This is a genomic window from Steroidobacter cummioxidans (assembly GCF_003104955.1).
The window spans coordinates 1-52,572 of sequence record NZ_LSRW01000014.1; the positions used below are offsets into that span (position 1 = coordinate 1).

General features: G+C 62.3%; 55 protein-coding genes, 4 tRNA genes and 2 pseudogenes. 9 read left to right on the forward strand and 52 right to left on the reverse strand.

Annotated elements, in window-relative coordinates; genetic code table 11:
- On the forward strand, positions 1-793 hold a 793-nt coding region (locus D0550_RS09385), incomplete at its 5' end, for a TonB-dependent receptor domain-containing protein (protein ID WP_116808869.1).
- Positions 794-871: 78 nt separating this feature from the next.
- On the forward strand, positions 872-1,858 hold the full coding sequence (locus D0550_RS09390) for an FAD:protein FMN transferase (RefSeq protein ID WP_116808931.1): 987 nt from the start codon (positions 872-874) through the stop codon (positions 1,856-1,858).
- 300 nt (positions 1,859-2,158) lie between these two features.
- Here the strand turns inward: D0550_RS09390 and rplQ are convergent.
- From rplQ to D0550_RS09615, 45 genes and pseudogenes are all read right to left on the reverse strand, one after another.
- A pseudogene (gene rplQ / locus D0550_RS35890) lies at positions 2,159-2,560 on the reverse strand (50S ribosomal protein L17); the annotation flags it as partial.
- A 56-nt stretch (positions 2,561-2,616) separates the two neighbouring features.
- Positions 2,617-3,621, reverse strand: a complete 1,005-nt coding sequence (locus tag D0550_RS09400) for a DNA-directed RNA polymerase subunit alpha (RefSeq protein ID WP_116808871.1) — start codon at positions 3,619-3,621, stop codon at positions 2,617-2,619.
- 99 nt (positions 3,622-3,720) lie between these two features.
- Positions 3,721-4,344, reverse strand: coding sequence for a 30S ribosomal protein S4 (rpsD, locus tag D0550_RS09405; protein ID WP_116808872.1), 624 nt, complete (start codon positions 4,342-4,344; stop codon positions 3,721-3,723).
- A 20-nt stretch (positions 4,345-4,364) separates the two neighbouring features.
- Complete coding sequence (rpsK, locus tag D0550_RS09410) at positions 4,365-4,769, reverse strand: 30S ribosomal protein S11 (RefSeq protein ID WP_116808873.1); 405 nt, start codon at positions 4,767-4,769, stop codon at positions 4,365-4,367.
- Positions 4,770-4,788: 19 nt separating this feature from the next.
- The gene (gene rpsM / locus D0550_RS09415; RefSeq protein ID WP_116808874.1) at positions 4,789-5,166 is read right to left on the reverse strand and encodes a 30S ribosomal protein S13; all 378 of its coding nucleotides are present in this window, start codon (positions 5,164-5,166) and stop codon (positions 4,789-4,791) included.
- Between the two features lie 90 nt (positions 5,167-5,256).
- Positions 5,257-5,370: a 50S ribosomal protein L36 gene (gene rpmJ / locus D0550_RS09420; RefSeq protein ID WP_116808875.1), complete on the reverse strand. Its 114-nt coding sequence runs from the start codon at positions 5,368-5,370 to the stop codon at positions 5,257-5,259.
- 56 nt (positions 5,371-5,426) lie between these two features.
- On the reverse strand, positions 5,427-6,725 hold the full coding sequence (gene secY, locus D0550_RS09425; RefSeq protein ID WP_116808933.1) for a preprotein translocase subunit SecY: 1,299 nt from the start codon (positions 6,723-6,725) through the stop codon (positions 5,427-5,429).
- A gap of 93 nt (positions 6,726-6,818) precedes the next feature.
- A complete protein-coding gene (gene rplO / locus D0550_RS09430; protein WP_116808876.1) occupies positions 6,819-7,268 on the reverse strand; it encodes a 50S ribosomal protein L15 in 450 nt (149 codons plus the stop codon).
- Positions 7,269-7,271: 3 nt separating this feature from the next.
- Positions 7,272-7,466 (reverse strand): 50S ribosomal protein L30, encoded by a 195-nt coding sequence (rpmD, locus tag D0550_RS09435; protein ID WP_116808877.1) that lies wholly within the window; start codon positions 7,464-7,466, stop codon positions 7,272-7,274.
- A gap of 40 nt (positions 7,467-7,506) precedes the next feature.
- Positions 7,507-8,016, reverse strand: a complete 510-nt coding sequence (gene rpsE, locus D0550_RS09440; protein WP_116808878.1) for a 30S ribosomal protein S5 — start codon at positions 8,014-8,016, stop codon at positions 7,507-7,509.
- Positions 8,017-8,028: 12 nt separating this feature from the next.
- Positions 8,029-8,379 carry a 50S ribosomal protein L18 gene (gene rplR, locus D0550_RS09445; protein WP_116808879.1) on the reverse strand — a complete coding sequence of 117 codons (351 nt, stop codon included), beginning with the start codon at positions 8,377-8,379 and terminating at the stop codon, positions 8,029-8,031.
- Between the two features lie 52 nt (positions 8,380-8,431).
- A complete protein-coding gene (gene rplF, locus D0550_RS09450) occupies positions 8,432-8,968 on the reverse strand; it encodes a 50S ribosomal protein L6 (protein WP_116808880.1) in 537 nt (178 codons plus the stop codon).
- A gap of 15 nt (positions 8,969-8,983) precedes the next feature.
- Positions 8,984-9,383, reverse strand: a pseudogene (gene rpsH / locus D0550_RS09455) (30S ribosomal protein S8).
- Between the two features lie 27 nt (positions 9,384-9,410).
- The gene (gene rpsN / locus D0550_RS09460) at positions 9,411-9,716 is read right to left on the reverse strand and encodes a 30S ribosomal protein S14 (RefSeq protein WP_116808881.1); all 306 of its coding nucleotides are present in this window, start codon (positions 9,714-9,716) and stop codon (positions 9,411-9,413) included.
- Between the two features lie 17 nt (positions 9,717-9,733).
- Positions 9,734-10,279 carry a 50S ribosomal protein L5 gene (gene rplE, locus D0550_RS09465; RefSeq protein ID WP_116808882.1) on the reverse strand — a complete coding sequence of 182 codons (546 nt, stop codon included), beginning with the start codon at positions 10,277-10,279 and terminating at the stop codon, positions 9,734-9,736.
- Between the two features lie 30 nt (positions 10,280-10,309).
- Entirely contained in the window at positions 10,310-10,624 is a 315-nt protein-coding gene (gene rplX, locus D0550_RS09470; protein WP_116808883.1) for a 50S ribosomal protein L24, read from the reverse strand.
- A gap of 10 nt (positions 10,625-10,634) precedes the next feature.
- On the reverse strand, positions 10,635-11,003 hold the full coding sequence (rplN, locus tag D0550_RS09475) for a 50S ribosomal protein L14 (RefSeq protein WP_116808884.1): 369 nt from the start codon (positions 11,001-11,003) through the stop codon (positions 10,635-10,637).
- Entirely contained in the window at positions 11,000-11,290 is a 291-nt protein-coding gene (gene rpsQ, locus D0550_RS09480; RefSeq protein ID WP_116808885.1) for a 30S ribosomal protein S17, read from the reverse strand. The genes rplN and rpsQ overlap by 4 nt, the downstream gene beginning before the upstream one ends.
- 2 nt (positions 11,291-11,292) lie before the next feature.
- Positions 11,293-11,508, reverse strand: coding sequence for a 50S ribosomal protein L29 (gene rpmC, locus D0550_RS09485; RefSeq protein WP_116808887.1), 216 nt, complete (start codon positions 11,506-11,508; stop codon positions 11,293-11,295).
- A gap of 10 nt (positions 11,509-11,518) precedes the next feature.
- A complete protein-coding gene (gene rplP, locus D0550_RS09490; RefSeq protein ID WP_116808889.1) occupies positions 11,519-11,938 on the reverse strand; it encodes a 50S ribosomal protein L16 in 420 nt (139 codons plus the stop codon).
- Positions 11,939-11,949: 11 nt separating this feature from the next.
- Entirely contained in the window at positions 11,950-12,648 is a 699-nt protein-coding gene (gene rpsC, locus D0550_RS09495) for a 30S ribosomal protein S3 (RefSeq protein WP_116808891.1), read from the reverse strand.
- Positions 12,649-12,653: 5 nt separating this feature from the next.
- Positions 12,654-12,995: a 50S ribosomal protein L22 gene (gene rplV / locus D0550_RS09500; RefSeq protein WP_116808892.1), complete on the reverse strand. Its 342-nt coding sequence runs from the start codon at positions 12,993-12,995 to the stop codon at positions 12,654-12,656.
- Between the two features lie 2 nt (positions 12,996-12,997).
- On the reverse strand, positions 12,998-13,273 hold the full coding sequence (rpsS, locus tag D0550_RS09505) for a 30S ribosomal protein S19 (protein ID WP_116808894.1): 276 nt from the start codon (positions 13,271-13,273) through the stop codon (positions 12,998-13,000).
- Between the two features lie 18 nt (positions 13,274-13,291).
- Positions 13,292-14,116: a 50S ribosomal protein L2 gene (gene rplB / locus D0550_RS09510; protein WP_116808895.1), complete on the reverse strand. Its 825-nt coding sequence runs from the start codon at positions 14,114-14,116 to the stop codon at positions 13,292-13,294.
- A gap of 31 nt (positions 14,117-14,147) precedes the next feature.
- Positions 14,148-14,447 carry a 50S ribosomal protein L23 gene (rplW, locus tag D0550_RS09515; protein ID WP_116808896.1) on the reverse strand — a complete coding sequence of 100 codons (300 nt, stop codon included), beginning with the start codon at positions 14,445-14,447 and terminating at the stop codon, positions 14,148-14,150.
- Positions 14,444-15,061, reverse strand: a complete 618-nt coding sequence (rplD, locus tag D0550_RS09520; RefSeq protein ID WP_116808898.1) for a 50S ribosomal protein L4 — start codon at positions 15,059-15,061, stop codon at positions 14,444-14,446. Before rplD ends, rplW begins: the two co-directional genes overlap by 4 nt.
- Before the next feature lie 12 nt (positions 15,062-15,073).
- On the reverse strand, positions 15,074-15,766 hold the full coding sequence (gene rplC / locus D0550_RS09525; RefSeq protein ID WP_116808900.1) for a 50S ribosomal protein L3: 693 nt from the start codon (positions 15,764-15,766) through the stop codon (positions 15,074-15,076).
- Between the two features lie 401 nt (positions 15,767-16,167).
- Positions 16,168-16,482, reverse strand: coding sequence for a 30S ribosomal protein S10 (gene rpsJ / locus D0550_RS09530; protein ID WP_066919304.1), 315 nt, complete (start codon positions 16,480-16,482; stop codon positions 16,168-16,170).
- 56 nt (positions 16,483-16,538) lie between these two features.
- Positions 16,539-17,729, reverse strand: coding sequence for an elongation factor Tu (gene tuf, locus D0550_RS09535; RefSeq protein WP_116808901.1), 1,191 nt, complete (start codon positions 17,727-17,729; stop codon positions 16,539-16,541).
- Positions 17,730-17,800: 71 nt separating this feature from the next.
- Complete coding sequence (fusA, locus tag D0550_RS09540; RefSeq protein WP_116808903.1) at positions 17,801-19,891, reverse strand: elongation factor G; 2,091 nt, start codon at positions 19,889-19,891, stop codon at positions 17,801-17,803.
- 63 nt (positions 19,892-19,954) lie between these two features.
- On the reverse strand, positions 19,955-20,434 hold the full coding sequence (gene rpsG, locus D0550_RS09545; RefSeq protein WP_116808904.1) for a 30S ribosomal protein S7: 480 nt from the start codon (positions 20,432-20,434) through the stop codon (positions 19,955-19,957).
- 65 nt (positions 20,435-20,499) lie between these two features.
- Positions 20,500-20,874: a 30S ribosomal protein S12 gene (gene rpsL, locus D0550_RS09550; protein WP_116808905.1), complete on the reverse strand. Its 375-nt coding sequence runs from the start codon at positions 20,872-20,874 to the stop codon at positions 20,500-20,502.
- Positions 20,875-21,095: 221 nt separating this feature from the next.
- On the reverse strand, positions 21,096-25,298 hold the full coding sequence (gene rpoC, locus D0550_RS09555) for a DNA-directed RNA polymerase subunit beta' (RefSeq protein WP_116808906.1): 4,203 nt from the start codon (positions 25,296-25,298) through the stop codon (positions 21,096-21,098).
- Between the two features lie 50 nt (positions 25,299-25,348).
- Positions 25,349-29,512, reverse strand: a complete 4,164-nt coding sequence (rpoB, locus tag D0550_RS09560; RefSeq protein ID WP_116808935.1) for a DNA-directed RNA polymerase subunit beta — start codon at positions 29,510-29,512, stop codon at positions 25,349-25,351.
- A 198-nt stretch (positions 29,513-29,710) separates the two neighbouring features.
- Complete coding sequence (rplL, locus tag D0550_RS09565; RefSeq protein ID WP_116808908.1) at positions 29,711-30,094, reverse strand: 50S ribosomal protein L7/L12; 384 nt, start codon at positions 30,092-30,094, stop codon at positions 29,711-29,713.
- A gap of 60 nt (positions 30,095-30,154) precedes the next feature.
- A complete protein-coding gene (gene rplJ / locus D0550_RS09570) occupies positions 30,155-30,694 on the reverse strand; it encodes a 50S ribosomal protein L10 (RefSeq protein ID WP_116808909.1) in 540 nt (179 codons plus the stop codon).
- A gap of 259 nt (positions 30,695-30,953) precedes the next feature.
- Entirely contained in the window at positions 30,954-31,649 is a 696-nt protein-coding gene (gene rplA, locus D0550_RS09575) for a 50S ribosomal protein L1 (protein ID WP_116808910.1), read from the reverse strand.
- A 1-nt stretch (position 31,650) separates the two neighbouring features.
- Positions 31,651-32,082 (reverse strand): 50S ribosomal protein L11, encoded by a 432-nt coding sequence (gene rplK / locus D0550_RS09580; RefSeq protein WP_116808911.1) that lies wholly within the window; start codon positions 32,080-32,082, stop codon positions 31,651-31,653.
- Positions 32,083-32,182: 100 nt separating this feature from the next.
- Positions 32,183-32,716: a transcription termination/antitermination protein NusG gene (gene nusG / locus D0550_RS09585; protein ID WP_116808912.1), complete on the reverse strand. Its 534-nt coding sequence runs from the start codon at positions 32,714-32,716 to the stop codon at positions 32,183-32,185.
- 2 nt (positions 32,717-32,718) lie between these two features.
- Positions 32,719-33,096: a preprotein translocase subunit SecE gene (secE, locus tag D0550_RS09590; RefSeq protein ID WP_116808914.1), complete on the reverse strand. Its 378-nt coding sequence runs from the start codon at positions 33,094-33,096 to the stop codon at positions 32,719-32,721.
- A 31-nt stretch (positions 33,097-33,127) separates the two neighbouring features.
- Positions 33,128-33,203: transfer RNA gene (locus D0550_RS09595), tRNA-Trp, on the reverse strand.
- A gap of 53 nt (positions 33,204-33,256) precedes the next feature.
- A complete protein-coding gene (gene tuf / locus D0550_RS09600) occupies positions 33,257-34,447 on the reverse strand; it encodes an elongation factor Tu (RefSeq protein ID WP_116808901.1) in 1,191 nt (396 codons plus the stop codon).
- Positions 34,448-34,512: 65 nt separating this feature from the next.
- Positions 34,513-34,588 (reverse strand) — tRNA-Thr (locus tag D0550_RS09605).
- Positions 34,589-34,665: 77 nt separating this feature from the next.
- Positions 34,666-34,739, reverse strand: a tRNA-Gly gene (locus D0550_RS09610).
- 8 nt (positions 34,740-34,747) lie between these two features.
- Positions 34,748-34,833 (reverse strand) — tRNA-Tyr (locus D0550_RS09615).
- Positions 34,834-35,013: 180 nt separating this feature from the next.
- Here D0550_RS09615 and D0550_RS09620 point away from each other — a divergent pair.
- Entirely contained in the window at positions 35,014-36,552 is a 1,539-nt protein-coding gene (locus D0550_RS09620; protein ID WP_116808915.1) for a GGDEF domain-containing protein, read from the forward strand.
- On the opposite strand, the gene murI is transcribed toward D0550_RS09620, so the two are convergent.
- Positions 36,549-37,388, reverse strand: coding sequence for a glutamate racemase (murI, locus tag D0550_RS09625; RefSeq protein ID WP_116808936.1), 840 nt, complete (start codon positions 37,386-37,388; stop codon positions 36,549-36,551). The genes D0550_RS09620 and murI overlap by 4 nt on opposite strands.
- 19 nt (positions 37,389-37,407) lie before the next feature.
- Positions 37,408-38,391, reverse strand: a complete 984-nt coding sequence (locus D0550_RS09630) for a threonine ammonia-lyase (protein WP_116808916.1) — start codon at positions 38,389-38,391, stop codon at positions 37,408-37,410.
- 172 nt (positions 38,392-38,563) lie between these two features.
- Between D0550_RS09630 and D0550_RS09635 the strand changes: the two genes are divergently transcribed.
- Positions 38,564-38,842, forward strand: a complete 279-nt coding sequence (locus tag D0550_RS09635; protein WP_116808918.1) for a PilZ domain-containing protein — start codon at positions 38,564-38,566, stop codon at positions 38,840-38,842.
- Between the two features lie 27 nt (positions 38,843-38,869).
- Here the strand turns inward: D0550_RS09635 and D0550_RS09640 are convergent, their stop codons facing one another.
- Positions 38,870-40,171: a spinster family MFS transporter gene (locus tag D0550_RS09640; RefSeq protein ID WP_206606177.1), complete on the reverse strand. Its 1,302-nt coding sequence runs from the start codon at positions 40,169-40,171 to the stop codon at positions 38,870-38,872.
- Positions 40,172-40,309: 138 nt separating this feature from the next.
- Between D0550_RS09640 and recQ the strand changes: the two genes are divergently transcribed.
- Both recQ and D0550_RS09650 read left to right on the forward strand, forming a co-directional pair.
- Complete coding sequence (recQ, locus tag D0550_RS09645) at positions 40,310-42,190, forward strand: DNA helicase RecQ (RefSeq protein WP_241520773.1); 1,881 nt, start codon at positions 40,310-40,312, stop codon at positions 42,188-42,190.
- A 104-nt stretch (positions 42,191-42,294) separates the two neighbouring features.
- The gene (locus D0550_RS09650) at positions 42,295-43,242 is read left to right on the forward strand and encodes a 3-oxoacyl-ACP synthase III family protein (protein WP_116808921.1); all 948 of its coding nucleotides are present in this window, start codon (positions 42,295-42,297) and stop codon (positions 43,240-43,242) included.
- A 22-nt stretch (positions 43,243-43,264) separates the two neighbouring features.
- On the opposite strand, the gene D0550_RS09655 is transcribed toward D0550_RS09650, so the two are convergent.
- Both D0550_RS09655 and D0550_RS09660 read right to left on the reverse strand, forming a co-directional pair.
- A complete protein-coding gene (locus tag D0550_RS09655; protein ID WP_116808923.1) occupies positions 43,265-44,227 on the reverse strand; it encodes a universal stress protein in 963 nt (320 codons plus the stop codon).
- A gap of 62 nt (positions 44,228-44,289) precedes the next feature.
- Entirely contained in the window at positions 44,290-45,888 is a 1,599-nt protein-coding gene (locus D0550_RS09660; protein WP_161965732.1) for a hybrid sensor histidine kinase/response regulator, read from the reverse strand.
- Positions 45,889-46,070: 182 nt separating this feature from the next.
- Here D0550_RS09660 and D0550_RS09665 point away from each other — a divergent pair, with 182 nt between their 5' ends.
- From D0550_RS09665 to D0550_RS09675, 3 genes are all read left to right on the forward strand, one after another.
- Positions 46,071-46,823 (forward strand): sensor histidine kinase, encoded by a 753-nt coding sequence (locus D0550_RS09665; RefSeq protein ID WP_161965733.1) that lies wholly within the window; start codon positions 46,071-46,073, stop codon positions 46,821-46,823.
- Positions 46,824-46,850: 27 nt separating this feature from the next.
- Complete coding sequence (locus D0550_RS09670) at positions 46,851-47,498, forward strand: response regulator transcription factor (protein WP_116808926.1); 648 nt, start codon at positions 46,851-46,853, stop codon at positions 47,496-47,498.
- Between the two features lie 79 nt (positions 47,499-47,577).
- Positions 47,578-49,971, forward strand: a complete 2,394-nt coding sequence (locus D0550_RS09675; protein ID WP_116808927.1) for a phosphoketolase family protein — start codon at positions 47,578-47,580, stop codon at positions 49,969-49,971.
- 10 nt (positions 49,972-49,981) lie between these two features.
- Here the strand turns inward: D0550_RS09675 and D0550_RS09680 are convergent, their stop codons facing one another.
- Complete coding sequence (locus D0550_RS09680) at positions 49,982-51,106, reverse strand: FAD-dependent monooxygenase (protein ID WP_116808929.1); 1,125 nt, start codon at positions 51,104-51,106, stop codon at positions 49,982-49,984.
- Complete coding sequence (locus tag D0550_RS09685) at positions 51,103-52,377, reverse strand: SAM-dependent methyltransferase (RefSeq protein ID WP_206606178.1); 1,275 nt, start codon at positions 52,375-52,377, stop codon at positions 51,103-51,105. Before D0550_RS09685 ends, D0550_RS09680 begins: the two co-directional genes overlap by 4 nt.
- Between the last annotated feature and the right edge of the window lie 195 nt (positions 52,378-52,572).

Consider the following 52,572-nt stretch of genomic DNA (forward strand, 5'->3'; position numbering starts at 1 on the left):
GCAGCGTCAGATGTGTCGCAACGGCATCTTCTTCCTGCCGGTTGGCGGGGTGACATTGCCGAACAACGTGCACCTGGACGGTCCTTCGGTCGATGCCAACACCAGCTTCAGGCGGGAGATGGTCGACTCCTATGAGCTGGGCGTGAAAACGCAGTGGGCGGGCAACAGCCTGCTGGTGAACGGCGCCGTGTTCTACCAGGACTACACCAACTTCCAGCTCAACACCTTCACCGGCCTGCAGTTCATCGTGACTTCGATGCCGCAAGTGGTGTCGCAGGGCGTGGACGTGGACTTCGTGTGGTACACGCCGCTCCAGCAGCTGAGCTTCCAGGGTGGCGTGACCTATGCCGACACGACCATCGAGGACTTCGGCGGTCCGGCCAACCTGGCGTTCTTCCGGCCCGAGCGCAAGAACGACACGCTGTCGTTCGCGCCGGAATGGTCGGCGAGCTTGTCGACGACTTACCAGCAGCCGATCGGCAACAGCCTGCAGCTACGCGGCAACATCGGTGTTCGCTACACGTCGGAGTTCAACACGGGCTCCAATCTGGATCCTCGCAAGATCCAGGAGGCGATGACGCTCGTGAATGCGCGCCTGGGCTTCGGCGCGGCGGATGAGAAGTGGATGGTCGAGCTGTGGGCGCTGAACGTGACGGATGAGGAGTACTACCAAGTGCTGTTCGACGCCACGCTGCAGGGCTCGTCGACTGCCGCCAATCGATCCGAGAGCACGCTCAACGGCTTCCTGGGCGCGCCCCGGACGTACGGTCTGACGGCTCGATTCAAGTTCTGATCGGACGCTAAGCTCTCGCAGGAGCAAGGGCGGCTTGTGTAATCAAGCCGCCCTTTTCTTTGCGCTACCATGCGCGGCATGAAACCGCTGCTATCGATAGCTCTGGCGCTGCTCGTCCTCGTTCAGCCGGCCCGCGCCGAGTGGATAGAGCGGGTCGAGGACGGAATCATGGGGACGCGCATCGCCGTGGAGCTGTGGGCGACCGACCGGGCGCAAGGCAACGCTGCCGTCGAAGCGGTACTCGCCGAGATGCGGCGGGTCGATGAGGCGATGAGCACCTACAAGCCGACCAGCGAGCTGTCCATCGTCAATGCCCGCGCCGCGCAGGAGCCGATCAAGATCTCCGGCGAACTGTTCGATCTGCTCACCACCGCGCTCGAGTATTCACGCATCACCGACGGCGCATTCGATATCACTTATGCCAGCGTCGGCTACCTGTACGATTTTCGGAAGCACGTGCGGCCGGATGAGAAACAAATCGCCGCCGCTTTGCCGGGCATCAACTACCGCCACGTCGAGCTGGACAAGAAAAACAGCACCGTGCATTTCGCCCGGCCCGGGGTGCGTATCGATTTAGGCGGCATCGGCAAAGGTCACGCCGTCGATCGCGGCATTGCCATTCTGCAAGCACGCGGCATCGACCACGCGCTGGTGACAGCCGGTGGCGACAGTCGAATCATCGGCGATCGCTTTGGCAACCCGTGGGTGGTCGGCATTCGTCATCCAGATCGCAAGGATCAAGTGATTGCGCGGATTCCACTGGAAGATGCCGCGCTGTCAACGTCGGGCGATTACGAGCGTTATTTCGACGAGAACGGCGTGCGTTACCACCACATCCTCGACCCGAAGACGGGCCGCTCGGCGAGCAAGGTGAGAAGCGCGACGATCATCGGCCCGACGGCCACGCGCACCGATGGACTGTCCAAAACAGCGTTCGTGCTGGGCCCAGAGAAAGCGATCGAAATATACAACCGGCTCGATGATATCGATGCCGTGCTGGTAACGCCGCAAGGCAAAGTCCTCTACACCAAGGGACTGATGCCGCCGGAGCCGGCGGGCAAATAAAAAAGGCCCTCTCGATGGAGAGGGCCTTTTGCTATGAATCACGCGCTCCGACGCTGGAGCGCGATTGAATCACTTCTTGGCCGCGGCCTTCTTCTTCGCGCCGCCGGCCTTCTTCTTCGGCGCGGCAGTTTTCTTGGCGCTCTTCTTGGCAGCAGCAGCCTCGACCTTCTTCGCCTTGGCAGCGGCCTTGTTCTCGGCCTTGGCCTTCTTCTCGGCCTTCTCGGCGTCGGTCTTCACGGTCTTCTTGCTGACACGCTTGGAAGCGGCTTTCTTCTTCGCTGCAGCCTTCTTCTTCGGCGCGGCCTCGTCACCTTCGGTGGACGCGGCTTCTTCAGCGACAGCTTCCGGCTGATCCAGCAACTGCATCAGCGCCATCGGCGCCGCGTCGCCCGGACGCGGGTCCATGCGCAGGATGCGGGTGTAGCCGCCCGGACGCGTCTGGAAACGGGGGCCGAGAGTCTCGAACAGCTTCACGACCACTTCGGCGTCGCGCAGCAGGGAGAACGCACGGCGGCGGTTGGCATCGCTGTCGGCCTTGCCGAGCGTGATCAACGGCTCGACCACACGACGCAACTCTTTCGCCTTCGGCACCGTGGTGCGGATGGTCTCGTGACGCAGCAGGGAAGCTGCCATGTTACGCAGCATCGCCTGGCGATGCGGAGCATTGCGGCTGAGCTGACGGCCAGAAAGTTGGTGACGCATTGTTCTTCAGTCCTTACACAGAACCGGGGCTCACGATGTGAGCCCCGGGCTTAATCTCAGATGACGTCGCGATCGTCGTCGCGTTTCAGGCTGACCGGCGGCCAGTTGTCCAGGCGCATGCCGAGCGACAGGCCGTGGCTCTCCAGGACTTCCTTGATCTCGGTGAGCGACTTCTTGCCGAGGTTCGGAGTGCGCAGCAGCTCCACTTCGGTACGCTGCACCAGGTCGCCGATGTAATGGATGTTCTCGGCCTTCAAGCAGTTCGCGCTGCGAACCGTGAGCTCGAGCTCGTCCACCGGACGCAACAGGATCGGATCGAACTGCTGCTCGGCGGCCTTGGAGGCGCCCTCGTCCTGACCCTGCAGATCCACGAACACCGACAACTGGTCCTTCAGGATCGAGCCGGCGCGGCGGATCGCCTCTTCAGCGTCGATCGTGCCGTTGGTCTCGATGTCCAGGATCAGCTTGTCCAGGTTCGTACGCTGCTCGACACGCGCGCTCTCGACCGTGTAGGTCACGCGGCGGATCGGGCTGAACGACGCATCGAGCTGCAGACGGCCGATGGGGCCGCTGGACTCTTCGAACGTGGCGCGCTGGATTGCCGGACGGTAGCCGCGGCCGCGCTCCACCTTGAGCGTCATATTCAGTTCACCGGCCTTCGTCAGATTCGCGATCACGAGGTCGGTGTTCAGCACTTCCACGTCGTGGTCGAGCTGGATGTCGCCCGCGGTCACGGGGCCCGGGCCCTTCTTGTGGAGGCGCAGCTCGGTCTCTTCACGCGCATTGAGGCGGATTGCGACCTGCTTCAGATTCAACAAAATGTCGACTACGTCTTCCTGGACGCCTTCGATGCTGGTGTACTCATGCAGCACACCGTCGATCTCCGCTTCGGTGATCGCGCAGCCAGGCATGGAGGACAACAGGACGCGGCGCAGGGCGTTACCCAGCGTGTGACCGAAGCCGCGCTCAAACGGCTCGATCACGACCTTCGCCTGCTTGGCGGTCGTGGGAGTCACCTTGACGACACGAGGCTTCAGGAATTCGCCAACGGATGCCTGCATGGACCATTCACCTATCAGGTAAGTGTTGGAAACAGATTAGATATCTGCCCCCAGAGATATGGGCTGGGGGCGGATTTGAAATCCGCCCCCAACGCAAACTTATTTCGAATACAACTCGACCACGAGGTTCTCGTTGATCTCGGGCAGAATCTCTTCGCGGTCGGGCAGCTGCTTGAACGTGCCGGTAAATTTCTTCTCGTCGACCTCAACCCACGCCGGGAAACCGACCTGGGACTTGATCTGCAACGCCGTCTGGATGCGCAACTGCTTCTGCGCCTTGTCGCGGACTGCGATCACATCGCCGGCGCTGACCTGGTACGAAGGGATGTTCACCACTTCGCCATTCACCGAGATCGACTTGTGGCTGACCAGCTGGCGGGCTTCGTTGCGGGTGGCAGCGAATCCCATGCGGTAGACCACGTTGTCGAGCCGGCCTTCGAGCAGCTGCAACAGGATCGAACCCGTCGAGCCGGACTTGCCGGTCGCCTTGACGTAGTAATTACGGAACTGCTTTTCAAGGACGCCGTACATGCGGCGCAGCTTCTGCTTCTCGCGCAGCTGCAGGCCGTAGTCGGACAAACGACCACGACGCTCACCCTTGATGCCACCCGGCGGCACTTCCAGCTTGCACTTCGATTCCAGCGACTTGACGCCGCTCTTCAAGAACAAGTCGGTGCCTTCGCGGCGGGACAGCTTGCACTTCGGACCAAGATAACGAGCCATGCGACTTCCTTAGCGAGGCGTTAGACGCGACGCTTTTTGGGCGGACGGCAGCCGTTGTGCGGGATCGGCGTGACGTCAGAAATGTTGGTGATCTTCAGGCCGCAGGCATTGAGCGCACGGACAGCGGACTCGCGGCCCGGGCCGGGGCCCTTGACGCGCACTTCCACCATCTTCACGCCGTGCTCCTGCGCGGCGGTGCCAGCCTTCTCGGCGGCGACCTGCGCGGCAAACGGCGTGCTCTTACGAGAGCCGCGGAAACCGCAACCACCGCTCGTCGCCCACGACAGGGCGTTGCCCTGACGATCGGTGATCGTGACGATGGTGTTGTTGAACGACGCGTGCACGTGGGCAATCGCATCGGTCACATGCTTTTTGACCTTCTTGCGCGCGCCGCCTTTTGCGCCGCCCTGTTTCTGCTCAGCCATAAATCCTCTGGTTCAGCTGTTACTTGCCGGCCGCGACGTTCATCTTCACCGCCGCCTTACGCGGACCCTTACGGGTGCGGGCGTTGGTGCGCGTGCGCTGACCGCGCATCGGCAGACCGCGACGATGACGGATGCCGCGGTAGCAACCGAGGTCCATCAAGCGCTTGATATTCATCGATACTTCACGGCGCAGGTCGCCTTCGACGGTGAGCTTGCCGATCGCCGAGCGCAGCGCAGCAACCTCTGCGTCGGTGAGGTTCTTCACCAGCGTGTTCTGCTTGACACCCGCGGTGTCGCAGGCCTTCTGAGCCTGGGTGCGGCCGATGCCGTAGATATGTGTGAGGCCAACCCACACATGCTTGTTCATCGGAATGTTGACGCCGGCAATACGAGCCATCTGCGGACTACTCCCCGCGACGAAAAGCGCGGAACTGTAAACTAAAAAACCTAGTTACTCAATGCTTTAAAGACTGGCACCCGCGAGGGATCAGCCCTGGCGCTGCTTATGGCGCGCGTCGGAGCAGATTACGTACACCACGCGGCGGCGGCGCACGACCTTGCAGTTCTTGCAGATCTTCTTGACTGATGCACGGACCTTCATGACTTCACTCCAACTCTTGGATGGGAACAGATTTCAGATCTGTCCCCGCCACAGACTTAACTCGTGGATCCTGGGCGGTTGTAACCGCGCAGGTTGGCCTTCTTCATCAGGCCTTCGTACTGGTGCGACATGAGGTGTGCCGCGACCTGCGCCTGGAAGTCCATGATCACCACCACCATGATCAGCAGCGAGGTACCACCGAAGTAGAACGGCACGCTGAAGCGCGAGATCAAGAACTCCGGCAGCAAGCAGACGATGGTCACGTACAGCGCGCCCCACACCGTCAGCCGCGTCAGCACCTTGTCGATGTATTCGCCGGTCTGCTGACCCGGGCGGATGCCCGGAATGAAAGCGCCCGACTTCTTCAGGTTGTCTGCCGTCTCGCGCGAGTTGAACACCAGCGCGGTATAGAAGAAACAGAAGAAAATGATCAGACCGCCGTACAGGATCATGTGCGCCGGCTGACCCGGGGTCAGCGCCACCGACACGTTCTGCAGCCAGCTGAAGCTACCCGAGGTGCCGCCCCAGCTCGCGATCGTCGCCGGGAACAGCAACAAGCTCGAGGCAAAGATCGGCGGGATCACGCCCGACATGTTCAACTTGAACGGCAGGTGCGTGCGCTGACCGGCGTACATGCGACGGCCCTGCTGGCGCTTCGCGTATTCCACCGTGATGCGACGCTGACCGCGCTCCACGAACACCACGAACGCCGTCACGCCGATCACCATGATGAACAGCACCAGTGCCAGCGCCGGATTCACTTCACCGGTGCGCACCAGTTCCAGCGTGCCGCCGATGGCCGCAGGCAAGCCCGCGACGATGCCGGCCAGAATGATCATCGAAATGCCGTTGCCCAGACCGCGCTCGGTGATCTGCTCGCCCAGCCACATCAGGAACATGGTGCCAGCGACCAGCGTGACCGTAGCCACGAACACGAACTGCGGGCCCGGATTCACCACTACGCCCTGATTCTGGAACGCAATGGCCGCCGAAGCGCCCTGCACTGCCGCCAGAATCACCGTGCCGTAGCGGGTGTACTGCGTCAGCTTGCGCCGACCCGACTCGCCTTCCTTCTTGATCGCCGCCAGCGACGGCACGACCACCGCCATCATCTGAATGATGATGGACGCGGAGATGTAAGGCATGACGCCGAGCGCGAAGATCGACAGTCGCTGCAGTGCGCCGCCCGAGAACATGTTGAAGATGTCCAGGATGGTGCCCTGCTGCTCCTGGAAGAAGCGCGCGAGCGCCACCGGGTCGATGCCCGGAGCGGGAATGAACGTGCCGATGCGATACACGATCAACGCACCCAGCAAGAAGAACAACCGCTGTCGCAGCTCTGCGAAGCGGGTCATCTCGCCGAAGGCGGACAGAGACGCAGCGGTGGCGGGTTTGGTGGCCACGGAGTCCTTGTCGTTCAGTGCTTCGTTACAACCGTCGGAGGCTGCTTACTTAGCAGCCTCGACCACTTCGATCTTGCCGCCGGCAGCTTCCACCGCCGCCTTGGCACCCTTGGTCAGATGCACGCCCTTGATGGTCACGGCGCGGCTGATGCCGCCCGAAGACACGATGCGTGCGCGCTCGGCCGTGGCTGGGACGACGTTCGCCGCCTTCAGCGCATCCAGATCAATGACGTCGGCTTTGACCTTTGCAAGCTCCGACAGGCGCACTTCGGCGACGGTCGGCGCGATCTTGGAGCGGAAGCCGAACTTCGGCAGCCGGCGCTGGATGGGCATCTGGCCGCCTTCGAAGCCGACCTTGTGGTAGCCGCCCTTACGAGCGCGCTGACCCTTCACGCCACGGCCGCAGGTCTTACCCTGGCCGGCGGACGCACCACGACCCACGCGAAGACGCGGCTTCTTGCTGCCCGGAGCGGGCGACATTTCATTGAGGCGCATGATTCAGCCCTTCAACTCTTCGACTTTCAGCAGATGACGCGAGGCGGTCAGCATGCCGCGAATTTCCGGCGTGTCCGCTACGGTCACGGTGTCACGAATACGGCGCAGGCCCAGTCCACGCACGGTGGCGCGATGTGCCTTGAGCTGGCCGAAGACGCTCTTCACGAGCGTGACCTTGTAGCCCTTGTTGCTTGCCATGACGACTTCCTAAATTGGTGCGCGTGGGTGATCGCCCGGCTTACTGGCCGAGGATCTCCTCGACGCTCTTGCCACGCTTCGCCGCGATGTCATCGGGCGACTGCGCGCTGTTCAACGCATTCATCGTGGCGCGCACGATGTTGATCGGATTACGCGAGCCGTAGCTCTTGGCGAGCACGTTACGCACACCGGCACACTCGAACACGGCGCGCATACCGCCACCCGCGATCAAGCCCGTACCGTCGGCGGCCGGCTGCATGAACACGCGCGTCGCGCCGTGACGGCCGTGCACCGCGAAGTGCAGCGTCGCGTTCTTCAGCGATACGGTCGACAGGTTCTTGCGAGCCGCCTGCATCGCCTTCTGGATCGCGACCGGCACTTCACGCGCCTTGCCGTAACCGAAGCCGACCTTGCCGCGTCCGTCGCCGACCACCGTGAGCGCGGTGAAGCCGAACTGGCGACCGCCCTTCACGACTTTCGCGACGCGATTCACCGCAACGAGCTTCTCAATGTACTCGTCGCCCGCCTGGTTCTTTTCAACTCTGGCCATGTGGTGTCTCTCTTAGAATTCCAGACCGTTCTCACGCGCCGCATCGGCCAGCGCCTTGATACGACCGTGGAACTTGAAGCCGGAACGATCGAAGGCCACCTTGGTGATGCCCTTCGCCTTGGCGCGCTCGGCGATTGCTTTGCCGACGGCGGCAGCGGCGATCGCATTGCCGGTGCCCTTCAAACCATCGCGCACGTCCTTCTGCAAGGTCGAGGCGACGGCAAGCACCTTCGACTCGGTGTCGAAGATCTGCGCGTAGATGTGCTGTGACGTGCGATGCACCGACAGCCGCAGAACCTTCAGTTCGCGGATCTTGGCGCGCGCGCGAATCGCGCGGCGCAGTCGTTGAGCATTTTTGTTCATAACTAGTTTCCCGAAATGACCGGTACTCTCTGGCACGACGCCTGAGCCGATATCACTTCTTCTTGGCTTCCTTCAGTTCGATCTTCTCGCCGGCATAGCGCACGCCTTTGCCCTTGTAAGGCTCCGGCGGACGGAACGCGCGGATGTCGGCGCAAACCTGGCCGAGCTTCTGCACGTCCGAACCCTTGACCAGAATTTCGGTCTGGCTCGGCGTTTCGATGGTGATGCCCTCGGGCGCCGTGTAGACGACCGGGTGCGAGAAACCCAACGTGAGGTTCAGGTTCTTGCCCTGGGCAGCGGCGCGGTAACCGACGCCGACGAGCTCGAGCTTGCGCTCGTAACCCTTGCTCACGCCCTCGACGATGTTGGCGAGGTGCGCGCGCGTGGAACCGGCGACCATGTCGGCTTCGCGACCGTCGTTGGCCTTCTCCACCTTGAGCTCGGCGGCATCCTGCACCACTTTCACCAGCTTGCTGTTGAGCGCCAGGCTCAACGTGCCCTTGGCGCCCTTGACGCTGATGTTGTCGGGGCTGATCGTGACGGTCACGCCCTGCGGCACTGGGACCGGCTGTTTAGCTACTCGAGACATTGCTGTGCGTTCCTATCAGGAAACGATGCAGATGACTTCGCCGCCGTGCCCAGCGGCACGCGCCTGGCGATCCGTCATCACGCCCTTGGACGTGGAAACGATGGCGACGCCCAGGCCGCCGAGAATCGACGGCAGCTCGTCCTTGCCCTTGTAGACGCGCAGGCCGGGACGGCTGACGCGCTCGAGGCGGTCGATGACCGGGCGGCCCTGGTAATACTTCAACTGCACCGCCAGGGTTGGCTTGCCTTCCACGTCAGACGCGGAAAAGGTTTTTTTCGATATAGCCTTCGTCCTTCAGCACCTTGGCAATCGCCACCTTCACCTTGGAGGTGGGGGCGTTGATTTCGGTTTTGCCAGAAGACTGCCCGTTACGAATACGGGTCAGGAAGTCGGCGATCGGATCCGTCATGCTCATTTATGCGTGCTCCAGAGGTACCAGCCGTTACCAGCTGGCCTTGCCGAGGCCCGGAATTTCGCCGCGCATGGTCGCTTCGCGCAGCTTGGTGCGGCCCAATCCGAACTTGCGGTAGAAACCGCGCGGACGGCCGGTGATTGCGCAGCGATTACGCAGGCGGCTCTTGCTCGAGTCGCGCGGCAGAGCCTGCAACTGAGCCACAGCAGCTTCGCGTTCCGCCGGCGTGGAAGTCGGCTTGCGAATGATCTCTTTCAGCTTCGCGCGCTTGGCGGCGTAGCGCTTTACCAGCTTCGCACGCTTGTCTTCGCGATTGACCATCGATGTCTTGGCCATAAACCTAGCTCCCGCCGTTACTTGCGGAACGGAAAATTGAACGCTTCCAACAACGCGCGGCCGGACTTGTCGTCCTTGGCGGTCGTGGTGATCGTGATGTCCATGCCGCGGAGCGCATCGATCTGGTCGTATGCGATTTCCGGGAAGATGATCTGTTCTTTGACGCCGAAGTTGTAGTTGCCCTGGCCGTCGAAGGAGCGCGCGCTCACACCGCGGAAGTCGCGGATACGAGGCATCGCGATGCTCACCAGACGATCCAGGAACTCATACATACGCGCGCCACGCAGCGTCACCTTGGCGCCGATCGCCAGACCGTCGCGGACCTTGAAGGTCGCAACCGACTTGCGCGCGCGCGTGACCAGCGGCTTCTGACCGGTGATCTTGGTGAGATCGCCGACCGCGTTGTCCATGATCTTCTTGTCCGCGACCGCTTCGCCGACGCCCATGTTGACCGTGATCTTGGTGATCTTCGGCACTTCCATGACGTTCGCGAGCTGCAAGGTTTCCTTGAGCTGCGCGACGATCGTGTCGCGGTAATACTGTTCGAGTCTTGCCTTAGCCATCTTCGTTTACCTGTGGACCCGCTCCGACGCTTACGCGTCGACGGTTTCCTTGTTGGACTTGAAGAAGCGCACTTTCTTGCCATCGGCGAGCGTACGGATGCCCACGCGATCGGCCTTCTTCGTCACGGGATTCCACAACGCGATGTTGGACAGATCGATCGAGGTTTCTTTCTCGACGATGCCACCCTGCACGTTGCGCTGCGGGTTCGGCTTGGTGTGCCGCTTGACCATGTTGATGCCCTCGACGACCACACGGCCTTCGAGAACTTTGGTCACCGTGCCACGGCGGCCTTTATCACGGCCGGTGGTCACGACGACTTCGTCACCCTTACGAATCTTGTTCATGACCCAACTCTCAAAGAACTTCGGGAGCCAGCGAAATGATCTTCATGAACTGCGCAGTACGCAGCTCGCGAGTCACGGGTCCGAAGATACGGGTGCCCACCGGCTCCAGCTTGTTGGTCAGCAACACCGCAGCGTTGCCATCGAAGCGGATCAGCGAGCCGTCGGCACGACGCACACCGAACTTGGTGCGCACCACCACGGCATCATAGACCTCGCCCTTCTTCACTTTGCCGCGCGGAATGGCATCACGGATGCTGACCTTGATGACATCGCCGACCGTCGCGTAGCGACGCTTCGAGCCGCCGAGCACCTTGATGCACATCAGGCTGCGGGCGCCGCTGTTGTCAGCGGCATTCAACAACGTTTGCATCTGGATCATGGCGCGGCCTCCACGGCTTCAACCTGCACGGCGCGCTGGACGATCTTCACCAGACGCCAGGACTTGTGACGCGACAGCGGGCGGCACTCTTCGATGGCCACGGTGTCGCCTTCACGGCATTCGTTGTTCTCGTCATGAGCGAGATACTGGGTCGAGCGGCGCTGATACTTGCCGTACACAGGGTGCGGCACGTAGCGCTCGACAGCGACCGTGATGGTCTTCTGCATTTTGTTGCTGACGACCTTACCCGTCAGCTGACGCGCAGCCTTGGTCTTCTCGGTGCTCATGGTTACTTACTACCTTTCGCGGCGGCCGCACGGCGCTGTTCGGCAGCCACGGTCTTCAAGCGCGCGATGTTGCGACGGACCTTGCTGAACTGGTCCGGCTTCGCGGCCTGGCCGGTGGCGCGGGCCATGCGGAGATTGAACTGTTCGCGACGCAGCTCCAGCAGCTCTTTCTGCAGATCAGCGGGCGACTTGGCGCGCAATTCTTTAGCGGTGCTCATGTCCTGACTCTCAACCTGCTGACACGTGGCGCGTCACGAACTGCGTGTCCACCGACAGCTTCGACGCCGCCAGGCGGAACGCCTCGCGGGCGATTGCTTCGCTCACGCCTTCCATCTCGAACAACACCTTGCCGGGCTTGATCTTGGCGACGTAGTACTCGACGTTGCCCTTGCCGGAGCCCATTCGGACTTCCAGCGGCTTCTTGGAGATCGGCAGGTCCGGGAACACGCGAATCCACACCTGACCGCCACGCTTCACGTAACGGGTCATGGCACGACGCGCAGCTTCCAGCTCACGCGCGGTCATGCGCGCACGGCTGGTGGCCTTCAGGCCGTATTCGCCGAAGGCGACGTAGTTACCGCTCTGCGCAAGGCCGGCGTTACGGCCCTTGAACGCCTTGCGGTACTTGGTGCGTTTGGGTTGCATCATGTTGGATTACCTCAGGCCGTCGCTTCCGCGCCAGCAGCCTGACCGTCAGCCGTCTCTGCCGGCTGTTCCTGCGTGTTGAACACTTCGCCCTTGAAGATCCACACCTTGACGCCGATGACGCCGTAGTTGGTGCGGGCTTCAGCCAGGCCGTAATCGATGTCCGCGCGCAGCGTGTGCAGCGGAATGCGGCCTTCCCGGTACTGCTCGGTGCGAGCGATTTCTGCGCCGTTCAAGCGACCGGCGACACGCACCTTGATTCCCAGAGCGCCAATGCGCATGGTGTTGGTCACGGCGCGCTTCATGGCGCGACGGAACATCACGCGACGCTCGAGCTGCTGCGCAATGCCTTCGGCAACCAGCATCGCGTCGAGCTCGGGCTTACGGATCTCGGCGATGTTGATGCGCACGTCGGCCGTCGGCATCTTCATCATCTTCGAGACCTGGCCACGCAGCTTCTCGATGTCCTCACCCTTCTTACCAATCACGATGCCGGGACGCGCAGTGTGAATGGTGATATTCACTTTGCGGGCGGCACGCTCGATCTGGATGCGGCTCACCGAAGCTTCAGACAGCTTCTTCTTCAGCAGCTCGCGCACCTGGAAGTCGGTGTACACGTGCGCCGGGAAGTTCTTGCTCGAGGCATACCACTTCGAGGTCCACTCACGGGTGATACCGAGGCGGATGCCGACCGGATTGACTTTTTGACCCATGGCTCTTACTCGCTCTTACCGTCGCCGACCGTCACGATGATGTGACTGTTGCGCTTCCAGATTCGATTGCCGCGGCCCTTGGCACGCGCGTGGAAACGCTTCAGCACGGGGGCGGTGTCGACAGTGACGGTCTGCACCTTCAGCTCGTCCACATCCGCGCTCAGGTTGTTCTCCGCGTTCGCAACGGCGGACTCCAGCACCTTGAGGACCAGACGCGCGCCCTTCTTCGGCGTGAACTTCAGTGTGTTCAACGCGAGGCCCACCGGCTTGCCGCGGACCATGTCCGCGATCAGGCGGCACTTCTGCGGAGAGATGCGCGCGTACTTTAATTTCGCAGCGACTTGCATGCTTACTTCTCCGTCTTCTTGTCGCCCGAGTGACCCTTGAAGGTCCGTGTCGGGGCGAACTCGCCGAGCTTGTGGCCGACCATGTTCTCGGACACGAGCACGGGGATGTGCTGGCGACCGTTATGCACGGCCAGCGTCAGTCCCACCATATCCGGCAGGATCATCGAACGGCGCGACCAGGTCTTGATCGGACGACGATCGTTCTTCTCGGCGGCGACGCGCACCTTCTTGGCGAGGTGCAAGTCGACGAACGGACCTTTCTTTACGGAACGAGGCACGTTGCAATCCTCTTAAGCTCAGTTACGGCGGCGGATAATCATGCCCGCCGTGCGCTTGTTACGACGCGTCTTCTTGCCCTTGGTGTTCCAACCCCATGGGCTCACCGGATGCGGATTACCCTGGCCGGACTTACCTTCACCACCACCGTGCGGGTGATCGACCGGGTTCATGACCACACCACGCACCGTCGGGCGGACGCCGCGCCAACGGATGGCGCCGGCCTTACCGTAGCTGCGCAGGTTGTGTTCGCCGTTAGAAACTTCACCGATGGTCGCGCGGCAGTCGACGTGCACCTTGCGCATTTCGCTGGAGCGCAGGCGGATGGTCGCGTACATGCCTTCGCGAGCGGCCAGCTGGGCGGAGCCGCCGGCGCTGCGAGCGATCTGTGCACCCTTGCCGGGCTTCATCTCGATGCAGTGAATCGTGGTACCGATCGGAATGTGGCGCAGCTGCATCGCGTTGCCAGCCTTGATCGGGGACTCAGCGCCAGACTGCACGACGTCGCCCGGGGCCACGTCTTTCGGCGCGATGATGTAGCGGCGCTCGCCATCCTTGTACAGCACGAGCGCAAGGTGCGCGGTGCGGTTCGGATCGTACTCGATGCGCTCAACTTTACCGGCGATGCCGTCTTTATCGCGCAAGAAGTCGATGACGCGGTACTTCTGCTTGTGACCGCCGCCCTGGTGGCGCACGGTCTGACGGCCGGAGTTGTTACGCGCGCCGGTAGCGTTCTTGTGCGTGACCAGCGAGGTCTCGGGGCCACCCTTATGAAGGTGATCGCGCGAGATCTTGACCTGGAAGCGGCGCCCCGGCGAGGTCGGTTTGGACTTGATCAATGCCATGACTGATATTCCTGATGCTGCCGGTGGGCCGTTAGGCCTCGGTACCGGTCAGGTCAATGCTCTGACCCGGAGCCAGACGCACATAAGCCTTCTTGTAGTCCTGCCGGCGACCGAGCCGCTGGCCGAAGCGCTTCTGCTTGCCGGCGACGTTCACGACGTTCACGTCCGCCACTTTGACTTCGAACATCAACTCGACCGCGGCCTTGATGTCGGTGCTGGTGGCATCGCGACGGACACGGAACACGAATTGATTCGCCGTCTCGGCGATTCGTGCGCTCTTCTCGGACACATGCGGTCCGAGCAGCACGTTCATCAGTTTTTCCTGACTCATGCGAGCCTCTCTTCGAGCAGGCGAACGGCACCGACCGTCGCGAGCACTTGGTCATGACGAGCGAGGCTCAGCGGATCGAGCGCGCTCACCGGCAACACGTCGACATACGGCAGGTTGCGCGAGGCGAGCTCCAACTTCTCGTCGAAGGCCTCGACCAGCACCAACACGTTGTCGCCCTGGTTCAGTTCCTTGAGCTTCTGCACCAACAGCTTGGTCTTCGGTGCTTCCAGCTCGATACCGTTGACCACCTGCAGGCGATCGGTGCGGGCCAGCTGCGACAACATGGCCTGCAGCGCCGCGCGGTACATCTTGCGGTTCACTTTCTGAGAGAAGTCACGCGGCTTGGCAGCGAACGCACGGCCACCGCCCACCCAGATCGGGCTACGGATGGAGCCGGCACGCGCCTGACCGGTGCCCTTCTGACGCCACGGCTTGATGCCGCCGCCGCGCACTTCGGCCTTGGTCTTCTGGGCTTTGGTGCCCGCACGACCCGCCGCCATGTAAGCGACGATGATCTGGTGCACCAGGGATTCGTTGTACTCGCGGGCGAACGTCGTGTCGGAGACCTGGACGTCCTGAGCCTGCGCGCCTTTGCTGATGAGTTTGAGGTTCATGGGCGCCTACTCTTACTTCTTCGCCGGGGCAATGCGCTTGCGGCGCAGCTGCGCAGCAGCCTTGACCGAGGGACGCACGATCACCTGGCTGCCCGGCGCACCCGGGACGGCACCGCGAATCAGGATCAGGTTGCGCTCGGCATCGACGCGCACGACGCTGAGATTCTCGATGGTGCGACGGACCTGGCCCATGTGGCCGGACATGCGCTTGCCCTTGAACACGCGACCCGGGGTCTGACGCTGACCGATAGAACCAGGCGAGCGGTGCGACACGGAAACACCGTGCGTAGCAGGCAGACCGCCGAAGTTGTGACGCTTCATGGTGCCCGCGTAACCCTTACCGATGGTGGTGCCGGTCACGTCGACGACCTGGCCCACTTCGAAATGGTCGACCTTGAACTCGAAGCCCGCAGCGACATCCTTGAAGTCTTCGCCGTTGAGGCGAAACTCGACCAGGTTCTGGCCGGGAGCAACTTTGACTTTGGCGTAGTGGCCCGTCAGGGACTTGTTGGTATGCGACGCCTTGCGATCGCCAACGGCGACCTGCACAGCGCGATAGCCATCGGCCTCGAGCGTACGCACCTGCGTGACGCGGTTCGGCACGGCTTCGATGACGGTCACCGGCACGGTCTCACCCGCTTCAGTGAAGACGCGCGTCATACCCGCCTTTCGACCGACCAGACCTGGGGTCTTGGCAGCGCTCATCGTGATTCCTCGTTAATTACGGCGATACCGCCCGCCCCGGCTCATGACCGGTACGGTGCGACACCGCGCTGATCCAGCGCCTGCGACTACGATTGGCCGCAAGCGGTAAAACAGGTTCTCTGCAGTGAAATCGGCGACGGGAATTCGAGAGGAACGACCAGGGATTCCCTAGTCATGCCGCTCGAGCGGTACCCCGTCAGGGCCAGACCTCGGCGCAAAAGAGGCGCGAATTATAGTCAGCTAAACCGACTTTGCAAGCGCCTCGCTGACTTACGTCAGATTTCCATCCCTGCGGCCGGCAATTCCGGCGTTTCCCTGGTCCGATTTGCCGGCGAAGCCGGCAAATCAACGAAAAGGACCTTGTCGCGCGGGTCACCGGCGCAGCCGGCGACCCGAGCGTCTTAGTTCAACTTGATCTGGACGTCCACGCCGGCCGGCAATTCCAGCTTCATCAGCGCGTCGACGGTCTTGTCCGTCGGGTTCAGGATGTCCATCAGGCGCTTGTGGGTGCGGATCTCGTACTGATCGCGCGCGTCCTTGTCGCCGTGCGGGGAGACCAGCAGGGTGAAGCGCTCCATCTTGGTCGGCAGCGGCACCGGGCCACGCACCGTGGCGCCCGTGCGCTTGGCGGTCTCGACGATTTCACGCGCCGAGTTGTCGATCAGACGGTGATCGAACGCTTTCAGGCGGATGCGGATGTTTTGGTTCGTTGCCATGATTTGTCTCTTGAAACGCCGGCGGGTTGGTCCGCCGGCGCTCGTTAAGAATCGAGTTACTTGATGATCTTGGCGACGACGCCGGCGCCGACCGTTCTGCCACCTTCACGGATGGCGAAGCGCAGGCCCTCTTCCATCGCGATCGGCGCGATCAGCTCGACCACCATCTTGATGTTGTCGCCCGGCATGACCATCTCGACGCCTTCCGGCAGCTCGCACGCGCCGGTCACGTCCGTGGTACGGAAGTAGAACTGCGGACGATAGCCCTTGAAGAACGGCGTGTGACGGCCGCCCTCTTCCTTCGTCAGCACGTACACCTCAGCTTCGAACTGCGTGTGCGGCTTGATCGAACCGGGCTTGCACAGCACCTGGCCGCGCTCCACTTCCTCACGCTTCGTGCCACGCAGCAGCACGCCCACGTTGTCGCCCGCCTGGCCCTGATCCAGCAGCTTGCGGAACATCTCAACGCCCGTGCACGTCGTCTTCTGCGTCGCCTTGATGCCGACGATCTCAACTTCGTCGTTCACCTTCACGATGCCGCGCTCGATACGACCCGTCACCACCGTGCCGCGGCCGGAGATCGAGAACACGTCTTCCACCGGCATCAGGAACGCGCCGTCGACCGCACGCTCCGGCACCGGGATGTACTTGTCCATCTCTTCGACCAGCTTCAGCACCGCCGGCACACCGATCTCGCTCTGATCGCCTTCCAGCGCCTTCAGCGCCGAGCCCTTCACGATCGGCGTGTCATCGCCAGGGAAGTCGTACTTCGACAGCAGCTCGCGCACTTCCATCTCGACCAGTTCCAGCAGCTCGGCGTCATCCACCATGTCCGCCTTGTTCAGGAACACCACGATGTACGGCACGCCGACCTGACGGGCCAGCAGGATGTGCTCGCGCGTCTGCGGCATCGGGCCGTCAGCGGCCGAGCACACCAGAATCGCACCGTCCATCTGGGCGGCGCCGGTGATCATGTTCTTCACGTAGTCGGCGTGGCCCGGGCAGTCCACGTGCGCATAGTGGCGATTGTCCGAGCTGTACTCCACGTGCGAGGTCGCGATCGTGATGCCGCGCGCCTTCTCTTCCGGCGCCTTGTCGATCTGGTCGTACGCCTTGAACTCGCCGCCGTGCTTCTCCGCCATCACCTTCGTCAAAGCGGCCGTCAACGTGGTCTTGCCATGGTCGACGTGACCAATGGTGCCTACGTTTACGTGCGGTTTGGTGCGTTCAAATTTCTCTTTGGCCACGGCGGCGTTCCTCTATATAACTTTCAAAAAATAGCTCAAGTTTGTCTGGCTGCTGGCGAACCCTTTCGCCGTCAGCCCTTCTTGGTAATCACGTTGGCGACGTTCGATGGCACTTCCATGTACTTGGCAAATTCCATCGTGTACGTGGCACGACCCTGGCTCATCGAGCGCATGGACGTGGAGTACTGGAACATCTCGGCCAGCGGCACCTCGGCGGTGACCACCTTGCCGGAGATGGAATCTTCCATGCCGACGATCTGGCCGCGACGGCGGTTCAGGTCGCCCACGATGTCGCCGTAATAATCTTCCGGCGTCACCACTTCCACTTTCATGATGGGCTCGAGAATCACCGGCTTGGCATTCGCCATGGCGTCCTTGAAGGCCATGGAGCCGGCGATCTTGAACGCCATTTCGTTCGAGTCGACGTCGTGATACGAGCCGTCGAACAAGGTCGCCTTCACGTCCACGACCGGGTATCCGGCCAGCACACCGTAGGTGGTGGCTTCCCTGATGCCCTTCTCGACCGCGGGAATGTATTCCTTCGGCACGCTGCCGCCGACGATGGCATTGACGAATTCGAAGCCCTTGCCGGCTTCATTCGGTTCCAGCGTGATCCAGACGTGGCCGTACTGGCCGCGACCGCCGGACTGACGCACGAACTTGCCTTCCTGATCGACCTTGGCGCGGATGGTCTCGCGGTACGCGACCATCGGCTTGCCGACGTTCGCTTCCACCTTGAACTCGCGCTTCATCCGATCGACGATGATTTCCAGGTGCAACTCGCCCATGCCGGCGATGATGGTCTGACCAGACTCCGGGTCGCTCGACAAGCGGAACGACGGATCTTCCTTCGCCAGGCGCTGCAGGGCGAGGCCCATCTTTTCCTGGTCGACCAGCGTCTTGGGCTCGACCGCGACGGAAATCACCGGCTCGGGGAAATCCATCTTCTCCAGCTGGATGGGATGCTCGGGGTCGCACAGCGTATCGCCCGTAATCACATCCTTCAGGCCCACGGCCGCGGCGATATCGCCGGCGCGGACTTCTTTGATCTCGTTGCGATCGTTGGCATGCATCTGCAGCAAGCGGCCGATGCGCTCCTTCTTGCCCTTGCCCGGGTTGCTCACGGTGTCGCCGGAGTTGAGCACACCGGAGTACACACGGAAGAACGTGAGATTGCCGACGAACGGATCGTTGAGGATCTTGAACGCGAGCGCCGAGAACTTCTCCGCGTCGCTGGCCTTGCGCGTGCCTTCCTTGCCATCGGCCAACAGGCCTGTCACCGGCGGCATCTCCACCGGCGAGGGCATGTACTCGATGATGGCATCGAGCATCGCCTGCACGCCTTTGTTCTTGAACGCCGAGCCGCACATGCAAACCACGATCTCGTTGCGAATCGAGCGCTCACGCAGGCCCAGCTTGATCTCGTCTTCGCTGAGCGTGCCCTCTTCGAGGTACTTGTTGAGTAGCGTCTCGTTGGCTTCGGCGGCCGCCTCGATCATCTTGGCGCGCCACTCTTCGCACTGTTCCTGCAGGTCCGCGGGAATCTCGCGGTACTCGAAGCGCGTGCCCTGGGTGGAATCGTCCCACCAGATTTCCTTCATGCGGATCAGATCGACCACGCCGACGAATTTGTCTTCGGCGCCGATCGGCAGCTGAATCGGCACGGCATTGCCGCGCAGGCGCTGCTGGATCTGCTCGACACAACGCAGGAAGTTGGCGCCGGCGCGGTCCATCTTGTTGACGAACGCGATGCGCGGCACTTCGTACTTGTTCATCTGCCGCCAGACCGTTTCGGACTGCGGCTGCACGCCGGCCACCGCACAGAACACGGCGACGGCGCTATCGAGCACGCGCAGGCTGCGCTCGACTTCGATGGTGAAGTCGACGTGGCCCGGGGTGTCGATGATGTTGATGCGATGTTCGGGGAAGTTGCTTTCCATCCCCTTCCAAAAACAGGTCGTTGCCGCGGCGGTAATGGTGATGCCGCGCTCCTGCTCCTGTTCCATGTAGTCCATGACAGCTGCGCCGTCATGCACTTCACCGATTTTGTGCGATACGCCCGTGTAAAAAAGAATGCGCTCGGTCGTCGTCGTCTTGCCCGCGTCAATGTGGGCAGAGATGCCGATGTTCCGATAGCGTTCGATGGGCGTAGTACGTGCCACAGTGGTCTCTTGAGGTTTGCGAAAGATGGGTCGCGAGTGCGACTTTCATCGTTCGCACTCCGTTTACCAGCGGTAGTGAGCGAACGCCTTGTTCGCTTCTGCCATACGGTGCGTGTCTTCACGCTTGCGCACGGCTGAACCGCGGTTCTCAGAAGCATCCAGCAGCTCGGCCGCGAGGCGTTGCGCCATCGACTTCTCGCTGCGCGCCGAGGCGGCCTCGATCAACCAGCGCATGGCCAATGTCTGGCGGCGGGCCGAGCGAACTTCAACGGGCACCTGGTAGGTGGCGCCACCGACGCGGCGGCTCTTCACCTCGACCGTGGGCTTCACGTTGTCCAGCGCCTGCGTCAGCAGTTCGATCGACTGCTCGTTGGGCTTGCCAGTCTTCTCGGTGATGCGATCGACCGCTCCATACACGATCTTTTCCGCGACCGACTTCTTGCCGCGCTCCATGACCATGTTGACGAACTTGGCCAGCAGCAGGCTGTTGAACCGCGGGTCGGGGAGAATCGTGCGGGTCGGGGCCGAGGCTCTACGAGACATGAGGTGCTACCTTCACAAAATTTCGTTTTGCACGCGTTTAGCGCGTGCATGGATAAGTGCGCCGGTTATTTCTTCGGGCGCTTTGCGCCGTACTTGGAACGGCCCTGACGGCGGTCATTGACGCCCGCGCAGTCCAGGGTGCCGCGCACCGTGTGGTAGCGCACGCCCGGGAGGTCTTTCACACGACCGCCGCGGATCAGCACCACCGAGTGTTCCTGCAGGTTGTGGCCTTCGCCGCCGATGTAGCTGATGACCTCGAAGCCGTTGGTCAGGCGCACCTTGGCGACCTTACGCAGGGCGGAGTTCGGCTTTTTCGGCGTCGTGGTGTACACGCGCGTGCAAACGCCACGCTTCTGCGGGCAGGCAGCGAGCGCGGGCACCTTCGTCTTGTAATTCGGCGATGAGCGCGGCTTACGGACGAGCTGACTGATACTGGCCATAACCTAATGATTCCTAGAGAGAACACGAAGCCGCCTAGCTCATCGCTAAAGGCGGCCTAAGTAAATTCGGGTGACTGGCGGGCGGAAGATGGTCGGCGCCGGCCTAATCAAAGGCGCGGGATTGTAGGAATGTGACCCTGCAGTGTCAACGGCTTAGAGGCCCGACATTGGCTTTTCTGCGGGTCTGGCGGGGGAGGTACACCCTCCCCCGCGCCATTCTCTTACTCCGCGGAGGCTTCGTCCGACACTGACTCCTCGGTATCCACCCCACCGCCGCCCATATCCATGAACCCACGGCCGCTGCCGGAATCCCGGCGACGACGACGCGAGTGGTAGAACGAGCCCGTACCCGCCGGGATGAGCCGGCCGACGATGACGTTCTCCTTCAAGCCACGCAGATCGTCCTTCAGACCGCGCACGGCCGCTTCGGTCAGCACGCGGGTGGTCTCCTGGAAGGAGGCCGCGGAGATGAACGATTCGGTCGCCAGCGAGGCCTTGGTGATGCCCAGCAGCACCGGCTCGAGGCGCGCGGGAATCTTGCCCGCCTCCACGACCCGCTCGTTGACATCCGTCACGCGGGCGCGATCCAGCTGCTCGCCGCGCAGCAGGGTCGTGTCGCCAGCGTGGGCGATTTCGACCTTACGCAGCATCTGGCGGATGATCACTTCAATGTGCTTGTCGTTGATCTTCACGCCCTGCAGTCGGTACACGTCCTGGATTTCGCGGACCAGGTAGTTGGCCAGCGACTCCACACCCTGCAAGCGCAGGATGTCGTGCGGGTTCGGCTCGCCGTCGGCGATCACTTCGCCGCGCTCCACCTGCTCACCTTCGAACACGTTCAGGTGACGCCACTTCGGAATCAGCTCCTCGTGCTTCTCGCCCTGCTCGTCGGTAATGATCAAGCGGCGCTTGCCCTTGGTTTCCTTGCCGTAGCTCACGGTGCCCGAGTACTCGGCGAGGATCGCTGAGTCCTTCGGCTTGCGAGCTTCGAACAAGTCCGCGACGCGCGGCAGACCGCCGGTGATGTCGCGGGTCTTCGACGACTCTTGCGGGATACGCGCGATAACGTCGCCGACCGACACCTTCGCACCGTCTTCCAAGCTCACGATGGCGCCCGTGGGCAGCGCGTACACGGCCGGAATATCGGTGTTCGCGAAGGTGACTTCCTTGCCCTTGGCATTCACCAGGCGCACCACTGGACGCAGGTCCTTGCCGCCCGAGCTGCGCTGCTTCGGATCCATCACGACGGTGCTGGACAGGCCGGTCACTTCGTCGACCTGGCTCTGCACGGTCACGCCGTCGATGAAGTCCTGGAACTTGATGAAGCCCGCCACTTCGGTCACGACCGGGTGGGTGTGCGGGTCCCAGGTCGCGACGATCTGACCGGGTTCGATCGGATCGCCGTCCTTCACCGTAATCACGGCGCCGTACGGAATCTTGTAACGCTCACGCTCGCGACCGAACTCATCGACCACGCCGAACTCGCCGGAGCGCGAAGTCGCGACCCAGTGGCCCTTCTCGTGGTGCACGGTCTTGAGGTTGTGCAGACGCGCGGTGCCCTTGCCCTTCGCTTCCACCGAGTTCGCGGCTGCAGCTCGAGACGCCGCACCACCGATGTGGAACGTACGCATCGTCAGCTGCGTGCCGGGCTCACCGATGGACTGCGCGGCGATGACGCCGACCGCTTCACCCATGTTGATGCGATGACCACGCGCGAGGTCGCGGCCGTAGCACTGCGCGCACACGCCGTAGCGGACTTCGCAGGCGATGGGCGAACGCACCTTCACCTGGTCGACGCCTTCGGCTTCGAGCAGCTTGACCAGCTTTTCGTCGATCAGCGTGCCGGCGGCCACGACCACCGCTTCGCCGTTCGGCTTCATCACGTCTTCTGCGGCCACGCGGCCGAGCACGCGCTCGCCGAGGCCTTCGACCACGTCGCCGCCTTCGACGATCGGAGCCATGGTCAGACCGTTGCTGGTGCCGCAGTCCTCTTCCGTGACCACCAGGTCCTGCGCCACGTCGACCAGACGACGCGTCAGGTAACCGGAGTTCGCGGTCTTCAACGCGGTATCGGCCAGACCCTTACGAGCGCCGTGCGTCGAGATGAAGTACTGCATGGCGTTCAAGCCTTCACGGAAGTTCGCCGTGATGGGCGTCTCGATGATGGAGCCGTCCGGCTTGGCCATCAGGCCGCGCATACCGGCGAGCTGACGAATCTGGGCCGCGCTACCGCGGGCGCCCGAGTCGGCCATCATGTAAATCGAGTTGAACGACTTTTGCGTGACCGTCTGGCCCTTGGAGTTCACGACGTCTTCGACGCCGAGCTTGTCCATCATCGCCTTGGCCACCTGGTCGTTGGTACGCGACCAGATATCGACCACCTTGTTGTAGCGCTCGCCGTTGGTGACGAGACCGGAAGCGTACTGCTCCTGAATCTCCTTCACTTCACGCTCGGCACCACCCAGGATGCGGCCCTTCTGCTGCGGCACGACCATGTCGTCGACGCCGATCGAGACACCGGCGCGCGTCGCATACGCAAAGCCCGTGTACATCAGCTGGTCGGCGAACACGACGGCTTCCTTCAAGCCGACGCCGCGATAGCAAAGGTTGATGACGCCGGAGATGGCCTTCTTGGTCATGTCGCGGTTCACGACATCGAACGACATGCCCTTGGGCAGAATCTCGGACAGCAGCGAACGGCCCACGGTCGTATCGACGACGCGGGTGCGCGGACGGTAGCCACCTTCTTCGGCCTTGACGTATTCGGTGATGCGGACCTTCACCTTGGCCTGCAGGTCGGCGACGCGGCTCTCATAGGCGCGATGCACTTCCTGCACGTCGGTGAACAGCATGCCCTCGCCCTTCGCATTCACGCGCTCGCGGGTCATGTAGTACAGACCCAGCACCACGTCCTGCGACGGCACGATGATCGGGTCGCCGTTGGCGGGCGACAGAATGTTGTTCGACGACATCATCAGAGCGCGCGCTTCGAGCTGCGCTTCCAACGACAGCGGCACGTGCACGGCCATTTGGTCGCCGTCGAAGTCGGCGTTGAACGCCGTACACACCAGCGGATGCAGCTGGATGGCTTTACCTTCGATCAGCACCGGCTCGAACGCCTGAATACCCAGACGGTGCAGGGTCGGCGCGCGGTTCAGCAGCACGGGATGTTCGCGAATGACCTCTTCGAGAATGTCCCACACCTCCGGACCTTCACGCTCCACCATGCGCTTGGCGGCCTTGATGGTCGAGGCTTCGCCGCGCAGCTGCAGCTTGGAGAAGATGAAGGGCTTGAACAGCTCCAGCGCCATCTTCTTCGGCAGACCGCACTGATGCAGGCGCAGGGTCGGACCGACCACGATGACCGAACGGCCAGAGTAGTCGACGCGCTTACCGAGCAGGTTCTGACGGAAGCGGCCCTGCTTGCCCTTGATCATGTCGGCCAGCGACTTCAGCGGACGCTTGTTCGTGCCGGTGATGGCGCGACCGCGGCGGCCGTTGTCGAGCAGTGCGTCCACCGCTTCCTGCAACATGCGCTTTTCGTTGCGCACGATGATGTCCGGCGCGTTCAACTCGAGCAGTCGGCGCAGGCGGTTGTTGCGGTTGATGACGCGGCGATACAGATCGTTCAAATCGGACGTCGCGAAGCGGCCGCCGTCCAGCGGCACCAGCGGACGCAGATCCGGCGGCAGCACCGGCAGCACGGTCATGACCATCCACTCCGGCTTGTTGCCGGACTCGATGAACGACTCGAGCAGCTTCAGGCGCTTGGTGAGGCGCTTGATCTTGGTCTCGGAGTTGGTGCCGAGGATCTCTTCGCGAACCTTCAGCACTTCCTGCTGCAGATCCAGCGACTTCAACAGCTCGTACACGGCTTCGGCACCCATGCGGGCGTCGAACTCGTCGCCGTGCTGCTCGATGGCTTCGAGATACATTTCGTCGGTCAGCAACTGACCGCGCTGCAGCTGGGTCATGCCCGGCTCGATCACCACGAACGCTTCGAAATACAGCACGCGCTCGATTTCACGCAGCGTCATGTCGAGCATCAAACCGATACGCGACGGCAGCGACTTCAGGAACCAGATGTGCGCGGTCGGGCTGGCGAGCTCGATGTGGCCCATGCGCTCACGGCGCACCTTGGACTGGGTCACTTCGACGCCGCACTTTTCACAGACCACGCCGCGATGCTTCAGGCGCTTGTACTTACCGCACAAGCACTCGTAGTCCTTCACCGGTCCGAAGATCTTGGCGCAGAACAGACCATCACGCTCCGGCTTGAACGTGCGGTAGTTGATGGTTTCCGGCTTCTTCACTTCGCCGAACGACCACGAGCGGATCATTTCGGGCGAAGCCAAGCCAATCCGGATCGAATCAAAGTTTTCGACCGGCGTGTGCTGCTTGAACAACTTCAGCAAATCTTTCATGTGTCACCTACTCGAGTGTTGCGGGAGATACGGAACAAACAACCTCGCGGTTACTTGTCGCTCTCCTGCTCCAGCTCCATGTTGATGCCCAGCGAACGGATTTCTTTCACCAGCACGTTGAAGGATTCGGGCATGCCGGCCTTCATTTCGTGGTTGCCGTCGACGATGGCCTTGTACATCTGAGTACGGCCGTTCACGTCGTCGGACTTGACGGTGAGCATTTCCTGCAGCGTGTACGAGGCGCCATACGCCTCCAGCGCCCAGACTTCCATTTCGCCGAAGCGCTGACCGCCGAACTGCGCCTTACCACCCAGCGGCTGCTGCGTGACCAGCGAGTACGGACCGGTCGAACGGGCGTGCATCTTGTCGTCGACCAGGTGGTTGAGCTTCAGCATGTACATGTAGCCCACCGTCACCTGACGCTCGAAACGCTCGCCGGTACGACCGTCGAACAGCGTCGTCTGGCCGCTGGCCGGCAGATCCGCCAGCTCCAGCATGCGCTTGATTTCCTCTTCGGCCGCGCCGTCGAACACCGGCGTCGCCATCGGCACGCCGTGCCGCAGGTTGCCGGCCAGCGCGATGACCTCGTCGTCGGTCAGCGAAGCGATGTCCGCCTTCTGGCCGCCCGACTTGTTGTAGACCTCATCGAGGAAGCCGCGGATCTGCGTGGCGCGCTCGGCAGCCATGCTGTCGAGCATGCGGCCGATCTTGTGGCCGATGCCCTTGGCAGCCCAGCCCAGGTGCGTCTCCAGGATCTGACCGATGTTCATACGCGAAGGCACGCCCAGCGGGTTCAGCACGATGTCGACCGGCGTACCGTGCTCGTCGAACGGCATGTCTTCGACCGGAATGATCGTCGACACGACGCCCTTGTTACCGTGGCGGCCGGCCATCTTGTCGCCCGGCTGCACGCGGCGCTTCACGGCCAGGTACACCTTGACCATCTTCAGCACGCCCGGAGCGAGGTCGTCGCCCGCGGTGATCTTGGCGCGCTTCTCGTCGAAGCGCTTCTCGAACTCCTTGCGCTGCGCCTTCAAGCGCTCGGCGGCGCTTTCGACCGCGGCGTTCTCTTCATCGTCCTGCAGACGAATTTCCAGCCACTGCTCGCGCGGGATGCTGGACAGATACGTCTCATCGAGGATGGTGCCGGCCTTGAGCTTCTGCGGACCCGCCGAAGCCGGCTTGCCGAGCAGCACAGCCTGAATACGCTGGAACAAGTCGTCTTCGAGAATGCGGCGCTGGTCTTCCAGATCCTTGCGAACCTTCTCCAGCTCCGACTTCTCGATCGACAACGCACGGCTGTCCTTCTCGACGCCATCGCGCGTGAACACGCGCACGTCGATCACGGTGCCGTCCATGCCCGGGGGCACGCGCAGCGAGGTGTCCTTAACGTCGGACGCCTTCTCACCGAAGATGGCGCGCAGCAGCTTCTCTTCCGGCGTCAGCTGGGTCTCGCCCTTCGGCGTGACCTTACCGACCAGAATGTCGCCGGCCTTCACTTCGGCGCCGATGAACGCGATACCTGCTTCATCGAGCTTGGCGAGCGCGATATCACCCACGTTCGGGATGTCGGCGGTGATTTCTTCGGGGCCCAGCTTCGTGTCGCGAGCGACGCAGGTCAGCTCTTCGATGTGGATGGTCGTGAAGCGATCGTCATGGACGACGCGCTCCGAGATCAGGATCGAGTCTTCGAAGTTGTAGCCGTTCCAGGGCATGAACGCGACCAGCAGGTTCTGGCCCAGCGCCAGCTCGCCCAGGTTGGTGGACGGGCCGTCGGCCAGCACGTCGCCGCGCGCGATCACGTCACCTGCCTTCACCAGCGGACGCTGGTTGATACAGGTGTTCTGGTTGGAACGCGTGTACTTGGTCATCGAATAGATATCGACGCCGGCTTCCGAAGCAGACGTTTCGGCGTCATGCACGCGCACGACGATACGCGAGGCGTCGACCGAGTCGATGACGCCGCCACGACGCGCGACCACAGTCACGCCCGAATCGATCGCCACGGCGCGCTCCATGCCGGTGCCGACCAGCGGCGTCTCGGCACGCAGCGTCGGCACAGCCTGACGTTGCATGTTCGAACCCATCAACGCGCGGTTCGCGTCGTCGTGCTCGAGGAACGGAATCAGCGAGGCGGCCACCGACACGATCTGCTTCGGCGACACGTCCATGTACTGAATCTTGTCCGGCGAGGACAGCATGAACTCGTTCAAGTGACGGCACGACACCAGGTCGTCGACGAACTCGGACTTGTCGCTGAGCGTGGCGTTGGCCTGCGCGATGACGTACTGGCTCTCTTCGATGGCCGACAGATAGTCGATGTCATCGAGCACCTTGCCGTCCACCACCTTGCGATACGGCGTCTCGAGGAAGCCGTAGTCGTTGGTGCGGGCGTACACGGACAACGAGTTGATCAGACCGATGTTCGGACCTTCAGGGGTTTCGATCGGGCACACGCGGCCGTAGTGCGTCGGGTGAACGTCGCGCACTTCGAAGCCCGCGCGTTCGCGCGTCAGACCGCCTGGGCCGAGCGCCGAGACGCGACGCTTGTGCGTCACTTCCGACAGCGGGTTGTTCTGGTCCATGAACTGCGACAGCTGCGAGGAGCCGAAGAATTCCTTCACCGCCGCCGCCACCGGCTTGGCGTTGATCATTTCCTGCGGCATCAGGCCTTCGGACTCGGCGAGCGTCAGACGCTCCTTCACGGCACGCTCGACGCGCACCAGGCCGATGCGGAAGGCGTTCTCCGCCATTTCGCCGACCGAACGCACGCGACGGTTGCCCAGGTGATCGATGTCGTCGACCTGGCCGTTGCCGTTGCGAATGTCACAGAGCTCCTTGATGACGGCGATGATGTCCGAGCCCTCGCCATACTTCTCGAACAGCTCCTTCGAGAATTCATCGGTGCGCTTGGAGAAGTGCGCAAAGTCGTACAGGATGCCCGGGCCGACGATCTCTTCACGATGCACGCGGCGATTGAACTTCATGCGGCCCACGGCCGACAGGTCGTAGCGCTCGGGATTGAAGAACAGGTTCTGGAACAGGTTCTCGGCCGCGTCCTTGGTCGGCGGCTCGCCCGGACGCATCATGCGATAGATTTCCACCAGCGCTTCCAGGCGCGTGCGGGTCGGGTCGATGCGCAGCGTGTCGGAGATGTACGGACCGCGATCCAGATCGTTGACGTACAGCGCGCGAATCTCGGTAACGCCCGCTTCGATCAGCTTGTCGATGACCGTGACGGTCAGGATCTCGTTGGCCTTGGCCAGGATCTCGCCGGTGTCGGTGTTGAACACGTCGTGCGCCAGGATCTTGCCGATCAGATATTCCTTCGGCACTTCCAGGCGGGAGATGTTCTTCTGCTCGAGCTGACGCACGTGACGCGCAGTCACGCGGCGGCCTTCCTCGACGATGACTTCATCGCCGATCTTGATGGTGAACGACGCGGTCTCGCCGCGCAGGCGCGCCGGGATCAGATCGAATTCGATCTTTTCCTTCGCCAGGTGATAGGTGTTCTTGTCGAAGAACATGTCCAGCATCTGCTCCTCGGTGTAGCCGAGAGCGCGCAGGATGATGGTGACCGGCAGCTTGCGGCGGCGGTCGATACGCGCGTACACGCAGTCCTTCGGGTCGAACTCGAAATCGAGCCACGAGCCGCGATAAGGAATGATGCGCGCGGAGAACAGCAGCTTGCCCGAGCTGTGGGTCTTGCCGCGGTCGTGATCGAAGAACACGCCCGGCGAACGGTGCAGCTGGGAGACGATGACGCGCTCGGTGCCGTTCACGACGAAGGTGCCGTTGTCGGTCATCAGAGGCATTTCGCCCAAGTAGACCTCCTGCTCGCGGATGTCCTTGACGGTCTTCTTGGTCGGGGTCGACGTCTCTTTATCGTAAACAACCAGGCGTACCTTCACGCGCAGCGGGGCTGCGTAGGTGAGGCCGCGCATCTGGCACTCCTTCACGTCGAATACCGGATCGCCGAGGCGATAGCTCACGTATTCGAGAATGGCGTTGCCGGAATAGCTGGTGATCGGAAACACGCTCTTGAACGCAGCGTGCAGGCCAGCGTCGAGCCGAGCCGTCTCGCGCGTATCGGCTTGTAGGAACTTGCGGTACGAGTCGAGCTGAATCGCCAGCAGGTACGGCACCTCGAGGATGCTCTCCCGCTTGCCGAAGTCCTTACGGATACGCTTCTTCTCGGTGAACGAATAGGCCATCTGGATCACCCTTCTGAATCTAATAGAGAGTTCAGGGCTTCAAAACTGCAAACGCCGGCTGACTCTAGGTAGGGGGCCTGACGATGTTGGGCCGCCGCTACAAAAGACAATAGGAGAGCGCGGCCGGCGGAGCCTGTTCCGCAGCCGCGCTTCCCATGTACCGGTAAAAGTACGCTCAACAAAACTCCGCGAACGAGATTACTTGATCTCCGCAGCGGCGCCGGCCTCTTCCAGCTTCTTCTTGATCGAGTCCGCGTCGGCCTTCGGCACGGCGTCCTTGACCACCGAGGGCACGCCTTCGACCAGGTCCTTGGCTTCCTTCAAGCCCAGGCCCGTGATCTCGCGGATGACCTTGATGACGCCGACCTTGTTGGCGCCGAAGCTGGTCATGGTCACGGTGAACTCGGTCTTCTCTTCGGCAGCCGGAGCAGCAGCGCCGCCGGCAGCAGGAGCAGCAGCAACGGCGACGGCAGCAGCGGCGCTCACGCCCCACTTCTCTTCCAGCGCCTTGACCAGGTCGACCACTTCCAACACCTTCAGGTTGGACAACGCGTCGATCAGTTCTTCCTTCGAAATTGCCATGTGAAAAACTCCAATAATTAGATGATGTAACCGTAATCGAATCGGATTCGCAGTGCTGTACTAACCAGCAGCGGCCGGGGCTTCGAGCTTGTCTTTGTGTGCGGCCAACACCCGAACCAGCTGAGCATGCGGTTCGTTGATGGTGCGGACGAACTGAGACAGCGGGGTCTGCAGCAATCCCAACAGGGTTGCGCGAGCCGCATCGAGCGTCGGCAGGCTGGCGACACGGTCGAGATCCTTCGCGGTAAGCAACGAGCCGCCGAGCGACACCGCGACCGGTACCAGCTTGTCGTTTGCCTTTGCGAAGTCCTTGACCAGCCGGGCAGCAGCACCCGGGTCTTCCTTCGAGAACGCGAGAACCAGCGGACCTTTCAGGCTCTTGCCGACCACTTCGAATTGAGTGCCGGCGATTGCCTTGCGGGCCAACGTGTTCTTCACTACTCGCAGGTAGACACCGGATTTACGAGCCTTGGTACGCAGATCGGTCATCTGCGAAACCTTCAGCCCGCGGTATTCCGCTGCCACTACGGACTGCGCTGTTGCAGCTACCGCGGCGACTTCGGCCACCAGCGCCTTCTTGTCATCGAGTCTGAGCGCCATGATTTCCTCCTGGCGTGAAGAGCGTTAACACGAACGGATGCGCCTCCTTTCGCATCCACCCTGACCGCGTTACCTCTTGCGAGGACTACGGTCTGACGGCGCCCTTCAGCGAGTGATCCCATGGATCAACCGATTCGGGTAACACCATCTGCGCAGGCATCATTAAGGACTCACATCCACCTGCGGTCTTCGATGTCGGCGAGTCTTGCGACTCGCCTTCACTTCGAGATGTCGTCCGCCGAGGCGAACGACAGAAACATCAGATCGTCAGCGACGACTGCTCGACCGGCACACCCGGACCCATCGTCGAAGACACGGAGATCTTCTTCAGATAGATGCCCTTGGCAGCGGCGGGCTTGGCCTTCTGCAGATCCGCGAGCAGCGCCTGCAGGTTTTCGCGCAGCTTGGCCGGCTCGAAATTCGCCTTGCCGATCGTGCAATGAACCACACCGGCCTTGTCGGAGCGGTAGCGCACCTGACCGGCCTTGGCGTTCTTCACGGCGTCAGCGACGTTCGGGGTCACGGTGCCGACCTTCGGGTTCGGCATCAGGCCGCGAGGACCCAGGATCTGACCGAGCTGACCGACGACGCGCATCGCGTCCGGGCTGGCCACGACCACGTCGAAATCCATCTCGCCAGCCTTCACCTTCTCAGCCAGGTCTTCGAGGCCGACGATGTCGGCGCCGGCGGCGCGAGCCGCATCCTGGTTCTTGCCGGAGGTGAACACAGCGACGCGCACCGTCTTGCCGATGCCGTTGGGCATCACGGTCGAGCCACGCACCTGCTGGTCCGACTTCGAGGCGTCGATACCGAGGTTCACGGCCACGTCGACGGACTCGGCGAACTTCGCCTTGGCGAATTCCTGCACCAGGCCGAGGGCCACATCGATCGGATAGGTCTTGCCCGGCTCAATCTTGCTCGACCAGGCTTTCAAACGCTTAGCAACGAATGGCATGTCACACGCCCTCCACGTCAACGCCCATGCTGCGCGCAGTGCCCGCGACGGTGCGGACAGCGGCTTCCAGATCCGCGGCCGTCAGGTCCGGCTGCTTGATCTTGGCGACGTCTTCGAGTTGCTTGAGGCTGATCTTGCCAACCTTGTTGGTATTGGGCGCGCCGCTACCTTTCTCAATGCCGATGGCCTTGCGGATCAGCACCGACGCCGGCGGCGTCTTGAGAATGAAGGTAAAGCTGCGATCGCTGTACACAGTGATCACAACCGGGGTCGGCAACCCCTTTTCCAGGCTCTGCGTCTGCGCGTTGAACGCTTTGCAGAATTCCATGATGTTGACGCCCTGCTGACCCAGCGCCGGACCGACCGGCGGGCTCGGGTTCGCCTGGCCTGCAGGAATCTGCAGTTTGATATAGCCAGTGACTTTCTTGGCCATGATGCTCTCCGGGTGCAAACGCTACTTTAGAAGCAGCTCCCCATCGTTTTGCTGACAGGCGCACGCGATGAGCGCGTACACCTCGAACCGAAGAAGGGTGTTAAGCCTTCTCCACCTGACTGAAATCCAGCTCCACGGGCGTCGAGCGACCGAGGATCTGCACCGCCACTTGCAGGCGATTCTTTTCGTAGTTGACCGACTCGACCACGCCGTTGAAGTCGTTGAACGGGCCGTCGATGACGCGCACCACTTCGCCGGGCTCGAACAGCACTTTCGGCTTCGGCTTGTCGATGCCTTCCTCGACGCGCCGCAGGATGCTCATCGCTTCCTTCTCGGTGATGGGCGCGGGCTTCTCCGGCGTGCCGCCGATGAAGCCGAGCACCTTCGGCACTTCCTTCACGAGGTGCCAGGTCGCTTCGTCCATCTCCATCTGCACCAGCACGTAGCCGGGATAGAACTTGCGCTCGCTCTTGCGCTTCTGACCGTCGCGCATCTCGACCACTTCTTCGGTCGGCACGAGGATTTCGCCGAACTTGTCCTGCAGGCCCTGCATTTTGATGCGGTCCTTCAAGCCCTCGGCGACGCGATGCTCGAAGTTGGAATAGGCGTGCACGACGTACCAACGCAAAGCCATGATCAACCTCCGCGCCCGGTCAGCCACTTCGTGAGGAAGCCGAGCAGCGTGTCCACGCCCCAGAAAAACAACCCGAGCACGACGATCATGACGAACACCACGAGGGTGACCTGCCAGGTCTCCTGCGTGGTGGGCCAGACTACTTTGCGCAGCTCGACGCGCGAGCTCTGGACGAACTGCCAGAACGTCTTGCCTTGATACGACTGCAAGCTGACCAGCGCGCCGACCACGAGGGCCGCGAGCACCATGATCCAGCGCAGCCAGATCGGCAGGCCGACCAGCATGTAAAAGCCCACGATGCCGGCCGCCAGAATGACGACGCCTGCAGCGAGCTTCAGCGCATCCAGCGCTGTGCCATTTTCCTGTACTTGGTCAGTCATTACTTACTGCGTTCGCGTTGCGCTTAAAGTCTGGCAGGCCAGGAGGGAATCGAACCCCCAACCTGCGGTTTTGGAGACCGCCGCTCTGCCAATTGAGCTACTGGCCTAAGACTTTTCGATAATGAGCGGAGGCCGAACGGCCTCCGCCCCAATCAATCGACTACTTGATGATCTTGGCGACGACGCCGGCGCCGACCGTTCTGCCGCCTTCACGGATGGCGAAGCGCAGGCCCTCTTCCATCGCGATCGGCGCGATCAGCTCGACCACCATCTTGATGTTGTCGCCCGGCATGACCATCTCGACGCCTTCCGGCAGCTCGCACGCGCCGGTCACGTCCGTGGTACGGAAGTAGAACTGCGGACGATAGCCCTTGAAGAACGGCGTGTGACGGCCGCCCTCTTCCTTCGTCAGCACGTACACCTCAGCTTCGAACTGCGTGTGCGGCTTGATCGAACCGGGCTTGCACAGCACCTGGCCGCGCTCCACTTCCTCACGCTTCGTGCCACGCAGCAGCACGCCCACGTTGTCGCCCGCCTGGCCCTGATCCAGCAGCTTGCGGAACATCTCAACGCCCGTGCACGTCGTCTTCTGCGTCGCCTTGATGCCGACGATCTCAACTTCGTCGTTCACCTTCACGATGCCGCGCTCGATACGACCCGTCACCACCGTGCCGCGGCCAGAGATCGAGAACACGTCTTCCACCGGCATCAGGAACGCGCCGTCGACCGCACGCTCCGGCACCGGGATGTACTTGTCCATCTCTTCGACCAGCTTCAGCACCGCCGGCACACCGATCTCGCTCTGATCGCCTTCCAGCGCCTTCAGCGCCGAGCCCTTCACGATCGGCGTGTCATCGCCAGGGAAGTCGTACTTCGACAGCAGCTCGCGCACTTCCATCTCGACCAGTTCCAGCAGCTCGGCGTCATCCACCATGTCCGCCTTGTTCAGGAACACCACGATGTACGGCACGCCGACCTGACGGGCCAGCAGGATGTGCTCGCGCGTCTGCGGCATCGGGCCGTCAGCGGCCGAGCACACCAGAATCGCACCGTCCATCTGGGCGGCGCCGGTGATCATGTTCTTCACGTAGTCGGCGTGGCCCGGGCAGTCCACGTGCGCATAGTGGCGATTGTCCGAGCTGTACTCCACGTGCGAGGTCGCGATCGTGATGCCGCGCGCCTTCTCTTCCGGCGCCTTGTCGATCTGGTCGTACGCCTTGAACTCGCCGCCGTGCTTCTCCGCCATCACCTTCGTCAAAGCGGCCGTCAACGTGGTCTTGCCATGGTCGACGTGGCCAATGGTGCCTACGTTCACGTGCGGCTTGGTACGTTCAAACTTCTCTTTGGCCACAGCGGCGTTCCTCTATCTAGGTCACTTATTCGAGATGGCAAACACGAACGAGTCAACAATACGAGTGGAGCTCACGACCGGGATTGAACCGGTGACCTCGTCCTTACCAAGGACGTGCTCTACCAACTGAGCTACGTGAGCGACCCTTCAAACCGACCTTCAGTCTCTATCTTCATCTTCTTATATCCGCCGTACTCGACTCATCGCGGTATGCGCAATGGAGCGGGTGATGGGAATCGAACCCACACCATCAGCTTGGAAGGCTGAGGTTCTACCATTGAACTACACCCGCTTGAGGAGTGGTGGAGGGGGTAGGATTCGAACCTACGAAGGCATAAGCCAGCAGATTTACAGTCTGCCCCCGTTGGCCGCTTGGGTACCCCTCCGCGGACATAAGAGCCGGGCATTCTCTTCGCCGAACTATTGAGTGTCAACAGCTAACGAAGGTTGTTTGACGCCTCGAAGCAAAATTCCTGCTTAAGTCATCTCGCTGCGCGCCGATACAGGGCCCGACGGCGCCATTCGGCGCGTCCGTATTCGAAACCGCAGCTTCAGGACGCGGGTTTATGCTGCCCCAGGACCTCGAACAACGCTTGAGAGCGCAAGTCGATTTTCCCAGCCCGCCGCAGGTGGCGACTGAGATCATCGCGCTCGCGCGCGATCCGGACATCGAAATGGCCAAGGTGGCCACCGCCGTCGGTCGGGACCCGGCCATGACGGCCAAGATCCTGCGGATCGCGAACTCGGCATTTTACGCACAACGCCGGCCAAGCCAAAACCTCCGTCAGGCACTGGTCATCATCGGCCTGAACGCCGCGCTGACCCTGGCGCTGAGTTTTTCCCTGGTTTCCTCGATGCGCGCACTACGCGCGACGGGCATCGATTACAGCCGTTTCTGGCGCCGCGCGCTATTGGGCGCAACCGCCGCGCGCGCTTTCAGCGAAGCGGCGAAGACCGGACATCCGGAAGATGTTTTCCTGGCGGCGATGCTGCAGGACATGGGCGTGCTGGCCTTGGATCGCGCCGCGCGCGACTTCTATGGCCAGCTGCCGCAGAAGGCGACCCACGCCGATTGGGTGGCCTATGAGATCGCCAAGCTCGGCAAGGATCACTCCTACTACACCGCGATGATGCTGCGCGCATGGAATCTGCCGGAGCGGCTGTGCAAGCCGGTCGAGGCGAGCCACTCGCCGCAGATGTTCGCTTGGACGACCGAGGAAGGTCAGTTCGCACGCTGCGTCGCACTCGGCAGCGATCTCGCCGAGGCGGTGTTATCCGCCGACCGGGCCAACTCGGTGCCGGCGCTTGCTCAGCGCGCGCATCGCCTGCTGAGCATGAGCCATGAGCACTTCAATGAAGTCGTCGCGCGCATCCTCAGCCTGATTCCCGAAACCGAGGCTCTGTACGAGACCAGCATTCTCGAAGCGGACGATGCGGAGAATCTGCTGGCCGAAGCGCGCGAGCTACTGGCAGTCAGGAATCTGCACGCCTTGCAGGAGGTCACTAACCTGCAAGCCACGACCAGCGTGCTGCTGACGCGCACCGAAGAGGCGGAGGACTCGAGCCGCCGTGACCCGCTCACTGGCGTACTCAATCGGCCGTGGCTGGATCGCATGCTCGATCGCGAGTTCACTCAGGCCGTGGTGTTTGGCCGCGACTTGAGCGTCGCGCACATCGATCTCGACCGCTTCAAGCTGATCAACGAAAAGTACGGCACCCCGGTCGGCGACAAAGTACTGCACAGCTGCGCACAGGCGATCCAAGCCGTAGTCCGCGGCAGCGATCTCGTCGCGCGCTTCGGCGGTGAGGAATTTATCGTTGTACTGCCGAGCACGGAGCGAGCAATTGCCCGCCAGGTTGCGCAGCGAATTCTTTCGGCGCTGGCGGGTGCCGATCATGGTGGCGACGGTGCGACCGGCGTCCACGTCACCGCCTCGATCGGTGTTGCGACGTACACGACCAATCAGCGATTCCCCAGTACCCTTGCGCTGCTGGAAGCCGCTGACCACGCGCTCTATGCCGCAAAGCTCTGCGGCCGCAATCGCGTCGAGTGTTACGACGAGCTGCCGACCTCGCGTCGCAGTCCGGTCGCAGCGCGCAGCTAACGAGCCGCGGCTGGAGCCAAGTCGACCAGCTCGACGCGGCTCGCATCGAACGGTTCACCCAGGAACCGGCTGCCCACGCGCGCAAACCGTTCCGGACTATCCGTCGCCTGTAGGATCGGCGCCTCCGACGGGCCGGATCTATTCAACAATCCCCGATCGATCAATTCCGCTTGCACCGCCCGCGCCGTCGTCTCCGCCGAGTCGACGATGGTGATCGACGGCCCGATCACCGCGCGCAAAGCGGATGCGAGCACGGGGAAGTGAGTACAACCGAGCAACAACGTGTCGATCTGCGGATCGTCACCAAACAGCTCGTCAACATAACGATGCGCGATGGCTTCGGCGATGGCGCCGTCGGTCCACCCCTCCTCCGCCAGCGCCACGAACAGCGAGCACGCCTGCGCCCTCACCTGCGCCTGCGGTGCCAATCGAGCGATAGCCCGTTGATACGCGCCGCCTCGCACTGTGCCTTCCGTAGCCAGGACCGCGATATGGCCGCTCTTGGACGCCGCGCATCCCGCGATCGAGCCCGGCTCGATCACCCCGATGACTGGCATCGGCGCGAAGCGCTCGCGCAGCGGCTCGACCGCGACCGACGATGCGGTGTTACAGGCGATCACCAGATACTTGATGCCCTGGTTGACCAGAAACTCGGCGGCCTGGATCGAATAGCGCAGCACCGAGTCGCCGCTCTTCGTGCCGTACGGCAAACGCGCGGTATCGCCGAGATAGATGAATTGCTCGTCGGGCAGGCGTTGGCGAAGCGCACGGAGCACGGTCAGCCCACCGACACCGGAGTCGAACACTCCGATGGGGAGCGAATTTGCGTTGGTCATGAAGCGCTGCAAGCAGTCGTTAAAGTGGCTCGTCACCGATCAGGCGAGCATAAGTGGCTGTGTCGATGTTACTGCCACAGACGATCAGCCCGACCCGCCTGTCACGGAGTCGTTCTTTGAGCGGGCCGAGCAACGCCGCAGTGGCCGCGGCGCCTGCCGGCTCGACGGCAAGCTTGGCATTGCGAAGCAGGAATCGCATAGCCGCGCGCATCTCGGCATCGCTGATGCGCACCAGTCCATCGACATTGCGACGGCATAGCTCGAAGGAGATCGGCAAGGCATAAGGCGCGCCCAAACTGTCAGCAATGGTCGCGACCCGTTCGATGGAGCGCGGCTCGCCCGCCGCGAAGCTGCGATGCATGCTGTCCGCCCCTTCCGGCTCGACGCCAAAAATTTGGCAGCGAGGCGCCAATAACTTCACCGCCGACGCGATGCCCGCGCACAAACCGCCGCCGCCGATGGGAATGACGACCGCATCCAGGCCGGGAATCTGCTCACACAGCTCGAGCCCGACAGTCGCGGTACCTAGCGCCGTCGTGCGGCCTTCGAACGGATGGATGAGCGTGCGACCTTCCTGTTTCGCGAGGCGAGTGGCCAGCTCGAATCCAGCATGGGCGGTTTCCGCGAACACCACCTCGGCACCGAAGGAGCGACACAATTCGACACGCAACGGATTTGCCGACGCAAACATCACAACCTTGGCGCTGACGCCGGCCGTGGCCGCGGCGAATGCAACGGCGGCCGCATGGTTACCGGCGCTGACGGCAGTGACGCCTTGCTTCCGCGCGTCCGCCGACAAGGCGAGCACGTTCAGCAGAGCACCCCGCGCCTTGAACGTACCGGTGCGCTGGAACAACTCCAGCTTCAACCACGTCTCGGTAGTGGCACCGAGCACCTGCTCGACCTCGGAGCTTTGCAGTCGATGGACGGGCGTGCGCACGACGTGATCGGCAAGCTGGCCGGCGGCCAGACGTATTTCGTCAAGCGTGAGCGGTGACACCATGCTTAAGCGGCCTAGGGGAATGCATCAGTAGAACGAGGGTGGATATTGTGCAGGTGACATTGTGCCGTCCCAAATCGATGATGAGTCGACATAACACCTCTTTAATGGGCTTCGCACGCGCTTTCGAGCGCGGCATAATGATCAAGCACAGCATGCATCGGGGAGTTTGAGCATGGAGCGACGTCTCCATACACGTCACAGAGCGCGCACCGCCGTTTACGTTTCCGTCCCCGGCCGTCCCGGCAAGCTGTGCCGCGCGCGCAACTTGAGCGCGAACGGCGTCTTCATCGAAACCGAAAACCTGGGATTGAAAAAAGGCGCGACCGTGCATCTCGCGTTCGCCATCAATCTCGGCGTGGTCACCAAGATCCATCGCCGCACCGCCATCGTCGCCCACGTGTCCAAGGGCGGCACCGGCCTGATGATGGAAAGCCTCACCGGCACGCGTTAAGAATTCCAACAGTCCCGCAGACGAGCGTCATCTCGTCTGCGTCTGCATTGCCCGCATGTCGGCCGCAATGGTTCGCGCCGCGCCGAACAGCGATCCCGCACACAGTAACATCAGTATCGGGATTACATACATCGCACTGTGCAACCCCGCAGCGCGAAACGTCTCTTCCATGGTCGAGGCGCCGGCGCTCACCATCGCCTGCTGCGCGAACGAGTCGCTCAACGCACCCATGATGGTCGAGCCGAAGCTCGCGCCGAGCACGTACATCGCGAAGAAATAAAGCGATACCGCCGTGCCGCGCAGATTGGGCGCGACCACATCTTGAATCGCGCTATATACAGTCGAGTAGTACGCGAACGACATCGCGGTCGACGCACCCATCAGCACCGCGAACAGTACGATGCCCCCTTGCGGTTGCTGAAGCGCCATGAATACGCACGGCGCCGCGAACAACAATGCGAACGCAGCGACCAGTACGCGCCCGTTCGGTCGCTGCACACGCAAGCGATCGCCGAGCCAGCCGCCTACGAACAAGCCAATCGCGCCGCTGAGCCCCAACGACACTGCCGAGATGGTGTTCGCGTCCTGCAGGCCGAGCTGGTGGAAGCGTTGCAGGAACGGCGTTTGAAACACGTTCACCGCATAGGTGTTGAAGTTGAACAGCAGGCCCGACAGCACGATCCACCACATGGTCTTGATCCGCAGCACGCTGCGAAACGGTGAGCCAGGCAACGCGAGCGAGGTGCGCGCTTCGACTGAGCCGCGCGGCGGCTCTTTGATGAACAGCGCGAGCCCGGCGAGCATCAGGCCCGGGACGCACGCGACGAGAAAGGCCGCGCGCCAGCCCCAATGGTGGCCGATGTAGCCTCCCAACATGTAGGCCAGGAACAAACCGAGTGGCAGGCCGAGCATGAAAATCGCCATGGCGCGCGCGCGCCGCTCGGGTGGATACAAATCACCGATCAACGATTGACCCGCAGGCGCGCAACTCGCCTCGCCGATACCGACACCGATGCGCGTCAGCAGAAACGAGGTGAAGTTCCAAGCCAATCCGGACGCCGCCGTGAGCACGCTCCAGAAGGTCACGCCGATCGCAATCAAGCGCGTGCGCAACCAGTTGTCCGTGAGTCTTCCCAGCGGCACGCCAACCGCCGCATACACGAGCGTGAACACCGTGGACACCAGGCCGAGCTGCGTGTCACTCAGACCGAACTCGATGCGAATGGGTTCGCCCAAGGCACCGGCAATCTGCCGGTCGAAAAAGTTCATCAGGTTGATGCCGAACAGTACTGCCAGTGCGAACCGCGCATTCCTCTGCTGTTCGGTCACGATGCCCCCTTTTTTGTTAGCGTCTGTGGCGTTGCCACGAGCGTACCATCGGCGCCGTACCCCAGGTGGGCAAAGAATTGTGGAACGACGCCGCCACAACTCGTGCCAAAGGCGGAACGAGGATGCGATGATGCCGGGGTGACCACCGCCCCCGTTTCCATGACCCGCAATGCCCCCGCAGCTGGCGCCGACCTCGCCGCCGCGCTCAAGAGTCGCTTTGGTTTCAGCTCGTTCCGTCCCGGCCAGGAAGCCATCGTGCGCGATGCGCTGGCGGGCCGCGATCTGCTGGCGATCATGCCCACCGGCGGCGGCAAGTCGCTGTGCTTCCAGCTGCCCGCGGTTCTGCAACCCGGCATCACGCTGGTGATCTCGCCCTTGATCGCACTGATGCAGGATCAGGTGCGCCTGCTCCAGGACAACGACATTGCGGCGACATACATCAACTCGAGCCTCGAGCCGAGCGAAGTGAGCGCGCGCCTGCGCGGCGCAGCCCAGGGTGAATACAAACTGCTGTACCTCGCGCCCGAGCGTTTGTTACAGCCGGGCTTTTTCGATGGCGTGTTGACGCGCCTCGATGCCGGCCGCGGCATCACCGCGTTCGTGGTCGACGAGGCACATTGCGTGTCCGAATGGGGCCACGATTTCCGTCCGGAATATCGACAGCTGGCCGCACTCCGGCGGCGCTTCGAGGCTGTTCCGCTGTTTGCATTCACCGCCACGGCGACACCGCGCGTTCGTCAGGACATCATCAATCAACTGGCGTTGCACGATCCGGCGGTGCATGTCGCGAGCTTCAATCGCCCGAATCTGTATTACGGCGTGCGCCCGAAGAACAAGCGCACGTACGACGAGTTGCTTGCACGAGCGCGCGAAGACAGCGCGGGCATCGTGTACTGTCTGTCACGCAAACGCGTCGACGAGCTCGCGCTGCAATTGCAGTCGGACGGCATCGACGCTCTGCCCTATCACGCCGGTCTCAATGCCGAGCAGCGCCGCCTCAATCAGGAAGCTTTCATTCGCGACGATGCGCGCGTGATGGTTGCAACGATCGCGTTCGGCATGGGCATCAACAAACCCGACGTGCGCTGGGTGATTCACTACGATCTGCCGCGCACGCTGGAAAGTTACTATCAGGAGTCCGGCCGCGCCGGACGCGACGGCGATCCGGCCGAGTGCATTCTGTATTTCAGCGCCGCCGACATCCGCACCGCCGAGTTCCTGATTCAACAGAAGGTCGATCCCGAAACGGGCGCGCCGCTCGAAGACGAGCAGCGCCTGGCCCGTCAGCAGCTGCGCCAGGTGCTCAACTATGCCGAGTCCACCGAATGCCGCCGCGGAATCCAGCTGCGATACTTTGGCGAAGTGCTTTCCGATTCCTGCGGAAACTGCGACAACTGCCGCAACCCGCGTCAGCAGCAGGACCGCACGATCGAAGCGCAACAGTTTCTGTCGTGCATCGCGCGGCTCGCACAGCGGCGCGAACGTTTCGGGGCGGCTTATCTGATCGACATCCTGCGCGGCAGCCAGTCGCAGCGCCTGATCGACAATGGACATGCGCAGCTCAGCGTATACGGCATCGGCAAACAGCACAGCGTCGACACCTGGCGCAGCGTGGTGCGCGGCCTGCTCCATCAGGGTCTGGTCCAGGAGACTCAGGACGGCTACTCGGTGTTGTGCCTCAACGCTGCCAGCTGGGAGGTGCTGCGCGGTGAACGCAAAGTACACATCGCCGACGCCCCGGCTTCATCGCGGCGCAAGTCGGAGGCGTCCGGCGGCGCGGATGAGCTGCATGTCGCCGATCAGGCACTGTTCGACAGGTTGCGAGCCTTGCGTAAAAAGCTGGCGGATCAGAGCGGGGTTCCGCCCTACGTCATTTTCCACGACGCCACGCTACGGGAGATGGTGCGCCGGGCGCCGCCTACCCTGGCAGAATTTGCCAATATCCCGGGGGTGGGTCAGGCCAAGCTGGCGCGCTATGGGCAGTTGTTCACGGACGAAATCCGCTCCGCCCGGTCGTAGGTGTCATAGGTATAATCGCGCCGCCTTTCGGGGGCCGCCACAGGCGCCGCTCCCGTTACCATTCGCTACTTGAGACCGCTTCGTTGACGATCCAGAGACGACCGATGTTCATTCATGCCTCGGGCGAGTACCTGCCGGAACGGGTCGTGGACAACGACTACTTCTCGCGGCTGACCGGCCGCGCCTCGCCGTGGTTCGAACAATTGACGGGCATCCGCCAGCGGCGCCGGGCCAGTGAAGGCGAGAACGCGAATTCGATGGCGATCGCGGCCGTCAAGCATCTGCTGCGGACCGGCGACGCGACGCTCGAGGATGTCGACCTCATCATCGGCGCTTCCTACACGCCGTGGGACACCATTGGCACCATCGCTCACGTGTTACAGCGCGAGTTCTCGCTCGCCAATGCGCGTGCCATGTATTTGTCGACGGCCTGTTCGTCTTTCATCGACGCCATCGATATGGCGTCGGCTTATTTCGCGTCGGGTCGCTCCAGCAAGGCGCTGATCGTGGCCTCCGAGCACAACAGCCTGTACTCCTCCGACGGCGATGAGAAATCCGGTCACTTATGGGGCGATGGCGCGGCCGCACTGATTCTGGGCAACACGCCGGGCAAGCTGCAGCTGGAAGTGTTGGACACGCACACGGTCGGTCTCGCGGATCGCGGCAAAGGTCCGTTCGGCATCACCATGGTCCCGCGCGACGGCGGTCTGGTCATGCATCATGGCAAGGATATTTTCGTGCACGCGTGCCGGGAGATGGCCGGCATGGCGCGGCTGCTCCTCGAGCGCAACAAGCTCACGATTGGCGATGTCCGGCTGGTCATCCCGCACCAGGCGAACAAGCGCATCATCGACAGCGTCGCTGACGACCTGGGTCTGGCGCCGCAGCGAGTGGCGCTGACCATCGGCGAGCTGGGCAATACGGGCTGTGCGAGCGTCGCGATCACTTTGCATCGCTTCGCGCACAAGCTGGAGCCGGGTGAATATGCGCTGCTGATCGCGTTCGGCGGCGGCTACTCGGCAGCCGGCGCACTGATCCGTCGCGCGCCGTAATCGAACTTCCCGTCGCGCTCGCTCAGAGCGCGACGTGCTCCGCGAACTGCGGCGGCTTCACGATCAACGCGTCGCACGGCAGCTTCTCGAGCACATCTTCCGCCGTGCTGCCGACGAAAATCCGCTTGAGCCCACTGCGCGCAATCGCGCCCATCGCGATCACATCCGCGCCGATGCGTTGCGCGGCAAGCGGCAGCATCTGACCAGGGCCGCCCAATTCGAGATGAATGTTCCTGGGCGGGATGTCGTACTCGCCGACCAGAGCACTGACCTGCTCGCGACGATTCTTCTCTTCGAGCGCCAGATCTTCCGGCGCTGCCGCCGCGACCATCGCGGGATTCACCGTCGACGCCGCGCCGATGAGGGCCATCGGCAAGTAAACATGCAGCACATGCAGCTCGCCATTCAGGCGCTGCGCGAACAGCGATGCATGCTCGATGATCCAGTGATCCAGAATTTCCGGCTTGTCGTTGACGTGACCGGGATCGACCGCGGCCACGATGCGTGGCGCGGCGACCCAGGGTGTGCCCTTGGTCAACAACAGCGGCACCGGGCAAGCGCGAATCAGCTGCCAGTCGGTATTGGTAAGAAATGTTCGCTGCGCGAGCGAATGATGATGCGTGTCCTTCACCACCAGGTCGGCATTGGTTTGCCGCGTGCGATCGATCAAGCCGACGTGCAGCGGATCCGCACACGCCGTCTCGGTTGTCACATCGAGCCCACGCGCCCGCAGTGGCGCGGCCAACGATTCGAGAATGGCCTTGATGCTCACTGTGAACGGCTCATCCGGCTTGTCGCGCAGGTGTGACGACAGGCGCATCTCGCGTGCCGCTTTGGTATCGCAGACGAACAGCTCGAGCCGCGCATTGAACTTCTCTGCCAGCACGGCCGCCTTGTCGACGGCAGGATGCACGGTTGCAGTCGGATCGACGATCACCAGAATCTGTTTGATGTAATCCATGGGCATGGGATTGTTAGCAGGCATGGGTTGCCCTCACAGTGAGTCTCGAATCGCACCGCGACGCCCGGTATCGGGACAACCGCGTATCAGCTCCGGGCAAGCCCACTACTCCGAGCAGCACTTTCAACCGGAGCGGACAGCTCGTCGATTGCGTCGAGCAGTGCCGACGTATCGACCGGCTTGCTCAGGAAACGACAATTCGGCACCGGCGCACGCAACGAGCGCAGCACCGATGGCAGATCGCCACTGAGCACCACGCCAGGCGCGTCGTAGCCGAGTCGCTCCCGCAGCCGTGTCAGCAACTCCAGACCGGTGTTGCGACCGTCGAGATGATAGTCGGCGACGATCACATCGCCGCGCTTGAATTTGTCGAACAAGGTCTCGGCTTCCGCAGCCGACGGCGCGCTCTCGACGTGAAAACCTTCGAAGCGAAGAAACAATTCGGTCGCCAGTCGCACGCCGTCATTGTCCTCGACCAGCAGCACTCGCGACCGGCGCGTTGCGCCGCTGGCGGGCTCGGCGCTAGCCGCCGCATCCACGCCCACCGGCACCGCGGTCAAGAATTGATTCGGAATGCTCACGACCGCCTGCGTACCCTCGCCGACGCGCGATCTGATACTCACGTTGAATCCCAACAGCCGCGCGACCTCTTTGACGATCGCCAGCCCCAGTCCCACGCCCATGCGCTTGGCGCCCTGCGTGTCGACCTGGTAGTACTCATCGAAGATGCGATCCAGCTTGTCGGCGGGGATGCCGATGCCCGTGTCGCTGACGGTAACGGTGAGCGCGCTCGGACCGGGCACGCAACTGACTTTGACCTCACCCTGGTCGGTGTATTTCAAGGCATTGCCGACCAGGTTCTGCAACAACTGATAGAACAGGTTGCGATCGGTCGAGACGATCAACGCAGCGGGCTCGACGCGCAGCGCGATGCCACGCGCCTGCGCCACCGACTCGAACTCGGTGGACAGCTGATGCAGCGTCTCGGTGAGCGGCACCTCGACGACCTGCGGCTCGATCGCGCCCGATTCCAGACGGCTGATGTCGAGCAGCGCATTGAGCATGCGAGTCATGCCCTCGATCGCACGCTCCTGCTGTTGCAACAACTCGCGCAGATCGGGCCGCGAGATCTTGAGCATGGCCGCATTCAACAGACGAATGGTTTGAATGGGCTGACGCAAGTCGTGACTGGCGGTGGCGAGAAAGCGGCTCTTGGCTCGATTCGCCCGATCCGCCTCTTCGCGCGCGGCAATCAGCGCTTCATTGATCTGCTGGCGTTCGGTGTTGTCGCGGATCGCGGCGGCCACGAACAGCTCTTCGCCGATTCTGAACGGCGCCAGCCGGATGCCGGCCGCGAACTCGCTGCCGTCGGCACGGCGTGCAAACAAATCCGCGATACGCGCCCCCATCTCGCGATTGCCGGGCTTGCTCAGATACGCAGTCAGATGGCTGACATGCTTGCCGCGCAAGCGCTCCGGAATCAGTGTTTCCAGGGGCTTGTGCAGCAACTGCTCCGGCGCGTAGCCGAACAGCTCGGTGACCGTCTGGTTGGCAAAACGAATGCGGCCACGGGCGTCGACCACGATCAACGCGTCCGGGGAGAAGCGCAACAGGTGCTGAGTGATATCGCTGAGCTGGTCCATCGTCATCGGCTCGCCGTAAGCGAAAATTATGCCGGTTTTCACCACGGCACAACATCGATGCCGGCAATCGGGTGCGCCTCTAAGGGGCGGGCGTAGTGGCTTCCGTGGAAGTCGCGGGTGTCGCAGGCCAGGGGTTGCGGCAGTCTGCGACCCATATGAAACTCCCGGAATCATGGCAATCCCGCTCCGCCCTGTCCGTGCCGCCGCCCAGTGGCGACTCCGTCATGTCCGCTGACAACCCTGCTTCCGGCGAGCTGGCGACATCGCGGCTGCTCGAGCAACTGATGCAAATTGCGCGCACCTCGGCGCTGGAAGAAATGGCCAGCGGCTTTGCGCACGAGTTGAATCAGCCGATCGGCGCCATCGCCACATTTGCGCAAGCTGCCGAGCGCATGCTGTCGCGCCCCGAGCCGATGACCGCGCAGGCCCTGGATGTCCTGCGCCACATCAGCAATGAAGCGCTCAACGCGGGACAGGGCATCCGGCGCATTCGTAAATTGTTCAACGATGCCGCCGTGGCGCGGACCAATTGCGCCATGTCCGACGTGATCGCCGAGCTGATGCCGGTGCTGGAGTTGCTGGCGAGTCGCGCCGGTGCGCGCCTGGAAATGGTCATCGACGAGGCGCTGCCTGCCATTGCTGTCGATCGCCTGCGCATTCAGCACGTGCTCTACACGTTGGTGCAGAACTCACTGGAAGCACCCCGCCCCACGCAACGGCCGGCGCGTGTCCGCGTCGAAGTCACTGGCGATCGTTACGCGGTGACGACTGCAGTCATCGACAATGGCGTGGGCCTGTCGACCGAGGCCCGTGCGCAATTGTTTCGACCGTTTTTTACCACCAAGGATCAGGGCACGGGCTTGGGCCTGGCGTCGAGCCGCGCTATCGTTGAAGCACACGAGGGTGCCATCGGCTGCGACGATGTCGAGGGCGGCGGCGCCAGGTTCTGGTTCCGATTGCCGGCGGCGATCTCATGACATCGCCCCGGCGCTGACATAACAAACATGACCGCCAACAAAACCCCCACGCGCAAAAAACCCACGATTTACATCGTCGACGACGACGACGGCATGCGTCGCGCCTTGAGCGTGCTCATGTCGACGGTCGGTTACAACGCCGTGACGTTCGAGCGGCCCAACGAATTCCTGCAAAAGCTCGATCCCAATCAGCCCGGCTGTCTGGTGCTCGACGTGCGCATGCCGGAAATGAGCGGCCTGGAAGTGCAGCAGCAGCTCAACCGCAGTGGCTCCATGCTGCCGGTGATCCTCATCACCGGCCACGGCGACATTCCGATGGCGGTGCAGGCCATGAAAGACGGCGCATTCGATTTTCTGCAGAAGCCGTTCCGCGATCAGGACCTGCTCGACCGGATCAATGGCGCACTGAAACAGGACGCGGAGAACCGCGAGACCGTCGAGCGGCATGCCGATCTCAAGCGTCGCAGCGAATCGCTCACGCCTCGCGAGCGCGAAGTCATGGCGCTGGTCGTCGATGGTCGAGCCAACAAAGTGATCGCCATCGACCTGGGCCTGAGCGAGCGCACGGTCGAAATTCACCGCGCCAACGTCATGGAAAAAATGCAGGCACGCTCGGTCGCCCACCTGGTGAAAATGCATTTGACCCTGAATGGCGAAACTCCAGGCACTGCCTGACGATTAGGGCCGGTCGACACCGATTTGATTGGACTCGGGCCTGACAGGTCCTGGTCCACTATTGTCCCGAGGGAATGCCATGTCAGATGCGAATCGCGATCCCACGCTCAGTGCTGAATATCTGACACGGCTGGATGCCTACTGGCGCGCCGCCAACTACCTGTCGGTGGGTCAGATCTATCTGATGGACAACCCGCTGCTCGAAGAGACGCTGCAGTTGTCACAGATCAAGCCGCGTCTGCTGGGTCACTGGGGCACGACGCCCGGGCTCAATTTCATCTACGCGCATCTGAACCGCGTCATCCGCAAGTACGACCTGGACATGCTGTATGTCGCAGGGCCGGGACACGGCGGGCCGGCGTTGATCGCCAATGTTTATCTCGAAGGCACTTACAGCGAGTACTACCCGAATGTCTCCGAGGACAAGGAGGGCATGCGCCGGCTGTTCAAGCAGTTCTCGTTTCCCGGCGGCATTCCCAGCCATGTCGCGCCGGAAACGCCGGGCTCCATTCATGAAGGTGGCGAGCTCGGCTACTCGCTGTCACATGCGACCGGCGCGGTGTTCGACAATCCCGACCTGATCGTGACCTGCGTGGTTGGCGACGGCGAAGCCGAGACCGGCGCGCTCGCGACCAGCTGGCACTCGAACAAATTTCTGAATCCGGTGCGCGATGGCGCGGTGCTGCCCATCCTGCATTTGAATGGCTACAAGATCGCCGGCCCGACCGTGCTCGCCCGTATCCCACGCGAGGAGCTGACGCAGCTCATGCAGGGCTACGGCTATGAACCGTTCTTCGTCGACAAGGCCGATACCGACTCGGCCACGCATGTCGCGATGGCGCAAACGATGGACCGCATGATCGAGCGGATTCGCGAGATCCAGACGGACGCCCGCAACAACGGGTTTCACAAGCGCCCGCGCTGGCCCATGCTCGTGCTGACTACACCGAAAGGCTGGACCGGCCCCGAGGAAGTGGACGGCGTGCCGGTGGAGAACAGCTGGCGCTCGCATCAGGTGCCGCTGGCGCAGCTGGCCGAAAAGAAAGATCACTTGAAGCTGCTCGAAACCTGGATGCGCAGCTACAAGCCCGAAGAGTTGTTTACTGCCGAAGGAAAACTGCAGCCGCAATTGCGCGAGCTCGCGCCCGTCGGCAAGCGGCGCATGGGCGACAATCCGCATGCGAACGGCGGCGTTCTGCTGCGGGATCTGCGCCTTCCCGACTTCCGTGACTATGCCGTGGAGCTGCCCTCCCCCGGATCGCGCAGCGCCGAGGCGACGCGCGTCCAGGGCAAATTCCTGCGCGACGTGATGCAGCGGAATCTGGATTCCAAGAACTTCCGGCTGTTCTCCCCAGATGAGTTCACGTCGAACCGCTGGGACGACGTTTTGAAAGTCACTTCGCGCATGCTGGCCGGCGAGATCCTGCCCTCGGACACCGGTATTGCTTGCGACGGCCGCGTCATGGAGATGCTGAGCGAGCATCAATGCCAGGGCTGGCTGGAAGGCTATCTGCTGACCGGCCGGCACGGCTTCTTCAGTTGTTACGAAGCGTTCGTGCACATCGTCGACTCGATGTTCAATCAGCACGCCAAGTGGCTCAAGAGCTGCAACCACATTCCCTGGCGACGCCCGATCGCGTCGCTGAACTACTTGCTGACCTCACATGTCTGGCGCCAGGATCACAACGGCTTCAGCCATCAGGATCCCGGCTTCATCGATGTGGTCGTGAACAAGAAGCCCGAGGTGGTGCGCGTGTATCTGCCGCCCGATGCCAACACGTTGCTGAGTGTCACGGACCATTGTCTACGCAGCCGCAACTACGTGAATGTCATCGTCGCCGGCAAGCAGCCGCAGTTCCAATGGCTGTCGATGGACGCGGCGATCAAGCATTGCAGCGCCGGCGCCGGCATCTGGGACTGGGCCAGCAACGACCAGGACGGCTCGCCCGATATCGTCATGGCCTGCGCCGGCGATGTGCCGACCTTGGAAACATTGGCCGCGGTCTCCCTGCTGCGCGAATGGCTGCCGTCGCTGCGCATCCGCGTCGTGAACGTGGTCGACCTCATGACCCTGCAGCCGGAGAGCGAGCATCCGCATGGCATGAGCGACAAGGAATTTCGATTGCCATTGTTTTCACCACGGACAAGCCCAATTCCTGTTTTCGCGTTTTCCAATGGCTATCCCTGGCTGATCCATCGCCTCACCTATCGCCGCAATGGCCATGACAACCTGCATGTGCGCGGCTACAAGGAAGAAGGCACGACCACCACGCCCTTCGACATGACCGTGCTGAACGATCTGGATCGCTTTCATCTCGCGGAGGCGGCCATCGATCTGGTCCCGAGCCTCGGTGCTCAGGCAGGCCACTTACGCCAGCGGCTACGCGACAAACTCATCGAGCATCGCGAGTACGTGCGCCGGCACGGCGAGGACATGCCGGAAGTCCGCGATTGGCAGTGGACGGTGAAGTAGCCGGTCCGGCTTACGAGTACAACGCTGGTAGCTGCGCGTGCAGGAACCAGCGGTCGAGCACGACATTGCGTGCGAACCACTGCGTTTGCATCAGTGCACGCGCGAGCCTCAGTCTTAATTTGGCAGGAAGCATCGCCAGCGCCGGCGTTTCGCCACGCTCGCCAAAGCGGGAACGAAGGGCGGCTTCGTACTGTAACAAGCTCTCCCGGCGGTAATCTCGATTCACGGCCAGCGCATTGGCGGCCGCCATCAAGCCCGATTCGATCGCCGGACGAATGCCCTCGCCGCTTTGCGTATAAGCCAGGCCGGCAGCGTCACCGATGACCATGACGCCATCGGCGATCACGGGCCGATTGCCGTGCGCATATAACAGATAGGCGTGACCTTTGAACTTGCCGGGCAGATCCTCCGGAATCCTGCCTTGCGCCGCCAGTGAGCGAGCAAACGTCTGCACGTGTTCGGCAAGCCGGTGGTTGCCTTCCCGCCCCAGGCCGACATTGAGATAGTTGCCCTTCCGGAAACACCAGCCATAACCTTTCAGGTCGTCGCAGAAATACAGCTCTGGCCGCTCGCCCGTGACAGCACATCGGGCCGCCTGCGCATCGTTCAGCTCGAACTCGATTTCCTGGGCGCTGATAGCACGCTCTTCCTTGCCCAGATGCGCGCCGAGGAAGCGCGCGACGGGACAGAAATGACCGCCCGCGCCAATGACCAAAGGCGTGGCAATCTCGCCATTGACGAGCCAGCGCTCGCCCTGACGCTCCATCGACTTCCAGGCTTGCCCCAGAAGCAACCGCGCGTCGCTGCGCTCCAATAAATAATGATCGAACTCGCAGCGCCGGATGCCGTAGCTCACGACCTTGTCGTAGTTCACGGACGCGTTGGCCTGCTCGCCCATACCAGTAATGAATGAGTTGATGGGCTGCAGAACGCGCCCTCGTCGATAGTCCTCAACGTCGAGATCGAGCTCCTGCACGACTTGCGGCGTAATCCACCCGGCACACACCTTGTCTCGCGGGAACACGCTCTTGTCCATGATGAGCACGTCCAGCCCCGCCTGCCGCAGTGTGCGCGCGCACGTCGATCCGGCCGGACCGCCCCCGACGATCAGCACATCACAAGTGTCTGCGCTCATGATTGATACAGGTGCTCGCGCGTCATCGGGATATTGTTGTTGCTGCCGGACGAGAACACGACCTGGAACAGCTGCATCTCGCCGGTCGTGAACGCACCGCGCGAACCGGCCAGATACAGGCGCCACATTCTGACGAAGTTCTCATCGAACATCTGCGCCACCTGGTCGCGCGACTCCTCATACAGCCGCCACCACCAATCGAGCGTCTTGGCGTAATGCAGACGCAAGTTCTCCACATCGAGCACGGAGAAACCCGAGCCTTCGAAAATCTCCATCATCTGTTTCAACGAGGGTGGATTCGCGCCCGGGAAGATGCGTCGGTCGATCCAGCGGTGCATGGGTTTCCAGCGATTGCGACCGATGGTGTGAATCAGCCCGAGACCTTCGGGCTTCAGGCAGCGGCGAATGACATCACCCAATCCGGGGTAGTTCTCCACGCCCACATGCTCGAGCATGCCCACCGACACGAACGCGTCAAACGAGCCCCGGATGTTTCGATAGTCGTCCTCGACGAACTCGACGCTCTGCTCCAGTCCCTCCGCCTTGGCGCGCTCGCGTGCGAATGCGATCTGCTCGCGCGAGATGTTGAACGCCGTGACTTTCACGCCGTAGTGACGCGCCATGTACAGGGCGAGTCCGCCCCAGCCACACCCGGCCTCGACTACGTGCTGCCCCGGACGCAGCCGCACCTTGCGACACACATGTTCCATCTTCGCCAGCTGGGCCTGGTCCAGCGTCGCGTCGGGCGTCGCAAAGTATGCACAGGTGTACGCCATGGTCGAGCCCAGCCACAGGGAATAGAACTCGTTACCGATGTCGTAGTGATGATGAATGTTCTCGCGCGAGCCATGCAGCGTATTGGTCGGCCGGCGATGCAACCACTGACTCATGCGCCGCAGCGCCGAAATCGAATTGCGCCCCGGATGCGACCCGCCCTGATACAACTCCTCGATCAGCCGGCCGACGTCGCCCTCGACCTGGATCTTGCCGACGCTATACAGCTCGCCGAACTGCACATCGGGATCCCTGCAAAGACGCACCAACGTGGCTCTATCCGGAATGTGCAGGGTTGCCACCGCCTCGGTGACGCTGGTCTGCACACGCTCGCCATTCCAGAGCGCAATCTGAACGGGTGGATCGCCAAATGCATGAAGCAATGCGCGCAGCATGCGGCCTTCGAGGGAAGTGCGAGGCGTCGGTACGGGCTGAGCGGAAGAGTCGCGCCGCGCTGGACCGGGTGGCGCGTTGTCCGCGACACGATACGTCGTCATAGGCCGCTCTCGAGAGGTCTGCATTTTTGTTTGTCTCCGCCCCCGCCGCCAACCTTTTTATTATTTGGGTTTTTTTTTTGCTACTCGATGCAAGCGTCGCTGCGGCATTGGCGCGAATTCGCACCATTTGTCGGCAAGGATTACAGCATTCCGGCATTCCGGACTACCCCGCAGCCCTTGCGTGGAGCTCCGGAG

What these genes read in the sequence shown, in the direction of transcription:
- D0550_RS09390 (WP_116808931.1), top strand. Translation starts at nt 872, where the DNA reads ATGAAACCGCTGCTATCGATAGCTCTGGCGCTGCTCGTCCTCGTTCAG.
- rpsK (WP_116808873.1), bottom strand. Translation starts at nt 4,769, where the DNA reads ATGGCTGAGCAGAAACAGGGCGGCGCAAAAGGCGGCGCGCGCAAGAAG.
- rpmJ (WP_116808875.1), bottom strand. Translation starts at nt 5,370, where the DNA reads ATGAAGGTCCGTGCATCAGTCAAGAAGATCTGCAAGAACTGCAAGGTC.
- rpsM (WP_116808874.1), bottom strand. Translation starts at nt 5,166, where the DNA reads ATGGCTCGTATTGCCGGCGTCAACATTCCGATGAACAAGCATGTGTGG.
- rpsJ (WP_066919304.1), bottom strand. Translation starts at nt 16,482, where the DNA reads ATGGCAACGAACCAAAACATCCGCATCCGCCTGAAAGCGTTCGATCAC.
- secE (WP_116808914.1), bottom strand. Translation starts at nt 33,096, where the DNA reads ATGACTGACCAAGTACAGGAAAATGGCACAGCGCTGGATGCGCTGAAG.
- rplJ (WP_116808909.1), bottom strand. Translation starts at nt 30,694, where the DNA reads ATGGCGCTCAGACTCGATGACAAGAAGGCGCTGGTGGCCGAAGTCGCC.
- D0550_RS09650 (WP_116808921.1), top strand. Translation starts at nt 42,295, where the DNA reads ATGTTCATTCATGCCTCGGGCGAGTACCTGCCGGAACGGGTCGTGGAC.
- rpsQ (WP_116808885.1), bottom strand. Translation starts at nt 11,290, where the DNA reads ATGAGCACCGAGAAGACCAAGGCTGCGCGTCAGCTGACGGGTAAGGTC.
- rpsE (WP_116808878.1), bottom strand. Translation starts at nt 8,016, where the DNA reads ATGGCCAGAGTTGAAAAGAACCAGGCGGGCGACGAGTACATTGAGAAG.
- D0550_RS09675 (WP_116808927.1), top strand. Translation starts at nt 47,578, where the DNA reads ATGTCAGATGCGAATCGCGATCCCACGCTCAGTGCTGAATATCTGACA.
- rplB (WP_116808895.1), bottom strand. Translation starts at nt 14,116, where the DNA reads ATGGCATTGATCAAGTCCAAACCGACCTCGCCGGGGCGCCGCTTCCAG.
- D0550_RS09680 (WP_116808929.1), bottom strand. Translation starts at nt 51,106, where the DNA reads ATGAGCGCAGACACTTGTGATGTGCTGATCGTCGGGGGCGGTCCGGCC.
- murI (WP_116808936.1), bottom strand. Translation starts at nt 37,388, where the DNA reads ATGACCAACGCAAATTCGCTCCCCATCGGAGTGTTCGACTCCGGTGTC.
- rpmC (WP_116808887.1), bottom strand. Translation starts at nt 11,508, where the DNA reads ATGAGCACCGCTAAAGAATTGCGCGCCAAGTCGCCCGCTGATCTGCAG.
- D0550_RS09670 (WP_116808926.1), top strand. Translation starts at nt 46,851, where the DNA reads ATGACCGCCAACAAAACCCCCACGCGCAAAAAACCCACGATTTACATC.
- rplK (WP_116808911.1), bottom strand. Translation starts at nt 32,082, where the DNA reads ATGGCCAAGAAAGTCACTGGCTATATCAAACTGCAGATTCCTGCAGGC.
- rpsN (WP_116808881.1), bottom strand. Translation starts at nt 9,716, where the DNA reads ATGGCCAAGACATCGATGGTCAATCGCGAAGACAAGCGTGCGAAGCTG.
- secY (WP_116808933.1), bottom strand. Translation starts at nt 6,725, where the DNA reads ATGACCCGCTTCGCAGAGCTGCGACAGCGGTTGTTCTTCTTGCTGGGT.
- rplA (WP_116808910.1), bottom strand. Translation starts at nt 31,649, where the DNA reads ATGCCATTCGTTGCTAAGCGTTTGAAAGCCTGGTCGAGCAAGATTGAG.
- rpmD (WP_116808877.1), bottom strand. Translation starts at nt 7,466, where the DNA reads ATGGCAAGCAACAAGGGCTACAAGGTCACGCTCGTGAAGAGCGTCTTC.
- rpoB (WP_116808935.1), bottom strand. Translation starts at nt 29,512, where the DNA reads ATGGCCTATTCGTTCACCGAGAAGAAGCGTATCCGTAAGGACTTCGGC.
- nusG (WP_116808912.1), bottom strand. Translation starts at nt 32,716, where the DNA reads ATGGCTTTGCGTTGGTACGTCGTGCACGCCTATTCCAACTTCGAGCAT.
- rplC (WP_116808900.1), bottom strand. Translation starts at nt 15,766, where the DNA reads ATGAGCGCTGCCAAGACCCCAGGTCTGGTCGGTCGAAAGGCGGGTATG.
- rplX (WP_116808883.1), bottom strand. Translation starts at nt 10,624, where the DNA reads ATGAACAAGATTCGTAAGGGTGACGAAGTCGTCGTGACCACCGGCCGT.
- rplV (WP_116808892.1), bottom strand. Translation starts at nt 12,995, where the DNA reads ATGCAAGTCGCTGCGAAATTAAAGTACGCGCGCATCTCTCCGCAGAAG.
- D0550_RS09620 (WP_116808915.1), top strand. Translation starts at nt 35,014, where the DNA reads ATGCTGCCCCAGGACCTCGAACAACGCTTGAGAGCGCAAGTCGATTTT.
- rplF (WP_116808880.1), bottom strand. Translation starts at nt 8,968, where the DNA reads ATGTCTCGAGTAGCTAAACAGCCGGTCCCAGTGCCGCAGGGCGTGACC.
- rplL (WP_116808908.1), bottom strand. Translation starts at nt 30,094, where the DNA reads ATGGCAATTTCGAAGGAAGAACTGATCGACGCGTTGTCCAACCTGAAG.
- rpsG (WP_116808904.1), bottom strand. Translation starts at nt 20,434, where the DNA reads ATGTCTCGTAGAGCCTCGGCCCCGACCCGCACGATTCTCCCCGACCCG.
- rpoC (WP_116808906.1), bottom strand. Translation starts at nt 25,298, where the DNA reads ATGAAAGATTTGCTGAAGTTGTTCAAGCAGCACACGCCGGTCGAAAAC.
- rplD (WP_116808898.1), bottom strand. Translation starts at nt 15,061, where the DNA reads ATGAACCTCAAACTCATCAGCAAAGGCGCGCAGGCTCAGGACGTCCAG.
- rplW (WP_116808896.1), bottom strand. Translation starts at nt 14,447, where the DNA reads ATGAGTCAGGAAAAACTGATGAACGTGCTGCTCGGACCGCATGTGTCC.
- rplO (WP_116808876.1), bottom strand. Translation starts at nt 7,268, where the DNA reads ATGCGCCTCAATGAAATGTCGCCCGCTCCGGGCAGCAAGAAGCCGCGT.
- D0550_RS09685 (WP_206606178.1), bottom strand. Translation starts at nt 52,377, where the DNA reads ATGACGACGTATCGTGTCGCGGACAACGCGCCACCCGGTCCAGCGCGG.
- D0550_RS09400 (WP_116808871.1), bottom strand. Translation starts at nt 3,621, where the DNA reads ATGCAGGCATCCGTTGGCGAATTCCTGAAGCCTCGTGTCGTCAAGGTG.
- rpsC (WP_116808891.1), bottom strand. Translation starts at nt 12,648, where the DNA reads ATGGGTCAAAAAGTCAATCCGGTCGGCATCCGCCTCGGTATCACCCGT.
- rplN (WP_116808884.1), bottom strand. Translation starts at nt 11,003, where the DNA reads ATGATCCAGATGCAAACGTTGTTGAATGCCGCTGACAACAGCGGCGCC.
- rpsL (WP_116808905.1), bottom strand. Translation starts at nt 20,874, where the DNA reads ATGGCCAGTATCAGTCAGCTCGTCCGTAAGCCGCGCTCATCGCCGAAT.
- rplR (WP_116808879.1), bottom strand. Translation starts at nt 8,379, where the DNA reads ATGAACAAAAATGCTCAACGACTGCGCCGCGCGATTCGCGCGCGCGCC.
- D0550_RS09630 (WP_116808916.1), bottom strand. Translation starts at nt 38,391, where the DNA reads ATGGTGTCACCGCTCACGCTTGACGAAATACGTCTGGCCGCCGGCCAG.
- D0550_RS09655 (WP_116808923.1), bottom strand. Translation starts at nt 44,227, where the DNA reads ATGCCTGCTAACAATCCCATGCCCATGGATTACATCAAACAGATTCTG.
- rpsD (WP_116808872.1), bottom strand. Translation starts at nt 4,344, where the DNA reads ATGGCTCGTTATCTTGGTCCGAAGTGCAAGCTGTCCCGCCGCGAAGGC.
- rplE (WP_116808882.1), bottom strand. Translation starts at nt 10,279, where the DNA reads ATGGCTAAGGCAAGACTCGAACAGTATTACCGCGACACGATCGTCGCG.
- D0550_RS09635 (WP_116808918.1), top strand. Translation starts at nt 38,564, where the DNA reads ATGGAGCGACGTCTCCATACACGTCACAGAGCGCGCACCGCCGTTTAC.
- D0550_RS09665 (WP_161965733.1), top strand. Translation starts at nt 46,071, where the DNA reads ATGTCCGCTGACAACCCTGCTTCCGGCGAGCTGGCGACATCGCGGCTG.
- rplP (WP_116808889.1), bottom strand. Translation starts at nt 11,938, where the DNA reads ATGATGCAACCCAAACGCACCAAGTACCGCAAGGCGTTCAAGGGCCGT.